The sequence below is a fragment of the Streptomyces sp. VRA16 Mangrove soil genome (genome assembly GCF_017377775.1).
GTDB lineage: Bacteria > Actinomycetota > Actinomycetes > Streptomycetales > Streptomycetaceae > Streptomyces.
Genome location: NZ_JAFVLN010000021.1, coordinates 57672 through 114689, shown reverse-complemented (window position 1 = coordinate 114689; position 57018 = coordinate 57672). Strand labels below are relative to the sequence as shown.

The 57018-nt window shown below is 71.9% G+C and carries 53 protein-coding genes (2 of these 53 running past the window's edge); 23 read left to right on the top strand and 30 right to left on the bottom strand.

What is annotated here, in order from left to right; translation table 11 throughout:
- The 3 genes from J3486_RS38330 to J3486_RS38320 all read right to left on the bottom strand — a co-directional run.
- Positions 1–527, bottom strand: the start of a protein-coding gene (locus tag J3486_RS38330) for an ATP-dependent DNA helicase (RefSeq protein ID WP_207828515.1). It extends 2980 nt beyond the left edge of the window; only the first 527 of its 3507 coding nucleotides appear in the window; the start codon lies at positions 525–527; its stop codon lies beyond the left edge, outside the window.
- 63 nt (positions 528–590) lie between these two features.
- A complete protein-coding gene (locus tag J3486_RS38325; RefSeq protein ID WP_207828514.1) occupies positions 591–4049 on the bottom strand; it encodes an ATP-dependent DNA helicase in 3459 nt (1152 codons plus the stop codon).
- 278 nt (positions 4050–4327) lie between these two features.
- Positions 4328–4693, bottom strand: coding sequence for an MGMT family protein (locus tag J3486_RS38320; protein WP_207828513.1), 366 nt, complete (start codon positions 4691–4693; stop codon positions 4328–4330).
- A 164-nt stretch (positions 4694–4857) separates the two neighbouring features.
- On the opposite strand from J3486_RS38320, the gene J3486_RS38315 reads away from it, so the two are divergent.
- From J3486_RS38315 to J3486_RS38305, 3 genes are all read left to right on the top strand, one after another.
- Positions 4858–7629 (top strand): lysylphosphatidylglycerol synthase transmembrane domain-containing protein, encoded by a 2772-nt coding sequence (locus J3486_RS38315; protein WP_207828512.1) that lies wholly within the window; start codon positions 4858–4860, stop codon positions 7627–7629.
- Between the two features lie 99 nt (positions 7630–7728).
- Positions 7729–9276, top strand: coding sequence for an alpha/beta hydrolase (locus J3486_RS38310; protein WP_207828511.1), 1548 nt, complete (start codon positions 7729–7731; stop codon positions 9274–9276).
- Between the two features lie 205 nt (positions 9277–9481).
- Positions 9482–11062, top strand: a complete 1581-nt coding sequence (locus tag J3486_RS38305) for an alpha/beta hydrolase (RefSeq protein ID WP_207828509.1) — start codon at positions 9482–9484, stop codon at positions 11060–11062.
- 109 nt (positions 11063–11171) lie between these two features.
- On the opposite strand, the gene moeZ is transcribed toward J3486_RS38305, so the two are convergent.
- The 7 genes from moeZ to J3486_RS38270 form a co-directional block, all read right to left on the bottom strand.
- On the bottom strand, positions 11172–12350 hold the full coding sequence (gene moeZ, locus J3486_RS38300; protein WP_207828508.1) for an adenylyltransferase/sulfurtransferase MoeZ: 1179 nt from the start codon (positions 12348–12350) through the stop codon (positions 11172–11174).
- A 63-nt stretch (positions 12351–12413) separates the two neighbouring features.
- A complete protein-coding gene (locus tag J3486_RS38295; RefSeq protein WP_207828506.1) occupies positions 12414–13163 on the bottom strand; it encodes a spherulation-specific family 4 protein in 750 nt (249 codons plus the stop codon).
- Positions 13151–14119 carry an NAD(P)-dependent oxidoreductase gene (locus tag J3486_RS38290; protein WP_207828504.1) on the bottom strand — a complete coding sequence of 323 codons (969 nt, stop codon included), beginning with the start codon at positions 14117–14119 and terminating at the stop codon, positions 13151–13153. Before J3486_RS38290 ends, J3486_RS38295 begins: the two co-directional genes overlap by 13 nt.
- A 289-nt stretch (positions 14120–14408) precedes the next feature.
- Positions 14409–15938 (bottom strand): hypothetical protein, encoded by a 1530-nt coding sequence (locus tag J3486_RS38285; RefSeq protein WP_207828503.1) that lies wholly within the window; start codon positions 15936–15938, stop codon positions 14409–14411.
- Positions 15935–17803, bottom strand: a complete 1869-nt coding sequence (locus tag J3486_RS38280; protein WP_207828501.1) for a DUF3492 domain-containing protein — start codon at positions 17801–17803, stop codon at positions 15935–15937. The genes J3486_RS38285 and J3486_RS38280 overlap by 4 nt, the downstream gene beginning before the upstream one ends.
- A gap of 200 nt (positions 17804–18003) precedes the next feature.
- Positions 18004–19314 carry a DUF3152 domain-containing protein gene (locus J3486_RS38275; RefSeq protein ID WP_374194825.1) on the bottom strand — a complete coding sequence of 437 codons (1311 nt, stop codon included), beginning with the start codon at positions 19312–19314 and terminating at the stop codon, positions 18004–18006.
- 8 nt (positions 19315–19322) lie between these two features.
- A complete protein-coding gene (locus J3486_RS38270) occupies positions 19323–20435 on the bottom strand; it encodes an alpha/beta fold hydrolase (protein ID WP_229379260.1) in 1113 nt (370 codons plus the stop codon).
- A gap of 238 nt (positions 20436–20673) precedes the next feature.
- Between J3486_RS38270 and J3486_RS38265 the strand changes: the two genes are divergently transcribed.
- From J3486_RS38265 to J3486_RS38250, 4 genes are all read left to right on the top strand, one after another.
- A complete protein-coding gene (locus J3486_RS38265) occupies positions 20674–20892 on the top strand; it encodes a hypothetical protein (protein ID WP_207828500.1) in 219 nt (72 codons plus the stop codon).
- A 197-nt stretch (positions 20893–21089) separates the two neighbouring features.
- Positions 21090–21731: a TetR/AcrR family transcriptional regulator gene (locus J3486_RS38260; RefSeq protein ID WP_207828499.1), complete on the top strand. Its 642-nt coding sequence runs from the start codon at positions 21090–21092 to the stop codon at positions 21729–21731.
- A gap of 164 nt (positions 21732–21895) precedes the next feature.
- Complete coding sequence (locus tag J3486_RS38255) at positions 21896–22123, top strand: DUF3107 domain-containing protein (RefSeq protein WP_207828498.1); 228 nt, start codon at positions 21896–21898, stop codon at positions 22121–22123.
- Positions 22124–22412: 289 nt separating this feature from the next.
- Complete coding sequence (locus J3486_RS38250) at positions 22413–22688, top strand: hypothetical protein (protein ID WP_207828497.1); 276 nt, start codon at positions 22413–22415, stop codon at positions 22686–22688.
- 2 nt (positions 22689–22690) lie between these two features.
- On the opposite strand, the gene J3486_RS38245 is transcribed toward J3486_RS38250, so the two are convergent.
- On the bottom strand, positions 22691–23455 hold the full coding sequence (locus tag J3486_RS38245) for a ferritin-like fold-containing protein (RefSeq protein ID WP_374194824.1): 765 nt from the start codon (positions 23453–23455) through the stop codon (positions 22691–22693).
- Positions 23456–23990: 535 nt separating this feature from the next.
- Here J3486_RS38245 and J3486_RS38240 point away from each other — a divergent pair.
- Together J3486_RS38240 and J3486_RS38235 are read left to right on the top strand one after the other, a co-directional pair.
- Positions 23991–26318 carry a DEAD/DEAH box helicase gene (locus J3486_RS38240; RefSeq protein WP_207828495.1) on the top strand — a complete coding sequence of 776 codons (2328 nt, stop codon included), beginning with the start codon at positions 23991–23993 and terminating at the stop codon, positions 26316–26318.
- 136 nt (positions 26319–26454) lie between these two features.
- Positions 26455–27354 (top strand): alpha/beta fold hydrolase, encoded by a 900-nt coding sequence (locus J3486_RS38235; RefSeq protein WP_207828493.1) that lies wholly within the window; start codon positions 26455–26457, stop codon positions 27352–27354.
- Positions 27355–27707: 353 nt separating this feature from the next.
- Here J3486_RS38235 and J3486_RS38230 read toward each other — a convergent pair whose 3' ends face one another.
- On the bottom strand, positions 27708–28622 hold the full coding sequence (locus J3486_RS38230) for an NYN domain-containing protein (protein ID WP_207828491.1): 915 nt from the start codon (positions 28620–28622) through the stop codon (positions 27708–27710).
- Positions 28623–28873: 251 nt separating this feature from the next.
- Here J3486_RS38230 and J3486_RS38225 point away from each other — a divergent pair, with 251 nt between their 5' ends.
- Positions 28874–29026, top strand: coding sequence for a hypothetical protein (locus tag J3486_RS38225; RefSeq protein ID WP_181512666.1), 153 nt, complete (start codon positions 28874–28876; stop codon positions 29024–29026).
- 86 nt (positions 29027–29112) lie between these two features.
- Here J3486_RS38225 and J3486_RS38220 read toward each other — a convergent pair whose 3' ends face one another.
- The 3 genes from J3486_RS38220 to J3486_RS38210 form a co-directional block, all read right to left on the bottom strand.
- Positions 29113–29718 (bottom strand): MarC family protein, encoded by a 606-nt coding sequence (locus tag J3486_RS38220; protein ID WP_207828490.1) that lies wholly within the window; start codon positions 29716–29718, stop codon positions 29113–29115.
- Between the two features lie 115 nt (positions 29719–29833).
- Complete coding sequence (locus J3486_RS38215; protein ID WP_207828489.1) at positions 29834–30706, bottom strand: PHP domain-containing protein; 873 nt, start codon at positions 30704–30706, stop codon at positions 29834–29836.
- A gap of 172 nt (positions 30707–30878) precedes the next feature.
- A complete protein-coding gene (locus J3486_RS38210; RefSeq protein WP_207828488.1) occupies positions 30879–31517 on the bottom strand; it encodes a DUF6758 family protein in 639 nt (212 codons plus the stop codon).
- 169 nt (positions 31518–31686) lie between these two features.
- Between J3486_RS38210 and J3486_RS38205 the strand changes: the two genes are divergently transcribed.
- Complete coding sequence (locus J3486_RS38205; RefSeq protein WP_207828487.1) at positions 31687–32943, top strand: MFS transporter; 1257 nt, start codon at positions 31687–31689, stop codon at positions 32941–32943.
- 3 nt (positions 32944–32946) lie between these two features.
- Here the strand turns inward: J3486_RS38205 and J3486_RS38200 are convergent, their stop codons facing one another.
- A complete protein-coding gene (locus J3486_RS38200) occupies positions 32947–33540 on the bottom strand; it encodes a suppressor of fused domain protein (protein WP_207828486.1) in 594 nt (197 codons plus the stop codon).
- A 493-nt stretch (positions 33541–34033) separates the two neighbouring features.
- Between J3486_RS38200 and J3486_RS38195 the strand changes: the two genes are divergently transcribed.
- Together J3486_RS38195 and J3486_RS38190 are read left to right on the top strand one after the other, a co-directional pair.
- Positions 34034–35164 carry a magnesium and cobalt transport protein CorA gene (locus J3486_RS38195; RefSeq protein WP_207828485.1) on the top strand — a complete coding sequence of 377 codons (1131 nt, stop codon included), beginning with the start codon at positions 34034–34036 and terminating at the stop codon, positions 35162–35164.
- A gap of 22 nt (positions 35165–35186) precedes the next feature.
- The gene (locus tag J3486_RS38190) at positions 35187–35702 is read left to right on the top strand and encodes a hypothetical protein (protein WP_207828484.1); all 516 of its coding nucleotides are present in this window, start codon (positions 35187–35189) and stop codon (positions 35700–35702) included.
- Positions 35703–35720: 18 nt separating this feature from the next.
- Here the strand turns inward: J3486_RS38190 and J3486_RS38185 are convergent, their stop codons facing one another.
- Positions 35721–36419: a hypothetical protein gene (locus J3486_RS38185; RefSeq protein ID WP_207828552.1), complete on the bottom strand. Its 699-nt coding sequence runs from the start codon at positions 36417–36419 to the stop codon at positions 35721–35723.
- 308 nt (positions 36420–36727) lie between these two features.
- Here J3486_RS38185 and J3486_RS38180 point away from each other — a divergent pair, with 308 nt between their 5' ends.
- The 3 genes from J3486_RS38180 to J3486_RS38170 are packed head-to-tail and all read left to right on the top strand — an operon-like array spanning position 36728 to position 39736.
- Positions 36728–38002 (top strand): magnesium transporter MgtE N-terminal domain-containing protein, encoded by a 1275-nt coding sequence (locus tag J3486_RS38180; protein WP_207828482.1) that lies wholly within the window; start codon positions 36728–36730, stop codon positions 38000–38002.
- A complete protein-coding gene (locus J3486_RS38175) occupies positions 37992–38558 on the top strand; it encodes a DUF1003 domain-containing protein (RefSeq protein WP_207828481.1) in 567 nt (188 codons plus the stop codon). The genes J3486_RS38180 and J3486_RS38175 overlap by 11 nt, the downstream gene beginning before the upstream one ends.
- Positions 38559–38602: 44 nt before the next feature.
- Positions 38603–39736 (top strand): Mrp/NBP35 family ATP-binding protein, encoded by a 1134-nt coding sequence (locus J3486_RS38170; protein WP_207828479.1) that lies wholly within the window; start codon positions 38603–38605, stop codon positions 39734–39736.
- A gap of 57 nt (positions 39737–39793) precedes the next feature.
- On the opposite strand, the gene J3486_RS38165 is transcribed toward J3486_RS38170, so the two are convergent.
- From J3486_RS38165 to sigE, 5 genes are all read right to left on the bottom strand, one after another.
- Positions 39794–40450 (bottom strand): hypothetical protein, encoded by a 657-nt coding sequence (locus J3486_RS38165; protein WP_207828478.1) that lies wholly within the window; start codon positions 40448–40450, stop codon positions 39794–39796.
- 134 nt (positions 40451–40584) lie between these two features.
- Positions 40585–41073 (bottom strand): sec-independent translocase, encoded by a 489-nt coding sequence (locus J3486_RS38160; protein WP_207828476.1) that lies wholly within the window; start codon positions 41071–41073, stop codon positions 40585–40587.
- 185 nt (positions 41074–41258) lie between these two features.
- Complete coding sequence (locus tag J3486_RS38155; RefSeq protein ID WP_207828475.1) at positions 41259–43316, bottom strand: trypsin-like peptidase domain-containing protein; 2058 nt, start codon at positions 43314–43316, stop codon at positions 41259–41261.
- A gap of 142 nt (positions 43317–43458) precedes the next feature.
- Positions 43459–44418 (bottom strand): zf-HC2 domain-containing protein, encoded by a 960-nt coding sequence (locus J3486_RS38150; RefSeq protein WP_207828473.1) that lies wholly within the window; start codon positions 44416–44418, stop codon positions 43459–43461.
- Positions 44415–45194 (bottom strand): RNA polymerase sigma factor SigE, encoded by a 780-nt coding sequence (sigE, locus tag J3486_RS38145; protein WP_207828471.1) that lies wholly within the window; start codon positions 45192–45194, stop codon positions 44415–44417. Before sigE ends, J3486_RS38150 begins: the two co-directional genes overlap by 4 nt.
- Before the next feature lie 157 nt (positions 45195–45351).
- Between sigE and J3486_RS38140 the strand changes: the two genes are divergently transcribed.
- A complete protein-coding gene (locus tag J3486_RS38140) occupies positions 45352–46050 on the top strand; it encodes an O-methyltransferase (RefSeq protein WP_207828550.1) in 699 nt (232 codons plus the stop codon).
- 115 nt (positions 46051–46165) lie between these two features.
- On the opposite strand, the gene J3486_RS38135 is transcribed toward J3486_RS38140, so the two are convergent.
- The gene (locus tag J3486_RS38135) at positions 46166–46333 is read right to left on the bottom strand and encodes a DUF3117 domain-containing protein (RefSeq protein WP_003966491.1); all 168 of its coding nucleotides are present in this window, start codon (positions 46331–46333) and stop codon (positions 46166–46168) included.
- 322 nt (positions 46334–46655) lie between these two features.
- Here J3486_RS38135 and J3486_RS38130 point away from each other — a divergent pair, with 322 nt between their 5' ends.
- Positions 46656–47459, top strand: coding sequence for an enoyl-CoA hydratase/isomerase family protein (locus tag J3486_RS38130; RefSeq protein WP_207828470.1), 804 nt, complete (start codon positions 46656–46658; stop codon positions 47457–47459).
- On the opposite strand, the gene J3486_RS38125 is transcribed toward J3486_RS38130, so the two are convergent.
- Positions 47456–48079, bottom strand: coding sequence for a DNA-3-methyladenine glycosylase I (locus J3486_RS38125; RefSeq protein WP_207828469.1), 624 nt, complete (start codon positions 48077–48079; stop codon positions 47456–47458). The genes J3486_RS38130 and J3486_RS38125 overlap by 4 nt on opposite strands.
- Entirely contained in the window at positions 48076–48474 is a 399-nt protein-coding gene (locus J3486_RS38120; protein ID WP_207828468.1) for a DivIVA domain-containing protein, read from the bottom strand. The genes J3486_RS38125 and J3486_RS38120 overlap by 4 nt, the downstream gene beginning before the upstream one ends.
- A 121-nt stretch (positions 48475–48595) precedes the next feature.
- On the opposite strand from J3486_RS38120, the gene folP reads away from it, so the two are divergent.
- Positions 48596–49456: a dihydropteroate synthase gene (gene folP / locus J3486_RS38115; protein ID WP_207828467.1), complete on the top strand. Its 861-nt coding sequence runs from the start codon at positions 48596–48598 to the stop codon at positions 49454–49456.
- Between the two features lie 6 nt (positions 49457–49462).
- On the opposite strand, the gene J3486_RS38110 is transcribed toward folP, so the two are convergent.
- On the bottom strand, positions 49463–50212 hold the full coding sequence (locus J3486_RS38110; RefSeq protein WP_207828466.1) for a TIGR00730 family Rossman fold protein: 750 nt from the start codon (positions 50210–50212) through the stop codon (positions 49463–49465).
- A 162-nt stretch (positions 50213–50374) separates the two neighbouring features.
- Entirely contained in the window at positions 50375–51460 is a 1086-nt protein-coding gene (gene dapE / locus J3486_RS38105) for a succinyl-diaminopimelate desuccinylase (protein WP_207828465.1), read from the bottom strand.
- 74 nt (positions 51461–51534) lie between these two features.
- On the opposite strand from dapE, the gene J3486_RS38100 reads away from it, so the two are divergent.
- The gene (locus J3486_RS38100) at positions 51535–52473 is read left to right on the top strand and encodes a heavy metal transporter (protein ID WP_207828463.1); all 939 of its coding nucleotides are present in this window, start codon (positions 51535–51537) and stop codon (positions 52471–52473) included.
- A 313-nt stretch (positions 52474–52786) separates the two neighbouring features.
- Entirely contained in the window at positions 52787–53233 is a 447-nt protein-coding gene (locus tag J3486_RS38095; protein ID WP_207828462.1) for an ATP-binding protein, read from the top strand.
- A gap of 75 nt (positions 53234–53308) precedes the next feature.
- Here J3486_RS38095 and J3486_RS38090 read toward each other — a convergent pair whose 3' ends face one another.
- Together J3486_RS38090 and fdxA are read right to left on the bottom strand one after the other, a co-directional pair.
- Complete coding sequence (locus J3486_RS38090; protein WP_374194823.1) at positions 53309–54418, bottom strand: bifunctional succinyldiaminopimelate transaminase/glutamate-prephenate aminotransferase; 1110 nt, start codon at positions 54416–54418, stop codon at positions 53309–53311.
- A gap of 120 nt (positions 54419–54538) precedes the next feature.
- Complete coding sequence (fdxA, locus tag J3486_RS38085; RefSeq protein ID WP_161301852.1) at positions 54539–54859, bottom strand: ferredoxin; 321 nt, start codon at positions 54857–54859, stop codon at positions 54539–54541.
- A 140-nt stretch (positions 54860–54999) separates the two neighbouring features.
- Between fdxA and J3486_RS38080 the strand changes: the two genes are divergently transcribed.
- Entirely contained in the window at positions 55000–56082 is a 1083-nt protein-coding gene (locus tag J3486_RS38080) for a GNAT family N-acetyltransferase (RefSeq protein ID WP_207828461.1), read from the top strand.
- Between the two features lie 17 nt (positions 56083–56099).
- Positions 56100–56942, top strand: coding sequence for a transglutaminase-like domain-containing protein (locus tag J3486_RS38075; protein ID WP_207828460.1), 843 nt, complete (start codon positions 56100–56102; stop codon positions 56940–56942).
- 43 nt (positions 56943–56985) lie between these two features.
- On the opposite strand, the gene J3486_RS38070 is transcribed toward J3486_RS38075, so the two are convergent.
- A protein-coding gene (locus J3486_RS38070; protein WP_207828459.1) for a response regulator transcription factor crosses the window boundary here: on the bottom strand, positions 56986–57018 show its end. It continues 582 nt past the right edge of the window; 33 of the gene's 615 nt are visible here — the last part of the coding sequence; its start codon lies beyond the right edge, outside the window; the stop codon is at positions 56986–56988.

The window sequence follows — 57018 nt, the reverse complement described above, 5'->3', positions numbered from 1 at the left end:
TCCGAGTCGAGCGCGAGGAGATCGCTGACCAGGTCGGCGAAGGAGCGGGTGAGCGCCGGGTACGGGCCCGGCGCCTCGTGCAGCACGCGCGCGGCGAGCTGGAAGCGGGTGGCGTCGGCGAGCAGCCGCGTCGTCGGTTCGAGCCCGATGCGCAGTCCGTGGTCGGTCAGCAGACGGCCCGCGAAGGCGTGGTACGTGGAGATCACCGGCTCGCCCGGAGGGTTGTCCGGGTCGATGGCGTCGGGGTCGGTGACGCCCGCCTTGATCAGCGCCTTGCGGACGCGCTCGGCGAGCTCGCCCGCCGCCTTGTTGGTGAACGTGAGACCCAGGACCTGCTCCGGCGCGACCTGCCCGGTCCCCACCAGCCAGACCACGCGGGCGGCCATCACCGTCGTCTTGCCCGATCCGGCCCCGGCCACGATCACCTGCGGGGCGGGCGGCGCCGTGATGCAGGCCGTCTGCTCCGGGGTGAAGGGGATGCCCAACAGCTCCTTGAGCTGCTCGGGGTCGGTGAGGCGTGTGGTCACCTCATCGAGGCTAACCGGCACCACTGACAGCGCCCGCCCGTTCCGCCGCAGCGGAGGCGCACGTCACTCCACGACGTGCTTGCCCTCGGGGCGCGCGCTGCACGAGGCCCGGAAGGCGCAGTGGGTGCAGTGCTGGCCCGCGGTCGGCGCGAAACGCTCGTCGAGGACCTTGCCGGCCGCGGTGGCGAGGAGGTCACCGACCCACTCTCCGTCGAGGGGCTCTTGTGCCTGCACCTTGGGGAGCGTCTCGCCGCCGTCCTTCTTGGCGGCGCCCTGGCGCAGCTGCACCAGCTCGGCGCCGCCGGGGTGCGGGCGCGCGCCGTCGAACGGCTCGTCGACGGCGCCCTCGGTGACGGCCAGCTGGTATACGGCGAGCTGGGGGTGGCGCGCGACGTCGGCGGCGCTGGGCGCCTGCTTGCCGGTCTTGAAGTCGACCACGTAGGCGCGGCCTTCGGCGTCCCGCTCCACCCGGTCCATGGAGCCGCGGATGCGCACCTCGTAGGAGCCCGCTTCCAGCGTCACGTCGAAGTCGTGCTCGCTGGCGACCGGGGTGCGTCCGCCACGGTCCATGACGTGCCACTGGAGGAAGCGTTCGAGCGCCACGCGCGCGTTGCCCTTCTCCTGCTCCGACTTCCAGGGCGCGTCGAAGGCGAGCGCGTCCCACACGGAGTCGAGCCGCTCCATGAGGACGTCCAGGTCGGCGGGGGTGCGCCCGGAGGCGACCTCGTCGGCGAGGACATGGACGACGTTGCCGAACCCCTGGGCCGCGGTCGCGGGGGCGTCGGCCTTGACCTCGCGGCCCAGGAACCACTGCAGCGCGCACGTGTTGGCGAGCTGGTCGAGGGCGCTTCCGGAGAGGACGACGGGCTTGTCGCGGTCGCGCAGCGGGACCTTGCTCTCCGTGGGCTCGTACATGCCCCACCAGCGGTACGGGTGGGCGGACGGCACCAGAGGTCTGCCGTCGTCGTCGCTGAGCGCCGCGAGCCGGGCCAGTCGCCGGGCGGCGGCCTCGCGCAGCGCCTCGGAGACGCGCGGGTCGACGGTCGTGGCGCGCAGCTCGGCGACCAGGGCGGCGACGGACAGGGGGCGGCGCGGGCGGCCCGCGACGTCCTTGGGCTCGATGCCGAGCTCGGTCAGGAACCGGGACGGCTGGTCCCCGTCGTCGGCGGCAGCCTTCACGGCGGTGACGACCAGACGCTCCCGCGCGCGCGTGGCGGCCACGTAGAACAGGCGGCGCTCCTCGGCGAGCAGCGCGCCCGGCGTGAGCGGTTCGGCGAGCCCGTCGCGCCCGATGCGGTCGGCCTCCAGGAGGGAGCCGCGGCGCCGCAGGTCGGGCCAGAGCCCTTCCTGGACGCCTGCCACGACGACGAGCCGCCACTCCAGGCCCTTGGAGCGGTGCGCGGTCATCAGGCGGACGGCGTCGGGGCGCACGGTCCGCCCGGCGAGCGTGTCGGCGGCGATGTCCTGGGCCTCGATCTCCTCCAGGAAGTTGCGCGCGCCGCTGCCGCCGGTCCGCTCCTCCGCGCGCGAGGCGACGGCGAACAGAGCGCACACGGCGTCCAGGTCACGGTCGGCGTTGCGTCCCGCCGCGCCGCCGCGGCGGGCGGCCCGCTCCAGGCGCTGCGGCCAGGGCGTGCCGTTCCACAGCTCCCACAGGGCCTCTTCGGCGGTGCCACCGTCGGCGAGCTTCTCGCGCGCGCGGGCGAGCAGCGCGCCGAGGCGCTGCGCCCCGCGCGCGTAGGACGGGTCATGGGCGGCGAGCCGTTCGGGCTCGGCTAGGGCGCGGGCGAGCAGGTCGTCGGAGGGCGGCGGCACATGGTTGCCCGCGGCGCGCTCCTCCTCGCGCAGGGCGCGCCCGAGGCGGCGCAGATCGGCGGCGTCCATCCCGGCGAGCGGCGAGCCGAGCAGCGTCAGGGCGGTCTCGGTGTCCAGCCAGCAAGGGACCTCCGTGTCCCCGGCGTCCCTGACGTCCCTGACGTCCCTGGAGTCCCCGGCGTCCCCGACGTCCCCGACGTCCCCGGCATTCTCGACGTCCCCGACGTCCTCCGAGCCCGTTGTGTTCTCTGGGTTCTCGGCGTTCTCGGCGTTCTCGGCGTTCTCGGCGTTCTCGGCGTTCTCGGCATCGCCGGACGGCGCCTGCGCGACGGCCTTCAATGCCGTCAGCAGCGGCATCACCGCCGGCTCGTGGCGCAGCGGCAGGTCGTCACCGTCGATGTCGACCGGGACACCGGCCGCCGTGAGCGCGCGCCGCAGCGACGGGATGCCTCGCGTGCCCGCGCGCACCAGGACGGCCATGTCGTTCCACGGAACGCCGTCCTCCAGGTGGGCGCGGCGCAGGATGTCCGCGATGTTGTCGAGCTCCGCACCGGACGTCGGGTACGTGTAGACCTCGGTCCGGCCGCCGTCGCGTACCGGCGTGAGCGCCCGGTGGGCGCGCACCTTGTCGGCGGGCAGCCGGGTCAGCGGCATGCGCTGAGTGATGCGGCGGGTGGCCTCCAGGAGGCGGGCGCCGGAGCGCCGGGACGTCGTGAGCACCTCGACCGGCGCGGAGGTGCCGTCGGCCCGCGGGAAGTCTCCGGGGAACTCCAGGATGCCGTTGACGTCCGCGCCGCGGAACGCGTAGATCGACTGGTCCGGGTCGCCGAACGCGACCAGGGTGCGGCCGCCTCCGGCGAGCGCGTGCAGCAGCCGCACCTGGGCCGGATCGGTGTCCTGGTACTCGTCGACGAACACGGCGTCGTACTGCGCGGCCAGCTGGTCGGCGATCTCGGTGCGGTGGGCGAGCAGCACCGCGCGGTGCACCAGTTCCGCGTAATCGAGCACGCCCTGCATGTCGAGGACGTCCAGGTACTCGGCCAGGAAGGTGGCGGCGGCGCGCCAGTCGGGGCGGCCGATGCGGCGGGCGAACGAGTCCAGGGCCGCGGGGCCCAGGCCCAGCTCACGGCTGCGGGCGAGCACCGCGCGCACCTCGTCCGCGAAGCCGCGTGTGGTGAGGCAGGCGCGCAGTTCGTCGGGCCAGCGCACGTGTGCGAGCCCGGCCCGCTCCAGGTCGATCTGGCCCGCCAGCAGCTCGCGCACGGTGACGTCCTGCTCGGGACCCGACAGCAGCCGCAGCGGCTCCGCGAAGAGTTCGGCGTCCTGGTGGGCGCGTACGAGGGCGTAGCAGAACGAGTGGAACGTCGTGGCCTGCGGGGCGCGCGCCGCGCCGATGCGCAGCGCCATGCGGTCGCGCAGTTCGACGGCGGCCTTGCGGCTGAACGTGAGCACCAGGATGCGGCCGGGTTCGACGCCCTTGGAGATGCGCGCCGAGACGGCCTCCACGAGAGTCGTGGTCTTACCGGTCCCCGGCCCGGCCAGCACAAGGAGGGGGCCGTAAGCGTGGTCAACCACGGCCTGCTGATGTGCGTCCAGACGAGGGGGGTCCACCGGCGCCGGCGGGGTACGCACCAGTCGGTACGCGCCGGGCATCCCCTGTCGAGCCTGGTGCTGCGACAGGTAGCGGGTGGACGAAGAGGAGCTCACGTGGATCGCTGGTCCTGGTGGGTGTGCTGGTGGTCGACGGGCCGTCCGCTCGACGCGGTGGCCGCGGGGTGAAGGAGGTGTCTGTCATCGACGGTGCCGTCGACGCTACGCCGTCGAGTGTGGCGGAAGCCGGGCTTCCGGTGCCTCCCTCGTGCCCCGTTCGGCGCAGGTGTGCGCTGTCTCACGAACGGACAAGGATGTCGCGAAGTGCCCCACCTGCCCCGTTTCCCCCGTACGGGCCACAGGCACCCCGTCCGCGCGCAGGATGGCCGAAGCTGTCAATTGTGAGCTTCCGTACGTGTTCGGCCGTCCCACCGCGCGCGCTTCATGTCGAGCCGCGGCAGGTGGCCCTCGGCGGCCCGGGAGGCCTCACGCAGCGGCGTGCTCTCCTCCCGGTAGTGGCCGAGCGCCCGCAGCTCGCTGCCCGGAAGCAGCTGGCCGTCGGCACGCACCACGCGCCACCACGGCACCGCGCCTCCGTAGAGCGCCATCACGCGCCCGACCTGACGCGGTCCGCCCTCCTCGAGCCATTCGGCGACGTCCCCGTAGGTCATGACGCGCCCGGGCGGAATCAACTCGGCCACTTCGAGGACCCGCTCCGCGTACTCGGGAAGTTCTCCTGCCGACTCGCTCTCCTCGCTCATCCGTCCCATCCTGCCGCACGGCACCGACAACCTGGAGGTACCTACAGCAGGCGCCATGGAGAGACGCACAAGAAGGCGCTTGCCGACGACTTCACGCTCCTCGATTGCACCCTGATGCCCCCCTATGGCGATGGGACATGCCACCATCGTGCGGGCGGTGACTGGTGATACGAGATCAAGAAGAGACGACGGAGCAGCAGAACGTGCACCCCGACAAGGCCGAGGGCGCTTCTGTGGCATCGGCACGCCCTGAGGACACGGCCGAAGAGGCCGCCCCGACCAAGCAGGAGCAGCCGCTGCACGACCCGGACTGCGTGGACGCGGACGCGCACGCGGAGCGGGTCGACGGCGACGAACCGCTGCTCCCCGCGCGCGTGCACCGCCCTTCCGATCTCATGCGTCTGCTGGCCGGTGTGCTCGCGATCGTCGTCCTCCTCGCCATCGCCGCGTTCGCGCACGCCACGACGACGGGTTTCGCCCAGGACATCAACAAGGGCACCGAGCAGGCCCCCGACCTGCTGACCAAGTTCGCCGGGTTCGCGTCGAGCATCGCCATCCTGTTGGTGCCGGTGGCGTTCGCCATCGAACGGCTCATCAAGCGGGACGGGCTGCGGATCGCCGACGGTGTGCTCGCCGCCGTCCTCGCCCACGGAGTGACGCTCGCGACCGACCTGTGGGTCGCCAAGGCCGCGCCGCAGTCCATCCAGGACGCACTCACCAAGGTGTCGCCCAGCGACATCCATGCGCTCACCGATCCGGTGCACGGCTACTTGGCGCCGGTCATCGCCTATATGACGGCCGTCGGCATGTCCAGACGACCACGATGGCGTGTGGTGCTGTGGGTCGTCCTGCTGCTCGACGCGTTCACGATGCTGGTCACCGGCTACACGACGCCGTTCTCGATCATCCTGACGATCCTCATCGGCTGGACCGTCGCCTACGGCACGCTGTACGCGGTCGGCTCCCCCAACGTGCGCCCCACGGGACAGACGCTCCTCGCGGGGCTGCGTCACGTCGGCTTCCACCCCGTCAACGCCTCGCGTGAGGAGGCCCACGAGGGCACCACGGAGAACGGCGACCGGGGCCGGCGCTACTTCGTCACCCTGGAGGACGGTGCGCCGCTCGACGTCACCGTGGTGGACCGGGAGCAGCAGGCGCAGGGCTTCTTCTACCGCGTGTGGCGGCGTCTGACGCTGCGCGGCATCACCCAGCGCCGCAGCCTCCAGTCGCTGCGCCAGGCCCTTGAGCAGGAGGCCCTGCTCGCGTACGCGGCGATCTCGGCGGGGGCGAACGCGCCCAAGCTGATCGCCACCTCCGAGCTGGGACCCGACGCCGTGATGCTCGTCTACGAGCACATCGGCGGCCGCTCCCTCGACGCGATCCCGGACGACGAGATCACCGACGCGCTGCTGCGCGACACCTGGCACCAGGTCCAGGCGCTCCAGTCGCGCCGGATCGCCCACCGGCGGCTCGCCGGGGACGCGATTCTGGTGGATCGTTCCGGCACCGTGATCCTCACGGACCTGCGCGGCGGCGAGATCGCCGCGGGCGACCTGGTGCTGCGCATGGACATCGCCCAGATGCTCACCACGCTCGGCCTGCGGGTGGGGGCCGAGCGCGCGGTCGCCTCGGCGGTCGACGTCCTCGGCCCCGACCCCGTCGCCGACTGTCTGCCGCTGCTCCAGCCGATCGCGCTCACCCGCTCCACCAGAGCGACGCTGCGCAGGCTCGGCCGGGAGCGTGCTCAACGCGAGCGCGAGGCCGTCCTGGAAGCGTCCGGCAAGGCCAAGCAGGCCCGCCTGGAGGAGTCCACCGCCCAGGCCGAGGGCGACGCGAAGAAGACCGTACGGGCCGGCAAGAAGTCCGAGAAGGCAGAGAAGAAGTCCGAGAAGCGGGCCATCGACGAGGCCCTGGACGAGGCCCGCGAGGAGGATCTGCTCACCCAGATCCGCCACCAGGTGCTCCGCATCCGGCCGCAGGCGCCCGTCGAACCGGCCCGCCTGGAGCGCATCAGGGCCCGCACCCTGGTCAGTTTCATCGCCGGCGCGATCGGCGCGTACTTCCTGCTGTCGCAGCTCACCCACATCGACTTCGGGTCGCTCGTCGACGAGGCCGAGTGGGGCTGGGTCGGGCTCGCGGTCGTCTTCTCCGCGCTCAGCTACGTGGCCGCGGCGATGAGCCTGCTCGGCTTCGTACCGGAACGGGTGCCCTTCATGCGGACCGTCGCGGCCCAGGTCGCCGGTTCGTTCGTGAAGATCGTGGCCCCCGCCGCGGTCGGCGGCGTCGCACTCAACACGCGCTTCCTCCAGCGGGCCGGCGTACGTCCGGGCCTGGCGGTCGCCAGTGTCGGCGCCTCCCAGTTGTTCGGCATGTGCAGCCACATCCTGCTGCTGCTGACGTTCGGCTACCTGACGGGGACCGAGAAGACGCCCTCCTTGTCGCCGTCCAGGACGGTCATCGCGGGCCTTCTGACGGTCGCGGTGCTCGTCCTTGTGGTGACGTCGATCCCCTTCTTGCGGAAATTCGTCGTCACGCGCGTGCGGTCGCTCTTCGCCGGTGTCGTGCCGCGCATGCTCGACGTGTTGCAGCGGCCGCGGAAGCTGATCACCGGCATCGGCGGCATGCTGCTCCTCACGGCCTGCTTCGTGATGTGCCTGGACGCCTCCATCCGGGCCTTCGGCAACGAGAGCACGAGCCTGAGCCTGGCCAGCGTGGCGGTCGTCTTCCTCGCGGGCAACGCGCTCGGTTCGGCCGCGCCGACACCCGGCGGGGTGGGCGCCGTCGAGGCGACGCTGACGGTCGGTCTGATCGCGATCGGGCTGCCGAAGGAGGTCGCCGCCCCGGCGGTGCTGCTGTACCGGCTGCTCACCCTGTGGCTGCCCGTGCTGCCGGGATGGCTGTTCTTCAACCACCTGTCGCGCAAGGGCGCTCTGTAGACCCGCGCCCGCGTCCCCGCCGAGGCCCGCACCTGCAGGTCCTCACCCGCACAGCCCGCAGCAAGAGCGCACCGCACCCGGCCGCCGCAGGATGGACGCATGCCCATTCCGTCCCGGCCCCGTGCCGCTGCCCTGGCCGTCACCGCCGCCCTGCTCTCCGCCTCCCTGGCGGCCTGCAGCAGCGACTCGAAGGACGGCGTGGATCTGCCGTCCCAGAAGCTGAGCTGGAAGGACTGCCCGGCCCCGTCGGACTCCGAGGGCGGCGGCGCCTCACCGTCCCCGCTGCCCGACGGCACCGACTGGCAGTGCGCGACGATGAAGGCGCCGCTCGACTGGGACGACCCCAAGGGCGACACCATCAAGCTCGCCCTGATCCGCGCCAGGGCCAGTGGCGACAAGGACCGGCGGATCGGCTCGCTGATCTTCAACTTCGGCGGCCCCGGAGGCTCGGGCGTCACGAGCCTCCCGGCGTTCGGCACGGACTACGCGAAGCTTCGTACCCGCTACGACCTGGTCAGCTTCGACCCGCGCGGGGTGGGCCGCAGCGCGGGCATCGAGTGCGAGAGCGACGACCAGCTCGACGACTACTTCGAGCAGGACTCGACGCCCGACGACACCGCGGAGCAGAAGAAGCTCGTCGACAACGTCACGGCCTTCAACAACGCCTGCGAGAAGAACTCCGGCAAGGTCCTCCCCCACGTCCGCACCACCGACGCGGCCCGCGACATGGACCTGATGCGCCAGGTGCTCGGCGACGACAAGCTGCACTACTTCGGCATTTCGTACGGCACCGAACTCGGCGGCGTGTACGCCCACTTGTTCCCCAAGAACGTGGGCCGCGCCGTGTTCGACGGAGTCGTCGACCCGAGCCAGGACTCGGAGCAGAGCTCGCTCGGCCAGGCCGAGGGTTTCCAGCTCGCGCTCGACAACTACGCGAAGGACTGCACGTCCAAGACCGAGGACTGCCCGGTCGGCGACACCCCGCAAGAGGTCAAGGACAAGATCGCCAAGCTGCTCAGGGAACTCGACGAGAAGCCGATCCCGGGGATCTTCCCGCGTGAGCTGACGCAGACCGCGGCGACCAACGGCATCGCCCAGTCCCTCTACTCACAGGACTTCTGGGAGTACCTCACCGAGGGGCTGCAGCAGGCGTACGACGGCGACGGAAAGATCCTCATGGCGCTGTCCGACTCGATGAACGGACGCAACGAGGACGGGTCGTACAGCAACATCCAGGCCGCCAACGTCTCCATCAACTGCGCCGACGACAAGCCTCGTTACACGACAGCGGACGTCGAGGCGAAGCTGCCCGAGTTCCGCAAGGCCTCCGCCCTGTTCGGCGACTATCTGGCCTGGGGCATGCTCGGCTGCACCGACTGGGCCGTCGACGGCGCGGCGGACCGTCCGGACGTGAGCGCGTCCGGCTCCGCCCCGATCCTCGTCGTCGGCAACACCGGCGACCCGGCCACCCCGTACGAGGGCGCGAAGAAGATGGTCGACGCGCTGGGCGACGGCGTGGGCGTCGAGCTGACGTACAAGGGCCAGGGCCACGGGGCCTACGACAGCGGCAACAAGTGCGTGCACAACGCCGTGAACGGCTATCTCCTCGGCGGAAAGGTCCCGGCCGAGGGCACGGTCTGCTCCTGATCCAGGAGTTGTCCACAGGGTCGGGCCGGTGGTTGTCCACAGGCTCGGACGGGTGTCGGCGGATCCTCCTACGATGGCCTGACTGTCTCTCGAACGGGGGGCGGTCAGGGGGGAGGTGCCCGTGGCGGCACAGAATGCGCGCGCCCGCTCAGGCGCACGTACACGCGCAGGAGCAGGGGTCCGCGCAGTCGGTCTCGCGACCGCCGTGCTGCTGACGGCCGGCCTGGTCACCGGCTGCAGCGGCTCGAGCGGGGACGACGGAGGCAACGGGGACAACGGGGACAAGGCCTCGAAGCCATCGGCGTCCCAGCCGTCCACGTCGACGCCGGACGGCGCCTCACCATCGGGCGACACCACGCAGCGGACCGACGCGCTGCCCTCCCTCCCCGCCTCCCTCACGCGCCAGCGCCTCGACTGGGGCCGGTGCCGGGCGACGGGGAGCTCACCCGCTCCCGGCTCCGACTGGCAGTGCGCGACGCTCCAGGTCCCGCTCGACTACATGCGGCCCACAGGGGCGACGATCGGTATCGCCCTCATTCGGGCCAGGACGCGCGGCGACAGCAAGAAGCGGGTCGGGGCCCTGCTGTTCAACTTCGGAGGTCCGGGCGGCTCCGGCGTCGATCTGCTGCCCGCCTTCGCCCCGCAGTACGCGAAGCTGCGTGAGCGCTACGACCTGGTGAGCTTCGACCCGCGCGGGGTCGGGGCGAGTCACGGTGTGCGCTGCCGCAGCGACCGGGCGATCCAGGCCGCCGAGGCCGTCGACCTCACCCCGGACACCGCGGCGGAGGAGACGGCGTACTTCAAGGACGCCGCCGATTTCGGCCAGGGCTGTGAGCGACAGGCAGGGAAACTGCTCGACCATGTGTCGACGGTCGAGGCGGCTCGCGACATGGACCTGATGCGACGGGCCCTGGGCGACGACGAGCTGCACTACATGGGCGTCTCGTACGGCACCGAACTGGGCGGTGTCTACGCCCACTTGTTCCCCGGCAAGGTCGGCCGGCTCGCCCTGGACGCGGTCGTCGACCCGAGCGTGGGGTCCGTCGGACACTCCGAGAACCAGGCGCGCGGATTCCAGCGGGCCCTGGACGACTACTTCACGTCCCGCGGCAGGAACCCGAAGACGGGCAGCCGCGAGATCGCGGCGCTGCTCCACCGGCTCGACGCGAAACCCCTGGCCACAGCGGGCGGCCGCGAGCTGAACGAGTCGTTGGCGGCCACCGGCATCCTGGTCACCCTGTACAGCAGGAACAGTTGGCCCGCCCTGACCAAGGCGCTGCGGGACGCGGAGCGCGGTGACGGGACGGCGTTGCTCGCGCTCGCCGACTCCTACAACGACCGTGATCCGCAAGGCCATTACGGCACCACGACCCACTCGCAGCGTGCGATCTCCTGCCTCGACGACAAGGCGCGTCCGACGCCCGCGCAGGCGAAGGCGCTGCGGGCGAAGTTCCGTGCGATCTCCCCGGTCTTCGGGGAGGCCATGGCCTGGGACACGGCGGGCTGGTGCCACGACTGGCCGGTGCCGGGCCAGTGGGACACCCCCGATGTGAGCGCGCCCGGCGCGGCCCCCGTGCTCGTGGTCGGCAACACGGGAGATCCGGCGACACCCTACGAGGGCGCCCGCCGTATGGCGGACGAGCTGGGCAAGGGGGTCGGCGTGGAGCTGACGTGGAAGGGCGAGGGGCACGGGGCGTACGGCTCCGGCAGCGCCTGTGTCGACTCCGCGGTCAACGCGTATCTGCTGGAGGGTCGAATACCGCGCGACGGCACGGTGTGTTCCTGACGCGACGGACGCGGCGCGCGCACGGCCCGGACATGCGGGACGGGCCCCGCGCGTGGTGCGCGGGACCCGTCCGGGACAGTCGCATCCGGGCCGTGGCCCGGTGGTCCGGCTAGTAGACCGGCTTGTCCGGCTCGATCTGGTTGACCCAGCCGATGACGCCGCCGCCGACGTGCACGGCGTCGGAGAAGCCCGCGGACTTCAGCACGGCGAGGACTTCCGCACTGCGGACACCCGTCTTGCAGTGCAAGACGATCTTCTTGTCCTGCGGCAGTCCCTCCAGGGCCGTGCCCATCAGGAACTCGTTCTTCGGGATCAGCTTGGCGCCCGGGATGGAGACGATCTCGTACTCGTTCGGCTCGCGGACGTCGATGATCTCGATGTTCTCGCCGTCGTCGATCCACTCCTTGAGCTGCTTGGGAGTGATCGTCGAACCGGCGGCCGCCTCCTGGGCCTCCTCGGACACGACGCCGCAGAAGGCCTCGTAGTCGATGAGCTCGGTGACGGTCGGGTTCTCGCCGCAGACCGCGCAGTTGGGGTCCTTGCGGACCTTGACCTGGCGGTACTGCATCTCAAGGGCGTCGTAGATCATCAGGCGGCCGACGAGCGGGTCGCCGACACCGGCCAGGACCTTGATCGCCTCGGTGACCTGGATGGAGCCGATGGACGCGCACAGCACGCCCAGGACGCCGCCCTCGGCGCAGGAGGGGACCATGCCCGGCGGCGGGGGCTCCGGGTACAGGCAGCGGTAGCACGGCCCGTGCTCGGACCAGAAGACCGAGGCCTGGCCGTCGAAGCGGTAGATGGAACCCCACACGTAGGGCTTGTTGAGCAGCACGCAGGCGTCGTTGACGAGGTAGCGCGTCGCGAAGTTGTCCGTGCCGTCGACGATCAGGTCGTACTGGCTGAAGATGTCCATCACGTTGTCGGCCTCGAGCCGCTCTTCGTGAAGGATCACGTTCACGTACGGGTTGATGCCGAGGACCGAGTCCTTCGCGGACTCCGCCTTGGACCGGCCGATGTCGGACTGGCTGTGAATGATCTGGCGCTGCAGGTTCGACTCGTCGACCTCGTCGAACTCCACGATGCCGAGCGTGCCTACGCCCGCCGCGGCGAGGTACATCAGCGCCGGCGATCCGAGGCCGCCGGCGCCCACACAGAGCACCTTGGCGTTCTTCAGCCGCTTCTGCCCGTCCATCCCGACATCCGGGATGATCAGGTGGCGGGAGTACCTGCGGACCTCGTCTACGGTGAGCTCAGCAGCTGGCTCGACCAGGGGTGGCAGCGACACGGGGACTCCGTTGGTCGGTATCTACGTACGGTTGTTCCGTCTGTAACACTGCCACGCCCTCCTTCATTCCGAGACACCTGGTCCGATACGCGAGACGATTTCGTCCCAGTACCCGGGCATCGTCTCCCAGGGGTCGCTCGGGCCCCCGCGGTCCGTGCGGTCGGTGAAGTAGATGGTGCCCGCGCCCTGCCAGCGCGCGATGCGCAGCGCCTCCTCCAGATGACCGCGCGGCATCCCGTGGACGAAGTGGCAGAACTTCTCGGGCGGATACTCAGCGGTCCACTCCGCGACCTGCGACCAGCGGTAGTCGCTCCACGGGCCGGAGAACGTCACCAACTGGTCGGCGGATTCGGCGTATCCGGGGTACGGGTGGGTGCCGTGCCCGAGCACGATGTACGCGCCGTCGACGAGGGCGCGCAGCGTCGCGACGGTGCGGCGCACCTCAGGCAGGGCGGCCCGCTCGGTGGGGCAGCGGTCGATGCTGAAGCCGTCGACCCGGTACCAGTCGAGGAAGCGGTGGGCGTCGGAGACGATCTCGCCGAAGGAGCGCGCCCCGTACGTCATGTCCAAGTGACCAAGAACACGGATGCCCGCGTTGCGCAGCCGGCCCGCCGCTTCGAGACAGTGCGGATCGGGACGGCTGCCTGGCCCACTCGCGACATTCAGGACGACCCAGTGCAAAGGGGTTTCCGGGCGGGCGAGTTCGGCCCACTCGGCGGGGGCGACGAGGGGGTGGGCGAAGCCCGGGATGCCAAAGCCGAGGCGGACGTCGGTGCCCGACTGGCCGGTCGCGGCAGGGGTCAGATACGGCATGCCGCCTCCATCCAGATGTCGGCGAGGGACTCTTCGAGGTTGATGCGGGGGCGCCAGCCGAGGCGGTCGCGGGCGGTGCGCACATCGGCCTGCTGCCAGCTGCCGCAACCGTCCGGGTACGGGTACGCGGCGGGCGGACTGTGCAGCCCGTGGTCGGATTCGGAGCGCGGGTGGCCCACGGATGTGCGGACCCCGACCGGTGGGGCGTCGAGCTCGTGGAGGGCGCCGCCGAAGCCGGCGACGCGGGCGAGCACGGCGGCGGCGTCGCGCAGCCGCACGGCGCGGCCCGAGCCGATGTTGATGACGCCCTGCGCGGCGGAGAGCGAGGCGGCGTGCACGGCGCGGGCCACATCGCGTACGTCGATGAAGTCGCGCTGGGCGCCGAGGCCGCCGAGCTTCAGTTCGCCGTCACCGGCCTGCATCGCGCGGCGCATCGCCTCGGCCAGCCGGCCGAGCGGGGATCCGGCGGGGGTGCCGGGGCCCGCGGGCGAGAAGACGCGCAGGACGACGGCGTCGAGGCCGGAGCCGAGGACGAGTTCGGTGGCGGCGAGCTTGCTGACGCCGTACGGGCCGCCGGGCCTGGGCACCGCGTCCTCGGCGGTGGACGAGCCGGGCTGCGAGGGCCCGTACTCGGCACCGCAGCCGATCTGCACCAGCCGGGCGCCGCAGCCGCTGCGCCGCAGGGCCTCGCAGACGGTGGCGACGGCGACGGTGTTGTGCCGGGTGAGCTCGCGGGCTCCGCCGCGGGTGGCGCCCGCGCAGTTGATGACCACCCCCGGGTGCACGGCGTCCAGGAAGCGGGTGAGCGCGCCCGGGCTGCCGGAGGCGAGGTCGAAGCGGACGTCGGCGTCGTCGCCCCGGCCGAGCGCGGTGAGCTGCACGGCGGGGTCGGCCAGCAGCCGGTCGGCGACGAAGCGGCCGATGTACCCGTTGGCTCCGATCAGCAGGACCCTCATCGGACGCCTCCCGGATTCGGCGCCGTACGCGCCGCGCACGGGGCACACCCGTCGCGGGTCGCGCGCTGCCCGTGGGTTCCGCGCTGCCCATGAGGTCCGGAGTATCCGGCGTATCCGGCGCCTCCGGGTGGAGGGGTGGTCATCTGGCGTTCTCCTTACGGATGTTGCTGAGGGTCGACGGAAGGGCCCGCGGTGTCGGCCCCGCGGGAGCAGGGAGGAACTCATGCCGGGTGCGGTACGCGCGGGGGCAGGGCGCGCTCTGCTGCGGCACAGGTGGTGCGTGGAGTGGTCATGGGGCGCTCGCGGCGTTGTCGGTGCGCGCGTGGGCGGAGGCCCGGGTCAGGGTCCTGGTGGCGTGGATCAGCAGGGCCAGGGCGGCGACGGCGCAGGCGGTGGCGGGCACCACGCCCGCTCCGGCCGCGTCGACCGCGGTCTCGACCGGGGCGCCGAGGAAGGAGCAGCCCGGCAGCCGTGCGGCGAAGACCGTGGCGACGGCCAGGGCCTCGGCGCAGGCGGCCGCGCCCAGGACCGCGGTGGGCGCGTGGGTGCGGCCGTGCGCGGTGAGCAGGCGGGCGAGCAGCAGCAGGACGCCCAGGGTGCCTGCTCCCACGAAGGAGCCTTGGGCGGACCGGTCGAGGGCGGCCCCGGCCACGCCGAGGAGCACGGCCAGGACGGCGGCGAACAGGAGGACGCTGCCGAGGAGCAACGGCCGGACGGAGGAGGTGAATTCGGCGAGCCCCCGGCTGGCGGCGAGGCGTCGGCGGGCCCCGGCGACGAAGAGCCGGGCGCACCAGGTCGCGGGGGCGACCGCGACGGCGAGGGCGAGCAGCGGAGCGGTGGCGGGGGGCCATGCCCCGTCGGGGCCGCCGGCGAGCGCGGCGTTCAGGAAGCCGTCGCCGAAGACCGCGTAGCCGAGCAGCCACCAGACCCACAGCCGGGTCGCGGGCGCGGGCGGTCCGTCGCCGGAGCGCAGCGGCCCGTGCCGCAGGGTCGTCCGCAGGGCGGCGGCGACGGCGAGCGCGCCGCCGACCGCGACGGCCAGGTGCGTGGTGCGCGTGGTGGCGTCCAGCGCGAGCAGGACGAGTGCGCAGACGGCGCCGGGCAGCAGGGCGAGCGCGGCCCACGCACCGCGTACGCCGGAGGCCGGTGCGGGGATGGCGGCGGGCGGTTCGCCCGGTTCGCCGTCCCTCGGCATACGGGCGTACATCTCCTCGGCGAGCGAGAAGACGTCCTTGTGCCGGTAGCGGGCGGCAGTCCGGTCGGTGACACCGTGCGCCTCCAGGCCCGCGGCGATCTCCAGCGGGTCGACGGCGCGCTCGCACAGTTCGCGGTGGCGGTGCATCAGGACCTTGACGGGGTCCACTCCCGAACGGCGTTGCGCGGTACGGGGGTTGGGGAGGCGGGAGGCCGCATCCGCGCGGCCGGATCGAGGGTCCGCGAGCCTGGAGCTCGCCTGCTCTCCCCTGTCCTCGCGGGACGGGACCGGGCCGTCGGCGCGGGCACCGGGCACGCGCCCCGCGTCGGCCGCGCCGTCCGCTCCGTCGTCTCCGTCCGTCCTCCGCCACGCCCCGGGCTCCTGCAGCAACTCCGTGTCCAGGTCGGCCAGGTCGTCGAGGCTGCCGAGACCGTCGAAGCCGTCGAGGTCATCACGGGCGTCGCGGGCATCGGGGCCGTCGGCCCCGTCCAGGGCGGGCGGCTGGGTGACGGTCAGGGTGAGCGCCTCCTCCGAACCGGTCCCCCAGGCACCGGCGCCCACCGGCACCCGGGGCACGTCCGCCCCGACCCCGCTGCCGTCCTCGAACCTGTCGTCGCCGCTCATGCGTCACTCTCCCCGCAGCCTCGCGTCACCCCGGCCAACTCCTCACGAGCACCACCGCTCTCGGCGCCCGACGCCCAACTGGGCGCCCCCGTACCGGTGGAGCGGCCCGCGAGCCACGCCCCGCCGGTACCGCCGGCGGCCGACGCCGTCCACCTCCCCGGCACATGGGCCTCCGGCGGGTGGGCGAACGGCAGAGGTTCCCCGGCGTCGTCCACGGCCTCGCGGCGCACCGGGCAGTGCGAGACGATCTCCAGGTAAATGCCGTGAAATGCCGCGATGTTCTGCTCGACCGTGAACAGTTCGAGGGCCCGCGCACGGGCGGCCGCCCCCAGCCGTTCACGGCGCTCGGAGTCGCGCAGCAGCGCGACGCACGCCTCGGCGAGCGCCCGCGGGTTGCGCGGCGGGACCACGAGACCGGTGCCGCCGATCACCTCGACGACGGCGCCCACATCGGTGGACACGGTCGCGCGCCCGCAGAACATGGCCTCGACCAGGCTGATCGGGAAACCTTCGACGACGCTGGAGAGAACGACGACACCGCCGGAGCCGTAGACCTCGGCGAGGCCGGGCGCCTCGGGGGCACCGAGCTCCTCGAAGGAGACGGGGTTGTCGCCGACGGCGTGGAGCCCCTCGGCCTCGTCGGGGAAGAGCTGCGCGGCCAGCGCCTTGCAGTGGCCGAGGTACGCCTCGGCCTCCTGGTCGCCGTCGCCCTCGGCGCCGGCCGGCAGGGCCCCCACGATGCGCAGCCGCGCCTTCGGCTCCCCCTTGCGGACCTCGGCGAAGGCGTGCAGCAGGGAGATGAGGTCCTTGGACGGGTCGATCCGCCCGACCCAGACGAGCGTGTCTGGGTCCCCCGGCTCCTCGCGCTCGCCGACCTCGGCGAAGCGGGACGCCTCCATGCCGGGGTGCACGGTGCGCAGTTTGGCGCGGTCCGCGCCGCACCGCTCCTGCCAGCGCCTGGCGTGGGCGTTGCCGGGGGTGATGACGGCGGCCTGCCGGTAGATCTCGGCGGCGAGCCGTCCGTGGAAGGCGGCGAGGAGGGCGCGCACCGGCGCACTCAGCTCGGCGTCGCCCGCGGCGATGTACCGGGCCCGCAGCTGCACGCCGTACTCGGTGACCAGCAGCGGGACCCCGTGGAACCGCTTGGCGACGAGTCCCGGCAGGGCCGCGGCGCCGCCCGACGTGGCGTGGCAGAGGTCGACGGCGCCGAGCCCACCGCCCCCGGAGAGGCCCGAGGGGCCGGAGGCGTCGTCGTACCAGTCGAGGGAGAGCGGTCGCAGCGTGGACTCGACCTCGGCGGCGAAGGCCAGCAGGTCGGGCACCCGGGCGGCTCGGGCGGCCCGCAGGGCGCCCGGCGCACGACAGGCGCGCTCCAGGATCCGCACGGCGGCCTCGGAGCGCAGCGCGGACCCCAGTCCACCCTCGTCCCTGGCGAGTTCGGCCAGTCCGTAGAGCGCGTTGGCGAAACGGTCCGCCTCACTGCGGCCACCGCCGCCGACGCCGGTGGCGGCACCGGCACCGGCACCGGCACCAAGGTCACCCCCGTCCGCGCCCCCGCACACCACGGAACCGACCAGTTCCGCGTACAGCGCGGCGAATCGACGCCGGGCGCGCCGCCCGAGGTCCCCGCCGCGCACCCCGTCCTCGCCGCTCCCCGCCCGCGCCGACCAGAGCGACGCGGTCCGCACGAGGCAGACCTGCGGGGGCAGTTCGAGCCAGCCCGCGTCCTCCTGCTCCTGGCTGCGGCTGAGCGCGTAGATGTCGAACTCGTGCTGCTCGAGCCCGCGCACGAGCCGGTCGCACCAGAGTCTGGCCTCACCGCTCACATACGGATAGCCACCCTCGGTAAGCAGTCCGATACGCACGAGTACACCCCCGATCTCCCTTGTGGGGAGCCGCCGTTGGTCCGGCGGCTCGCAGCGGGACGAACGTATGCGGACATGCCGGTGGCGGGATGGACGGTTGTCCATCGCGCCACCAAAAGGGGTGAACGGTCGTAACTTTCGCGGGCGCGTGACGTTCTGTCGCGCTAAGAGATCATCCCGCTACGCACCGCTACAAAGCGTCAAGCGTTGGGGAACGGCCAGGGGTTGGGCTTGCAGGTGATCCCGCCGAAGGTCAGGAACTTGGTCTGCTGCTGCATCACGGGTGCGAGCGCGCCCTCCTGCGAGCAAGTGACGTGGTTGTACCCGAGCCGGTGCCCGACCTCGTGATTGATGAGCATCTGGCGGTACGGGTGCATCGACTTGGCGTGGAGCACGCCGTCGTACGTCTTCGAACCCTGCGCCCAGCGATAGGCGTTGATCATCACGCGCTCGGTGGCGGCCGAGTCACACGACACGTTGTCCTGGGTCGTGTCGAGGCCCGACTTCGCGCACCAGAACCCGGTGGCGCCAGGACTGGCCAACGTGATCACGAAGTCCGGCTTGCCGGAGGAGATCCGCTCGAAGGTGCGGGCGTTGCCGTGGGCCCAGCTCCGCTTGTCGTTGAGCGTCTTCTGCACGGCCTGCGCGAACAGGGCGCCGTCGAGCCCGAGACCCTTCTCGACGTCGACGCGGTAGCGGAACTTCTGCCCGCGGCCCGGCGCCTTGTCGGAGCCACCGACCGCCTCGAACTTCCCCGTCCCCTTCAGATCGGCCGCCAGCGGGTACTTCTTGGCCATCTTCTGGTCGTACGTCGCCGGAGCCGCCTGCGCGGTCTTCGAGGGCGTGGCCCGGTCGTCCGAGCGCGAGGCCGAGCCGTCCTGGGCGCGGGTGCCGCCGACCGCCCGCGACGTGACGTCACCGGACGAGCCGCCGCCCCCGTCGGCGACCTGGCCCGCGACGACGACGGCGAGCACGGTGGTCACCGCGGCGGCCGCGATCCCGGTGAAAGTGAGCCCCTTGCCGCGCTTCTCCCGCTCACCGCCCGGCAGGACGTCGTTTGAGCCCGAGCCCGCACCCGGGCCCGAGGGACCCGTCTGCCGCCCGACGGAGGGCGCCTCGGCGTCCCACTGCGTGACGGAGTCGTACGGGTCACGGCTCGCGGGGGCGTCGAACGCGTCGACGTAGTCCTGGCGCGGGGCACGTGAGCGCGGGTGCGGCACCGACGGCGTCCCGGCCGGGGGTGTGGTGTGCGGCGCCCGCGCCTGCGGGGGACCGCCGGGCGCGCCCCAGCCGCCGCCCCGCTCCCGCTGCTCGGGGTGGCCGCCGCGGGCGTACGGCTCACTCGGCCGCGCGGACGTGTGGGCCGGGGCCGCGGCGCCCTCCGGTGCAGGTTTCCTGCGTCGGCGCCCGGTGCCCGGCGCCGGATGCGGCGGGCCCTGCACCACGGGTGGTGACGTTATGTCGGCAGTGTCGCCGTTGTCTGCCGGTCCTCGGCGGCTGTGCCGTCCCACTGGCCGCCTCAGCTCCCCAGTTTCGTTCGGTAGGTCGTACTGTCCTTCGCTTCACCCGGTTCACCTGGCTCACCTGGCTCACCCGGCTCGGCCGGCTCGGCCGGCTCGGCCGAACCTCCGGCCTCCGCCTGCGAAGCGGTCCCTCTTCTCGACTCCTCCAACGCCCCGACGTCCGCGAGGAGTTCCCTGAACGCGGTGGCCACCGTGTCCGGGTACTCCATCATCGCCACATGCCCCGCGTCAGGGAGCGTGAGGAGGCGCGACTCCCGGAAGGCGCGCACCGCACGCGCCGCCATCCGGTAGGAGACGAGCAGGTCGCGTCCGCCGTAGACGAGCAGCGTCGGCGCGAGCACCCGCTCGGCCTGGCGCCACAGGCCGTGCTGGCCGCCGAGCGTGTACGCGTTCACGACCCCGCGCGCGGAGCGGGCCATCGCGTCCCAGAAGTACGGCAGCCGCAGGCGCCGCTCCATCTCGTCGACCGCGGCCCGGAAGCCCTCCGGCGAGACCCGGTTCGGATCGCCGTAGCAGAGGGCCATGACGCCCCGGACCCGCTGCTCGGGGGTCCACTCCTTCGTGAGACGCGTGAAGAGCACGGCCACGCCGGGCACGGCGAGCAGTCCGGTCGGCAGGGCGGTGCGCTGCACGCGGATCTCCGGCAGCGCGGGCGACACCAGCGTCAGGGTGCGGACGAGATCGGGCCGTACGGCGGCGACACGGGTGGCCACGGCGCCACCCATCGAGTTCCCGAAGAGGTGGACGGGGCCGCGCCGCCGCGAGTCGAGATAACGGATGACCGCGCGCGTGTGCCCGGTCACCGAGTAGTTGCCGTCGTCCGGTGGCGGCGAGTCGCCGAAGCCGGGCAGATCGAGCGCCTCGCCGTCCACGACGTCCGAGAGCAGCGGCATCAGCGCCGACCAATTCTGCGAGGAGCCGCCGAGACCATGGACGTAGAGCGCCGGAGGCAGTCCCTCCCGCGTGCCCGGGTACGACCGGATCGTCAGCGTCAGCCCCGGCAGACCGACCTCGCGCAGCCGCTCCCCCTCCGCGACCCGGACGGCACCCGGCTTGGGTGCCACAGCGGCGACGGCAGGAGGCACACGCGGCGAATCGGTCGAAGACATGCGGCATATGTTACGAGGTGATCACGCAGTGGATCGTGTGTTCGCCATCACAGATCCCGCACACCTCTACCCAAAGCTCTCCGGCACCGGTTCCGCGGCCACGAACAAAGCGGACATGAGCGACACGGAGCTCGGTCGCGAGTCGGACACGAGATCGCATAGCGCCTCGATCGGGTGTCTCCTACGCTCGTAACAGGGCACCCGCCCACGCACGGCCAGGTGAGGAAGGGAGCCACTGATGACGGTCGACCCGAGCGATCCCGAGACCTTCACGGACGACACCCCGGAGGAGATCGACGTGGAGGCACCGGAGGCCGACGCCGCCGAGCAGTCCGCGGATCTCACCCCCGACGGGGACGACGTACCGGGTGAACCGGCCGATCCGGACGGCTCGAACGAGGCGGACCGGGCCGAGCAGGCCAGGGTCGTCTCGCTCGACGAGGACGACTATCGGTGACCGCGCGGTCGCTGTGCCGCACATCCAAGACGCCCGAGGCGTCGGTATGCGCCACTTTGCGACCAGGGGGCCGCTACAGGCGGTTTTCACAGACGTCCGGTCCGTGAAATTCTGCGCTCGCACCGCGCACATCCTGGTTACCCAAAAGTACGATGACGGCGCGGCGCACACCGCACACGGACGATTTGGGAGGCGGCGTGACAGCCATCGAGCAGACGGAGGCAGCGCGCCCCAAGGGCACACGCCTGCCGCGCCGAGCCCGACGCAATCAGCTTCTGGGCGCGGCCCAGGAGGTGTTTGTCGCACAGGGGTACCACGCGGCCGCGATGGACGACATCGCCGAGCGCGCCGGGGTCAGCAAGCCGGTGCTCTACCAGCACTTCCCGGGCAAGCTCGAGCTCTACCTGGCCCTGCTCGACCAGCACTGCGAGTCCCTGCTCCAGTCGGTGCGCACGGCGCTGGCCTCCACGAACGACAACAAGCAGCGCGTGCAGGCGACCATGGACGCCTACTTCGCGTACGTCCAGGACGAGGGCGGCGCGTTCCGCCTGGTCTTCGAGTCGGACCTGACGAACGAGCCGGCGGTGCGCGAGCGTGTCGACCGGGTCAGCCTGCAGTGCGCCGAGGCCATCTCCGACGTGATCGCCGAGGACACGGGCCTGTCGAAGGACGAGTCGATGCTGCTCGCGGTCGGACTCGGCGGCGTCTCGCAGGTCGTCGCCCGCTACTGGCTGTCCAGCGCGAGCCCGGTGCCGCGCGACAAGGCGGTGCAGTTGCTCAGCTCGCTGGCGTGGCGCGGAATCGCCGGGTTCCCGCTGCACGGCGTCGAGCACCACTGACCCCTGTGGCACCGGCCGACGACGGCCGTCCCGTTTTGTTCCCGTTCCGCTGTTCGCTCTTGGCGTGCAGCCGTGGCCCCGGGAGCCTCGGCCGGGCGGGCTAATCTTTGCTGCGTACGGCGCGGTCGTCCGCGCACATCACGGATCGTCGGAGGGACAAGGCCGTGGAGGTCAAGATCGGCGTGCTGCACACGCCCCGCGAGATCGTTCTGGAGAGCGACCAGTCCGCCGAGGCTGTCGAGTCCGCGGTGGGCGCGGCGCTGTCCGGCAAGGCGCAGCTGCTCTCCCTGACGGACGAGAAGGGCCGCAAGGTCCTGGTGCCGGCGGACCGTATCGCCTACGTGGAACTGGGCGAGCCCGCGGTGCGGAAGGTGGGCTTCGGCCCCCTGTAGCAGTCCGGGCAGTGCACCGGAGAGACAGTGAGAAGGGCCCGACGGCAGTCTGCCGCCGGGCCCTTCTCGTACGTTCTCGCGCACGTTCTCGCGCACGTACTCGCGCACGTTCTCGCGCACGTTCTCGCGCACGTACTCGCGCACGTTCTCGCGCACGTTCCCGCGCACGTTCTCGCACGCACAGCACGAGCACAGCGAATGCACACAGGGAGGATTGCATTCCGGGCCCCAGGGGTAGACCGGCTAGGACCGATTTGCACCTACTGGCCGCGCGGGAGGGACCCTCACCATGCTTCTTGAAGCCCTTGGCTCCGCACTGCTCGGCCTGGCCCTGGCCTGGGCCGCGAGCCACCGACTCCCCCACCGGCTGCCGTCACGCGCGCTGGTGCTGCCCACCGGAGTCATCGGCGCCCTGTTCGGCGCCTTCGTCACCCACACCTCACTGGGTCCCGGCCACGTGCTCGCCACGCTCGGGGGCTCCGTCGTGATGGCGGTGGCCCTGCTGTCGCTGCTGCTGCGCCCCACCCGGGGCAGAGCGCGGCAGCAGCTGACTCCGTACGCGTAGGCCTAGGCCGCGAGGCCCAGCGCCGCCATCCGCTTGGTGTGGGCCTCGGTGATCCGCGAGAACATCTTGCCGACCTCGGCCAGGTCGAAGCCGTCGGCGACGCCGCCGACCAGCATCGTCGACAGGGCGTCGCGGTCGGCGACCACCCGCTGCGACTGCGACAGGGCCTCGCCCATCAGGCGCCGCGCCCACAGCGCGAGCCGGCCGCCCACGCGCGGCTCGGCGTCGATGGCGGCGCGCACCTTCTCGACGGCGAACGAGGCGTGCCCCGTGTCGTCGAGCACCGCGAGCACCAGGGAGCGGGTGTCGGTGTCGAGCCGGGCCGCGACCTCACGGTAGAAGTCGGAGGCGATCGAGTCACCCACGTAGGCCTTGACGAGGCCCTCCAGCCAGTCCGACGGCGCGGTCTGCTTGTGGAAGCCGTCGAGGGCACTGACGAACGGGTCCATCGCCTCGGTCGGCTCGGCGCCGATCGCCGAGAGCCGGTCGCGCAGCTGCTCGAAGTGGTGGAACTCGGCGGAGGCCATCTTCGCCAGCTCCGCCTTGTCGGCGAGCGTCGGCGCCAGCTTGGCATCCTCGGCGAGCCGCTCGAACGCCGCCAGCTCGCCGTACGCGAGGGCGCCGAGCAGGTCGACGACGGCGGCGCGGTAGTTGTCGTCCGCGGACGCGGTGGCCCAGTCCTGGGCGGCGATCCCGGTCGGAGTCTCGGTCGCGTCGGTCGCTCCGGTGGCGGGCTTGGCGTTGTCAGACGTCTCCATGGAGCGCACAATAGCCCGCTCGCCGCCGCCGGGAAGTCCCTGGTCAAAGAGTGTGACGACGGCTACGTGACCAATTCGGCCATCGCACATGCGCCTTTCCGGGGTATGGTGGTAAAGAGCCCGCCGAGTGCAAGCCGGTCTGCGTACCACCGCTGAGCCGTTTGCGCGTACATCCGACGGGCCGCACGAATGAGGATGCCCGGTCGGAGGCCCGATCGGCTCCGACCCGACAGCCCTCCGGGTCGTACGTCACAAGGCGTACGGATCGAGGAGGGGCCCTCAGCGGCACGAGCGCTCGAGCGTCGGCAGTGGTCCCGCGCCATCCGGACCGTCCGCGTCAGCGGATCAGGACCGGCGTACCAAAGGCACGGCACTGGCACGGTCAAGACCCCCGCGTTCGCCTCGTACCGCACCTCACAGAAGAGGCAACACCCTGACTACGCAGACTTCGCCGACCTCCACGTTCCGCCAGCTCGGCATTCTTCCCGAGACGGCAGAGGCCCTTGAGGCCGTCGGCATCATCACCCCCTTCCCCATCCAGGAGATGACCCTCCCCGTCGCCCTCTCCGGCTCGGACGTCATCGGCCAGGCCAAGACCGGTACGGGCAAGACCCTCGGTTTCGGTCTGCCGCTGCTGGAGCGCGTCACCGTCCCCGCGGACGTCGAGGCCGGCCGGGCCACGCCCGAGCAGCTCACCGACGCCCCGCAGGCGCTCGTCGTCGTCCCGACGCGCGAGCTGTGCACGCAGGTCACCAACGACCTGCTCACCGCCGGCAAGGTGCGCAACGTGCGCGTTCTGGCCATATATGGCGGTCGCGCCTACGAGCCCCAGGTCGAGGCCCTCAAGAAGGGCGTCGACGTGATCGTCGGTACGCCCGGGCGACTCCTCGACCTCGCCGGCCAGAAGAAGCTCAACCTCTCGCACGTGAAGGCGCTCGTCCTCGACGAGGCCGACGAGATGCTCGACCTGGGCTTCCTGCCCGACGTCGAGAAGATCATCAACATGCTTCCGGCGAAGCGTCAGACGATGCTGTTCTCGGCGACCATGCCGGGCGCCGTCATCGGCCTGGCCCGCCGTTACATGTCGCAGCCCACGCACATCCGCGCCACCGCGCCGGACGACGAGGGCGCGACCGTGCGCAACATCTCGCAGCACGTGTACCGCGCGCACAACATGGACAAGCCCGAGATGGTCTCGCGCATCCTGCAGGCCGACGGCCGCGGGCTCGCGATGATCTTCTGCCGCACCAAGCGCACGGCCGCCGACATCGCCGACCAGCTCAAGCGGCGCGGTTTCGCGTCCGGCGCGGTCCACGGCGACCTCGGCCAGGGCGCCCGCGAGCAGGCCCTGCGCGCGTTCCGCAACGGCAAGGTCGATGTGCTGGTGTGCACCGACGTCGCCGCGCGCGGCATCGACGTCGACGGCGTCACGCACGTCATCAACTACCAGTCGCCGGAGGACGAGAAGACGTACCTCCACCGCATCGGCCGCACCGGCCGCGCGGGCAAGACCGGTACCGCGATCACGCTGGTCGACTGGGACGACATCCCGCGCTGGCAGCTGATCAACAAGGCTCTTGAGCTGAACTTCAACGACCCGGTCGAGACGTACTCGTCGTCCCCGCACCTCTTCGAGGAGCTGAACATCCCGGCGGGCACCAAGGGTGTCCTGCCGCGTTCGGAGCGCACCCGCGCCGGGCTCGACGCCGAGGAGATCGAGGACCTGGGCGAGACCGGTGGCCGCGGCGCCTCGTCGCGCGGTGGCCGTGGTGGCCGCCCCGGCCAGGGCCGCGACCGCGACCGTGACCGTGACCGGGACCGCGAGCAGGAGCGCGAGCGTCCGGCGCGCACCCCGCGCCGCCGTCGTCGTACCCGGGCCGGCGAGCCGCTGGCCGCCGAGGGCACCGCTGCCGCCGCCGCTCCGGTGACGCCGGTCGCGGACGACGAGCGGACCGTTTCCGCCGAGCCGAGGACGCCGCGGCGTCGCCGCCGCACGCGCGGTGGTGCGCAGGGCGCCCCGGCCGTCGGGACGCAGGCCGCCGAGACGGTGGCCGCTCCGGTCACGCCGGTCGCCGAGCCCGCGCCGGTGGTCGTCGAGACCGCGCCGGTCGTCGTCGAGACCGCGCCGGTCGTCGAGGCCGAGGCCCCGGCCAAGCCGCGCCGCCGCACCCGCAAGAAGGCGGCCGAGGCCGTCGTCGAGACGGTCGAGGCCGTCGAGGTCGCGCAGCCGGCCGAGGCCGAGGAGGCCCCGGCCGCACCGCGCCGCCGTACGCGCAAGAAGGCGGAGGCCGCGGTCGACACGGCGGAGGCCGTCGAGGCCAAGCCCGCCACGCGCACCCGCAAGAAGGCCGTCGCCGCCGCCCCCGCGGAGGAGACCGTCACCGAGGCCAAGCCGAAGCGCGCCCCGCGCAAGAAGGCCGTCGCCGCTGTGGACGCCAAGGCCGAGGCCGCGCTCGACACGGCCGAGGCCGTCGAGGCCAAGCCGAAGCGGACCCGCAAGAAGGCCGTCGCCGCCGCCCCCGGGGAGGAGACCGTCACCGAGGCCAAGCCGAAGCGCGCCCCGCGCAAGAAGGCCGTCGCCGCCGCCCCGGCCGAGGTCGCCGAGGAGGCCGCGGAGGCCAAGCCGCGCCGTACGCGCAAGAAGGCGGAGGCCGCGGTCGACACGGCGGAGGCCGTCGAGGCCAAGCCCGCCACGCGCACCCGCAAGAAGGCCGTCGCCGCCGCCCCCGCGGAGGAGACCGTCGCCGAGGCCAAGCCGAAGCGCGCGCCCCGCAAAAAGGCCGTGGCCGCCGCTCCGGTCGAGGCCGACGCCGCCGAGGCGCCCGCCAAGCCGCGACGCACGCGCAAGAAGGCCGTGGCCCCCGAGGCCTGAGCCCGTCGGCCCGGCACCGGCCGGTAGCACGCCGTAGAAGGCCCGGATCCCGCAGCACGCGGGGTCCGGGCCTTGCGCGTACGCCCGGCTCCGGCTCCCTGTCGCCCGGCCGCACCCCACCCCGTACGCTCACGGCATGAGCAGGCCCGTCACCTTCACGCCGCCGCCCGGCACCCGCGCGCACCTTCTGCGCACCGCCAGAGGCGAGTTCGCGGCGCTCACCGGGGAACCGGAGCCCGGACGTCCGGAGCGCGGGACCGCGCTGCTGCTGCCCGGGTTCACCGGCAGCAAGGAGGACTTCATCGCGCTGCATGCCCCGCTGGGCGCCGCCGGGTACCGGACGGTCGCCGTCGACGGGCGCGGGCAGTACGAGTCGCAGGGCCCGAAGGACGACGAATCCCCTTACGCCCAGGCCGAGTTGGCGCAGGACGTGCTCGCCCAGGTCGCGGCGCTCGACGCACCGGGCCCGGTCCATCTGCTGGGGCACTCGCTCGGCGGGCTGATCGCGCGGGCGGCGGTCATCGCGGATCCGGCACCGTTCGCGTCACTGACCCTGATGGCGTCGGGTCCCGCCGCCGTCGCCGAGCCCCAGCAGCAGCGGGTGAAACTGCTCCAGGACGCGCTCGCCGCGCTCGACATGGCGCAGGTCTGGGAGGCCATCCAGGCCCTCGAACCGCCCGAGGACGCGGCCGACGTACGCGACGACACGGGCGGCGTACGGGACGATCTGCGGCGCCGCTGGATGGCGAACAGTCCGGCCCAACTCATCGCCACCGGGCGGCAGTTGTGCACCGAGCCGGACCGGGTCGACGAGCTGGCCGCGCTCGCGCCACCGGTGCACGTGGTCTCGGGCGAGCGCGACGACACCTGGCCGGTGCCGCTGCTCGACGAGATGGCGCGCCGCCTGGGCGCCGAGCGCTCCGTGATCGCGGGCGCCGAGCACTCCCCCAACACCGACCGCCCGCTGGAGACGGCGGCCGCGCTGGCCGCGTTCTGGGACGGCCGCACGCCGAACCGGTCGAGCCGGCAGGGCTAGGGCCTGCACCGAAAGCCCCTCCCCCCGCCACCGCTGGGAGGTGCCCCCTGCCCCGCGGCGTCCGGCGCGCACGCGCGCGGCGTACCGAAACGCCCGTCGGCGTCGAGGTCGAGCAGATAACCGCCCGCGGCCGCAACGGGACCGAAGCCAAGGAAGTCGGGGCGCTGCCGGCCGGGCCGCCCGGGCTGAACAGCCGGACCGAGACCGGCCCGCGGCAGCAGAACCGGCCGCCCCCGAGACCGGCCCGCGGCAGCAGAACCGGCCGTCCGCCGCGGCCACCGCGTCGGCGGCCACCGCGTCGGCGGGCACGGGCAGACCGCGGAGCGGGGCGTAGGGGACTTTCGGCACACGCCCTAGTACTGCGCCTGAAGATGGCTCCAGAACCCGTCGCGCAGCGCCCGGCGCAGATCGGCCTGGCCGCGCAGCGAGTACTGCAGCATCTCCTCCGCCTCGACGAGCAGCTTCTGGTCGTCGGAACCCGGCAGGTAGGGGTAGCCCGGCAGCAGCTGGACGAGGGCTTCCGTGCCGCGCTCCCCCAGCCAGTGCGCCGCGATCTGGGCCCCGACGAAGCGGACCTGGTCGCGGCCCGGGCGGGGCTGGTCCGCGTTCTCGTACGAGGCGGTGGTGCGGCGCGAGACATACGGCTTCACGAATTCGAGGTCGAGGGTGCGCTGACTGTCGACCTCCCACAGCAGCGGCTCGGCCTGATTGCGGCCCTCCGGGGCCTCGATGCCCCACAGGTGGACGCGCGCGCCGTAGCCCTGCGCCGCCTCGACCGCGGAGACCAGGTCCTCGTCGCCGCCGAGCAGGGCGGCGTCGCTGATGGCGCGGTGCCTGGCCAGTGATTCAAGGTCGCTCCTGATGAGGGAGTCGACGCCCTTCTGCTGGTTGTTGGCGTTCAGGTTGCCGAGGCGGACCTTGACGTCGGGCAGCTCGGCGATCGACTGCTGCTCGGTGGTGTGGATGCGGCGCCGCGCGCCGTCGTACCAGTACACGCGCAGCAGCCGGCTGTCCGCGAAGATCGTGCGGGCCTTGTCGATGAGGGCGTCGATGATCCCTTCGGCGTCGAGGTCGAAGGCGCGCCGGTCCTCGGTGCCCGCGACCAGACGCCCTGCGGCGGCGTACAGGTAACCGGCGTCGACGAAGATCGCATGGGTCGACGGCGTCTTCGCGACCTCGGCGAGCATCCGCCTGAGCAGGTCGTTCGTGACGTCGATACGAGTGGCCAGGTCGGCCTGCGCCGGGGTGTCGTCGTTCATCGCAGCCATTGTCCCGGCGGTCACGCCCTGTGTACAACCAGTCCCGCTACTCACGAGTAATTAGGTTCTCGAAAAATTTCCTTAGCGTAGGGAATGTTTGCAGGGGGCAACCCGTTGTACCCATACAGAACGCGGGGCACTGTAGCCACGCAATCCACTCTTAACGGTCAGGCAACCGCCTGGCCGTACGGCGGGGCAACACTGTTGACCTGCACCAGTAGTTCTCCTTCAGGAGGATCACCAGACGAAGGGAGAAGCCCATGCGCTTCGAAATCATGCGACTCGACGACGTCGACGGCACCGCCGTGGACACCACCGTCGTGGACGCCGCCTCCGTCAACCGGATCGTTCAGCAGGCCGCTGCCATCGGGCAGCGCCTCTACATCCGCCCGGCCGAGTCGTCCGCTTCGTAACGGACAGCGACTCACACACTTCGAAGCCCCCGTACGCACGGTGCGTACGGGGGCTTCGCGCGTACCGGGACCCGCCCGGCGGGGCCTCAGGCGCCCTGGATCACCTGGGTCACGCCGTTGATGATCTGCTGCACGGCGATCGCCGAGAGCATCATGCCCGCGAGCCGGGTCACCAGGACCACGCCGCCGTCCTTGATGACGCGGATGATCACCAGCGAGTACCGCATGACGACCCAGAGGACGACATGGATCGCGAGGATCGCGGTCCAGACCGAGACCTGGGTCGCGAAGGAGTCGGCCTTCTGGACGGCGAGGATCACCGAGACGATGGCGCCGGGCCCGGCGAGCAGCGGCATGCCGAGCGGGACCAGGGCGACGTTCACGTCCTTGGTCTGCTTCGGCTCGTCCGTCTTGCCGGTCAGCAGATCGAGCGCGATCAGCAGCAGGAGCAGGCCGCCCGCGATCATCAGGGCGGGCACGGAGACATGCAGATAGTCGAGGATCCGCTGGCCCAGGACGCCGAAGACGGCGATGACACCGAAGGCGACGCAGACGGCCTGGAAGGCCATCCGCTTCTGGACCTTGGCGGGACGGCCCGCGGTGAGGGCGAGGAAGATCGGGGTGATTCCGGGGGGATCCATAATCACGAAAAGCGTGAGAAAAAGGGATCCGAAGACGGCGACGTCGAACACAGTGGGGCTTGCCTTGCGGGGTCGAGCGCGTGCGGGAGCGCGCGTGAAGGGGAGAGGGTGAGCGGGAGGGGGCGTACGGGCGCACGCGGACCGGCCGCGCGTCGGTGTACGTCGGTCAGGCGCGCTGCCCGCCGGCGCCCGGCACCGGGAAGGCGCCCGTGGCGCGGCGCGTGATCTCCCCGTAGATCTCGGGGTCGGTGGTGTACTCGCCGAGCACACACGTCTTGCGGCTGCCGTGGTAGTCCGATGAGCCGGTGGTCAGCAGGCCCACGTCGGCGGCGAGGCCGCGCAGACGCTCTCGGGTCGGCTCGTCGTGGTCCATGTGGTCGACCTCGATGCCGTCGAGACCGGCCTCGGCGAGCTTCGCGATCGTCGTCTCCGGGACCGTCCGACCACGCTTGGCGGCGCCCGGGTGCGCGAAGACGGTGACGCCGCCGGCCGCCTTCACCAGGCGGATCGCCTCGAAGGGGTCGGTCTCGTGCTTGTCGACGTAGGCGCGGCCGTCGTTGGCGAGCCACTGCTCGGTGAACGCGTCGGAGACCGTGGGCACGACGCCGAGCTCGACGAGCGCGGTGGCGATGTGCGGGCGGCCGACCGAGCCGTCGCCCGCGATGCGGGCGACCTGCTCCCAGGTGACCGGGACGCCGAGGTCGTTCAGCTTGGCGATCATGCCTTTGGCGCGCGGCACCCGGTCGTCGCGGACCAGCTCGCGCTCGGCGAGCAGTTCGGCGTTCTCCGGGTCGAAGAGGTACGCCAGCATGTGCAGGCTCACGCCGTCGACGCGGCAGGAGAGCTCCGCGCCGGTGACGAGGGTGAGCCCCGTCGACAGGCCGTGGAGCGCCGCGATCGCCTCGGCGTACCCGCGCGTGGTGTCGTGATCGGTGAGCGCCACGACGTCCAGACCCGCGGCGGCGGCATTGCGCACCAGCTCGGCCGGGCTGTCCGTGCCGTCGGAAGCGGTGGAGTGGGTGTGCAGATCGATGCGCACGGCTGCGTACTCCAGGCTCTCGGACGGACAACGGAAGGGGCCCCGCCGACAGGTGGGGCCCCACAAGGATAACGGGGATTTCACGCACCCCGGTCACGGCCGAACCCGGGCCGGACCCCTTACTCGTACAGCGCCCTCACCGGCCGCCCACAGCGTCGGCGCGGGCCCGGCGTCACTGCATGATGCGCGGCGACAGCGCCCCGCACGGCAGCAGTTCCACCTCGGCGCCCGCGTCCCGCAGATCGGTGAGGACCAGCTCGTCGTACATCAGCAGTCCGGACTGGGCGGGCCAGACGATCGCCCACAGCCACAGGCCGCGCGCCTCGCCGGCGAAGACGGCGCGGTCGTCGGGGGCGCCCTGCACGTGCCACAGCGGGGTGGGCCGCCCGGCGGCGACCACCTTGGCGTGCGGCGGGCCGACGACGTCCATGTGCGGTCCGGGGTCGGGCCCGTCGATGCCGGCGTAGCGGGCGCCGAGGCCGACGCCGAGCTCCTCCGCGACGAGCACCAGCTCACCGATGCCGCCGAGCGGTGCGGGCCCCGAGCAGGCGACGGCGGTGCCGCGGCCGCCGTGCCGGTCGTCCCCCGCGTTGGCCACGCCCGTGAAGAGCCAGCCGACGGGCAGGGGCCACGGCATCCACACGGGTACCTCGGCGCGACGCACCACGACACTGAGGGCCTCGACGCTGGGCGGGATCACAGGCTGCAGCGGATGCACGGTCCCGTGCACATCGCACTGCCAGGAGTCGGCAAAGAGTCCGGGAGCCCTGACCCGGCCACCACACTTCGGGCAACTGGGTTCGCCCCTCATAGGGCCCCACGGTCCTCCCCGTCCCGCGCCGCGTCAAGGACGATCACCCGTCCGGAGTGCGCCGGTACCTCCCGACCTCACGGGTAAATATAGATGTAGCTTGCATTAATTAGCGGCTCTAACTTATTATGTGCATACGTCAACCATCTCGACGGAAGAGGTCACGGGCATGAGCCACAGCAGTACAGGAGGTCCCGCCGAAGGGGACACGTTCGACGCAGGTGCCGGCGGCATCCTGCGTCAGCCGAAGGCGGTCTGGGCGACCGCCGGGGCATCCGTCGTCGCCTTCATGGGCATCGGGCTCGTCGACCCGATCCTGCCGTCCATCGCGCAGGGCCTCGATGCGACACCGAGTCAGGTCTCCCTGCTCTTCACCTCGTACTTCCTCATCACCGCGATCGCGATGCTGGTGACCGGGTTCGTCTCCAGCCGGATCGGCGGCAAGAAGACCCTGCTCGTCGGGCTCGCGCTGGTCGTCGTCTTCGCGGCGCTCGCCGGCACCTCGGGTTCGGTCGGCCAGTTGGTCGGCTTCCGCGCCGGATGGGGCCTGGGCAACGCGCTGTTCGTGTCGACCGCGCTGGCCGTCATCGTCGGCGCCGCGGCCGGCGGCTCCGCCGCGGCGATCCTGCTCTACGAGTCCGCGCTCGGCCTCGGCATGGCGTGCGGGCCGCTGGTGGGCGCCCTGCTCGGCAACGCCAGCTGGCGCTACCCCTTCTTCGGCACCGCCGCGCTGATGGCCGTCGGGTTCGTCTGCATCACGCTGTTCCTGAAGGAACAGCCGAAGCCCGCGCAGAAGACCTCACTGCTCGACCCGATCAAGGCGCTGGGCCACGGCGGCCTCGCCTCGGCTGCGGTCTCGGCGTTCTTCTACAACTACACGTTCTTCACGGTGCTGGCCTTCACCCCGTTCGTGCTGGACATGACCCCGTACAAGTCGGGCGGCGTGTTCTTCGCCTGGGGTGTGCTGCTCGCGCTGTTCTCGGTGATCGTGGCGCCCCGCATGCAGGCCAGGTTCGGCTCGCTCAAGGTGCTCGGCGGCTCGCTGGTCCTGCTCGCCGTGGACGTGCTCGTGCTCGGCTACGGCAGCCACACCGCGGCCATCGTCTGCACGATCCTGTCCGGCGCCTTCATCGGCGTGAACAACACCGTGTACACCGAGCTGGCCCTCGGCGTCTCGGACGCGCCGCGGCCCGTGGCCTCCGCCGGCTACAACTTCGTCCGGTGGTTCGCCGCCGCGGCCGCGCCCTACTTCGCCCCGAAGATCGAGGAGTGGAGCAACATCCACATCCCGTTCGTGGTCGCCGCGGTCACGGCGGTCCTCGGCGCGGTCGTGGTCGGGGTGCGCAGGAGCGCGCTCACCCACGAGGCCGAGGAGCTGGAGCCGAAGCACGCCACCGAGGACGGCGTCACCGTCTTCGCCGACTGACCGTCAGTCGAGGGAGACGGACCTGCGCAGCGGATCGCGCAGGTCCGTCCCGCCGTTCAGCCACTTCTCCTGCAGCGCGGCCGCGCCGTGCACCCGCTTCCAGGCCGCCTCGTTCTGCGTCATGGGCAGCAGCGGCAGAAAACGTACGGGATCCATGGGCTCGTCCAGTTCCAGGTCCTCCACCAAGCCTCCCGGCTCCGCCACCAGGACGGAGGTGAACGGGGCGTCCGGCCAGAGCGGTTCGCCCACGTCCAGCGACGCGCCCGGGGCCACGATCACGCCCTCCACCTGCGGCGAGGCCGCGAGCACCGCGAGCGGGCGGAGCACCTTGTCGGTGTCGGCGAGGCCCGCACGGACCGTCAGGACCAGTTCCGCGCGCGGCCCCTTGACCGGGTCGGCGAGGGCCGCGGTCGGGTCGGACATCGGGGCCGCCGACATCCCGAGGGTCGCGTAGCGCACGACCCCCTCGGTGTCGCCGCCCGTGAAGCGCAGCACTTCGATGCGGTCGGTGCCGAGGAACGTGACCGCCGCGCGCGCGTCCGGCTCGCCCAGGGCCGTACGGAGCCGGGCCTCTACAAGCGCAAGAACATCTCCCATCCCGCGAGCATAGAACTCGCATGGAACGGGTAAAGGCGGGGCTTGCTTCTTCAGTCGGCTGATAGTGTTGGCCGCTGGTCGGGACGGTACGCGGAGCGTGCTCTCGGATCCCGACCCGCAGACGTCCTCCACGAGGGGATGAGACGTCCCCCACGGGGGACCGGCCGGAGGAGGTGGGGCTGTCATGGATCGAAGTCGACCGTGCAGTACCACCCGTTCTTCCGGCCGATAGGCCCGTATCTCACTTCGCAGTCGCAGTCAGCGGTTCCTCGGGCTGCCCGCGCGTGCCGGAAGAGCACTTCGTCAACGCCTGATCCTTCCGATCTGCCAGATCCGAAGCAGCTGAATCAGTAAGCGAAGCCGCCCCGGCGCCGGTGCGGTGCTCCCCGCTTTGTGGACGTGCAGCATGTCCCGCTCGCCAGGACGTCCTCATTCCGGGTAGTTCCGATTTTCGGCCCCTGCCGGCGGCTCCCGCCCGCGAAGGAGCCTGCCCATGTCGATGATTCGCGACCTGCGTGCCGCCGTCCGCCCCTCGCTGCGCAAGAGCGTGGCCCCGTACGAGAACGAGGCGCGCTCCTCGTACGACCAGACCCGCGACCCCTCGGCCTGCTCGGCGGTCGTGGACTGCGCGGTCTACCGCGACGGCGCCCGCGTCGAGTCCGGCGACTGCCTGACGCCGCGCGAGGCCCGCCTCCAGGTGCGCCGCGACGGCGGCTTCGCCTGGATCGGCCTGCACGAGCCGACCGAGGAGGAGTTCGCCGGGATCGCCGCCGAGTTCGGCCTGCACCCGCTGGCCGTCGAGGACGCGGTCCACGCCCACCAGCGGCCCAAGCTGGAGCCGTACGACGACACGCTCTTCGCCGTCTTCAAGACCATCCACTACGTCGAGCACGCCGAACTCACCGACACCAGCGAGGTCGTGGAGACCGGCGAGGTCATGTGCTTCACCGGCCGGGACTTCTTCATCACCGTCCGGCACGGCGGGCAGGGCTCGCTGCGGGCGCTGCGCCGCCGCCTCCAGGAAGAGCCCGAGCTGCTCGCCAAGGGGCCCAGCTCAGTCCTGCACGCCATCGCCGACCACGTCGTCGACGGCTATCTGGCAGTGGCCGACGCGATGCAGGACGACATCGACGAGGTCGAGACCGATGTCTTCTCGCAGACCGGCAAGGGCGGTCCGCGCGGCACCGACGCCGGGCGGATCTACCAGCTCAAGCGCGAGGTGCTGGAGTTCAAGCGGGCCGTGGCCCCGCTGCGCCGCCCGCTGCAGCTGCTGAGCGAGCGGCCGATGCGGCTGATCGACCCGGACATCCAGAAGTACTTCCGTGACGTCGCCGACCACCTGGAGCGCGTCCAGGAGCAGGTCATCGGCTTCGACGAACTGCTCAATTCGATCCTCCAGGCCAACCTGGCGCAGGCGTCCGTCGCCCAGAACGAGGACATGCGCAAGATCACCGCGTGGGCGGCGATCGTCGCCGTGCCGACCATGGTCTGCGGTGTGTACGGCATGAACTTCAAGTACATGCCGGAACTGCACTGGCGGTTCGGCTACCCGCTGGTCCTCGCCGTCACCGTCGGGGCGTGCATCACCATCCACCGCACCCTGAAGCGCAACGGCTGGCTGTGAACGCCACGGCTACGCTTGCCGCATGACGACTGCTGAACTGCTCGATGCCGCCCTCGTCGAGGAGGCCACGAAGAAGTCCGGGCTGATCTGGGTGCGCGGCACCGGTGTCGAGCGGGCGCTGTGGCACGTCTGGCACGAGGGCGCGGCGCACGTGGTGGGCGACGGGCCCGGCGAGCAGCCGCTGCCCGGCCTCACCGACGGCGGGGCCGCCACGGTCACCGTGCGCAGCAAGGACAAGGGCGGCCGGCTCGTCGGCTGGCAGGCGAAGGTCGTCGAGCTGACGCCCGGCGGCGAGGCCTGGGAGGCGGCCGTCGGCGAGCTGAAGGGCAAGCGGCTGAACGCCCCGGACGCGGAGACCATGACCGAGCGGTGGGCCCGGGAGTGCCGGGTGCTGCGCCTTGAGCCGGTGCGGGGCGCGGCCCCGGTCCCGGCGGGCGCGGGCTCACTGGCCGCGCCGCCACCCGCGTCGCCCGCCACGACCCGCAATCCGGTCCCGGCCGGGCTGCCCCGGCTGCTGGCGCGCCGCAAGCGGGGCTGAGTCCGCGCGGCCGCCCGATCAGGACGACGGCAGCTGCTGCCCGTAGTCCACGGTGTCGGAGGCGTCCGGCTCGCGGAGCGTGAAGTTCTGTCCCCAGTCGGTCAGTTGGAGCGCCCCGGCGCCACCGGCCCGCTCCAGCCGCATGGGGTACGCGGTGCCCTCCAGCGAGACGTCGAGGGTGCCACCCGCTCCCTCGTCCCCGGTGAGCGCGATCGTCCGTACCCCTCCGGAGGAGCCGCGGTCGCCCTTCGCCACGGTGCCGTGCAGCGTGAGCAGCCCGTCGAGCAGCACGTCCTTGTCGGTGAAGGTGCTCAGCCGCTTGTACGAGGGGTCGCCGGTCGGCACCTTCACGTACTTGTCGTCGAGCTTGTCGGCGGCGGCGTCCCCGCCGTGCCCGCTCGTGGCGTCGTCGTCGGAGTGCGTCCAGAAGTCCGCGTCGGCCTTGAGGAACAGGTGCTCGCCGACCCGCAGCAGCCGGAACGTGCTGTCGCCCGTCGTCACCGACCCCGTGCCGCCCTCGTCCTTGAGCCGCATGTCGAGCTTGTAGGTCCGGCCGCCGCTGACCACCGTGCCGGCGACGTGCACCGCGTCGGCGCGCTGGGCCGCCCTGACCGTACGGGCCTGGATCGTGGCCGCTTCCAGCTTGCCGACCCCGTTGGTGCCGGCGTCCGGATCGTCCGAGCACGCCGCGAGCCCTCCCGCGAGTCCCGCGCACATCGCTCCGGCCAGGAGCGTCCTGCGGGTACGGCGGTCCAGGGCGAAAGCGGTCACGGGCGGGACTACCTCTCGTACGGCAAGCGGCAAGGAAGGTGGGGGCGGCGCGTAGCGCCCTCGGTCGAGCACGGTGGGGGGAGACGGGCGGGCAGGTACGGCAGCGTACCCGGGTGATCTGCGGTTACCCGTGTGGGTCCCGGCGCTCCGGCGCGCGAGGGCGGGCGTGCCGGGGAACAGCTAGCCTGAACCACGGATTGTTCGTATGTACGGATGTAAGAGCGCGAAGGCACAGGAAAAGGAGGGCGCGCGGGATGGCCTCAGTCGCCCACCGGGTCTTCGTCTCCCATCTCTCCGGCGTCCCGGTCTTCGATCCCAACGGCGACCAGGTCGGCCGGGTGCGCGATCTGGTGGCGATGCTGCGGGTGGGCAAACGGCCGCCCCGGGTGCTGGGCCTCGTCGTCGAGCTGTCCACGCGGCGCCGTATCTTCCTGCCCATGACCCGGGTCACCGGCATCGAGTCGGGCCAGGTCATCACCACCGGCGTGCTCAACGTCCGGCGCTTCGAGCAGCGCCCCACCGAGCGCCTGGTGCTGGGCGAGATGCTCGACCGGCGGGTGCGGCTCGTGGAGTCGGGCGAGGAGGTCACCGTCCTGGACGTCTCCGTGCAGCAGCTGCCGGCCCGCAGGGACTGGGAGATCGACCGGGTCTTCGTGCGCAAGGGCAAGGGCGGCACCTTCCGGCGCAAGGGCGAGGCGCTCACCGTGGACTGGTCGGCGGTCGCCGGGTTCTCCCTGGAGGAGCACGGGCAGGGCGCCGAGAGCCTGCTCGCCACCTTCGAGCAGCTGCGCCCCGCCGACCTCGCCAACGTGCTGCACCACCTCTCCCCCAAGCGCCGCGCCGAGGTCGCCGCCGCGCTCACCAACGAACGGCTCGCCGACGTCCTGGAGGAGCTGCCCGAGGACGACCAGATCGAGATCCTCGGCAAGCTGAAGGAGGAGCGGGCCGCCGACGTCCTGGAGGAGATGGACCCGGACGACGCCGCCGACCTGCTGAGCGAGCTCCCCGAGGAGGACAAGGAGCGCCTGCTCACGCTGATGCAGCCCAGCGAAGCGGCCGACGTGCGGCGCCTGATGGCGTACGAGGACAAGACCGCGGGCGGTCTGATGACGACCGAGCCGATCGTGCTGCGGCCCGACTCGACGGTCGCCGACGCGCTCGCCCGCGTACGCAACCCGGACCTGTCCCCCGCGCTCGCCGCGCAGGTCTACGTGTGCCGGCCGCCGGACGAGACTCCGACCGGCAAGTATCTCGGCACCATCCACTTCCAGCGGCTGCTGCGCGATCCCCCGTACACGATGGTCAGCTCGATCCTCGACGAGGATCTCCAGGCCCTCTCGCCCGGCGCCCAACTCCCGGAGATCGCCGGGTTCTTCGCGACGTACGACATGGTGGCCGCGCCCGTCGTCGACGAGAGCGGGTCGCTGCTCGGCGCCGTGACCGTGGACGACGTCCTGGACCACATGCTCCCCGACGACTGGCGCGAGCAGGAGTTCCACCTCTCGGGGGAGGTGAACCATGGCGACTGAGGAACGCGACCAGCGCACGTCCGAGGCCCCGCGCCGCCCGCGCATCCGCCTCGACCAGCCGCGCGCCCCGCGCCGCAGGCTGCTGCCGGAGTACGACCCCGAGGCCTTCGGACGGCTGTCGGAGCGCATCGCCCGGTTCCTGGGGACGGGGCGGTTCATCGTCTGGATGACGGTGATCATCATCGCGTGGGTGATCTGGAACATCGCGGCGCCCAAGGATCTGCGCTTCGACGAGTACCCGTTCATCTTCCTGACGCTGATGCTGTCGCTCCAGGCGTCCTACGCCGCTCCGCTGATCCTGCTCGCGCAGAACCGGCAGGACGACCGCGACCGCGTCAACCTCGAACAGGACCGCAAGCAGAACGAGCGCTCCATCGCCGACACCGAGTATCTGAGCCGTGAGGTCGCGGCCCTGCGGATCGGCCTCGGCGAGGTCGCCACCCGCGACTGGATCCGCTCCGAACTGCAGGACCTCCTCAAGGAGCTGGAGGAACAGCACCGGGCCGGGGTATTCCCGGCCGACGGGGAACGGGTACGTGACGTAGACGACCGCTGACGGGGCTTTCCGTGCCCCGGTTACCGCGCCGTACTATCGGTCGTATGGCTAGCGAAGACGCGGTGCGCGAGGCACTCGCGACAGTGAACGACCCCGAGATCCAGCGACCCATCACCGAGCTGGGGATGGTCAAATCGGTGGACATCGGCGCGGACGGAACCGTCGCGGTCACCGTGTATCTGACCGTGTCGGGCTGCCCGATGCGCTCGACGATCGAGAACAACGTGCGGGACGCCGTCCTGCGCGTCGAGGGCGTCACCGACGTCCAGGTCACGCTCGACGTGATGAGCGACGAGCAGCGCAAGGAGCTGGCCGCCGCGCTGCGCGGCGGCACCGCCGAGCGTGAGGTCCCGTTCGCCAAGCCCGGCTCGCTGACCCGGGTCTACGCGGTCGCGTCCGGCAAGGGCGGCGTCGGCAAGTCCTCCGTGACCGTGAACCTGGCGGCCGCGATGGCGGCCGAGGGCATGAAGGTCGGCGTCGTCGACGCGGACATCTACGGCCACTCCGTGCCGCGCATGCTGGGCGCCGACGGCAAGCCCACCCAGGTCGAGAACATGATCATGCCGCCGTCGGCGAACGGCGTGAAGGTCATCTCGATCGGCATGTTCACGCCGGGCAACGCGCCGGTGGTGTGGCGCGGCCCGATGCTGCACCGCGCGCTCCAGCAGTTCCTGGCCGATGTCTTCTGGGGCGACCTCGACGTCCTGCTCCTCGACCTGCCGCCCGGCACCGGTGACATCGCGATCTCCGTCGCGCAGCTGGTCCCGAACGCCGAGATCCTCGTCGTGACGACGCCGCAGCAGGCGGCGGCCGAGGTCGCCGAGCGCGCGGGTTCGATCGCGGTGCAGACGCACCAGAAGATCGTCGGTGTCGTCGAGAACATGTCGGGCCTGCCGTGCCCGCACTGCGGCGAGATGGTCGACGTCTTCGGCACCGGCGGCGGCAAGCTCGTCGCCGAGGGCCTGACGCGGACGACGGGCGCCGAGGTACCGGTCCTCGGCTCCATCCCCATCGACGTGCGCCTGCGCGAGGGCGGCGACGAGGGCAAGCCGGTCGTGCTGTCCGACCCCGACTCCCCGGCCGGCTCGGCGCTGCGCGCCATCGCGGGCAAGCTCGGCGGCCGTCAGCGCGGCCTGTCGGGCATGTCGCTGGGGATCACGCCGCGCAACAAGTTCTGAGGGACGGTCCCCCGCGTCCCGGTAAGGGGCGCGGGGCCGTACTCACCCGGCAGCCACTCAGGCGTACTCGGCGATGTCCTTGACCACCGAGAAGCCGAGACCGTACGCGCTCATCCCCCGCCCGTACGCGCCGAGATGCACTCCGGCCTGCGTCGACCCGGCCAGCACCCACCCGTACTCGGACTCCCGGTAGTGGAACTCCGTCGGGACGCCGTCCACCGGCAGTGACAGCGTGGCCCAGTCCGACGACCCGAGGTCGTCCGCGAGGACCCACGCCGTCTCCGTCTGCTGGTCCAGCCAGTCGTCCCGGAGCGTGTGGTCCATCTGTCCGGGCCAGGTGAAGGAGAGCAGTCCGACCCCGGCGAGCCAGGCCGCCGAGGAGACGGACGTCGCCTCGAGGACGCCCGTGCCGTCGGCGCTGCGTCGTACCGGATTGGCGGCGACGGTCACCACGACCGCGAACCGCTCGGTGTCCTCAGTGCCCTCGCTGCGTACGGAGGGCTCGTCACCGTGCCCGATCGAGCCGTGCTCGACGGATCCGTCCGCCGTGGTGCCGACCTGCATCAGCCAACGCGGTCCCGTGAAGGCCTCGTCGAGGCCGTACCACGGGAAGGACGCCAGCAGGTATCCGTCGACCGTGCGCCGGGCCGTGGGAACCTGACCGGCCCCCTCGGTGGCCGGCGCCTGCGCGCCCACCCGACTCGTCGTCTCCATGTACCCGGCCGCCTCCTCGCTCAGTTACGGACCGGAGCGGCCCGCCCCCCTCGGGCGTTCTCACGTCCGGTCCGCGCAACAACAAGGCAGGATGCCACACCGGGTCCACAGGGCCCGGTTTCGAGTGGTGTGGTTCAGGTCGCGTCGGCGTCGAAGGGCGGCGGCGTGTCCTTGGCCGGCTTCTCCGACGGCTCGGAACGCTTCTCCAGGTCAGGGCCCTTGGTCATGTCGACACGGCCGCTGGAGGAACCGCCGCCGGAGGAGGAGCCGCCGATCGCGGGCGCGTCGTCCCGCACGTCACCGACGGTCTGCACGGCCTCGCCGACCTCGGCCATTTCCTTCTTCAGGTCGAAGCCGTTGCGGATCTCCTTGAGCCCCAGCTCGTCGCTGTCCAACTGCTTGCGGATGAACGTCTTGGGGTTCAGGTCCTCGAACTCGAAGTCCTTGAACTCCGGGCCCAGTTCCTTGCGGATGTCTTCCTTCGCGCTGTCCGAGAACTCACGGATCTTGCGGATGGTGCGCGCGACATCCTGAATGACCTGCGGCAGCTTGTCCGGGCCGAACACGAGCACGGCCAGCACAACAAGCGCTATGACCTCCGGTAGGCCAATGTCGTTGAACACCTTGCACTCCTAGCGTGTCCTCGGCCCGCGGTGGTCTTCAGTAGCAGGTCTTCGGCAGGGTCCGGCATCGGACCGGTCCACGGTACCCGGCGTTCCTGTCTGTTTGGTAGCCACTGGGCGACGTCCGGGATCACCTGTACCCGACTTTGACCGGTGAAGGACCGGCCGTCGGCCGGCCGGTCCGGTCAGTCGCCGTCGGCCGAGCCCAGAACGAGCGTCACCTTCCGTTCCTTTCCGCCCCGTTCGAGCGTGATGACCAGTTTGTCCTTGGGGCGGTGGGCGCGGACCTTGACGATCAGCTCCTCGCCGGAGTGCACCGGGGTGCCGTCCACCTCGGTGATCACGTCACGCGGCTCGATGCCCGCCTTGTCGCCGGGCCCGCCGGGGGTGACGGCCGAACCGCCGTTGTTGCCCTTCGTGCCCACGCGCGCGCCGTCGCCCGTGTAGTCCATGTCGAGGGTGACGCCGATGACGGGGTGCGTGGCCTTGCCGGTGTTGATCAGTTCCTCGGCGACGCGTTTGGCCTGGTTGATCGGGATCGCGAAGCCGAGGCCGATGGAGCCCGCCTGGCCGCCGTCGAGCTCCGAACCGCTGTCGGCGGAGCGGATGGCGCTGTTGATCCCGATGACGCGGGCCTTGGAGTCGACGAGCGGGCCGCCGGAGTTGCCGGGGTTTATGGGCGCGTCGGTCTGCAGCGCGTCGACGTAGCTGACGTCGCTCCCGTCGCCCTTCTCGCCGCCCGCCGTGATCGGCCGGTCCTTGGCGCTGATGATGCCGGAGGTGACCGTGTTGGCCAGGTCGAACGGGGCGCCGATGGCCACGACCGGGTCGCCGACCTGCACGCTCTCGGAGTTGCCGAGCGGCAGCGGCTTGAGGCCGCGCACTCCGTCGACCTTGATCACGGCCAGGTCGTACCCGGTGTCGTGCCCGACGACCTCGGCGGCCGCGCTCTCGCCCCCGGCGAACGTGACCGATATCTCGCCACCGGGACCCGCCGGCTGCACGACGTGGTTGTTGGTGAGGATGTGGCCCCGGTGGTCGAGCACGAAGCCGGTGCCCGTGCCCTGCTCGGAGGCGCCCTTGGTGTGGATCGTGACGACGCCGGGCAGCGCGCTCGCGGCGATTCCCGCGACACTGCCGGGGGCGCGGTGCGTGGACTCGGCGCCCGCCTGCGGGAGTTCGACGTCCGTGCCGCCGCCCTGCTCCAGGTACGAGCCGACGGCGCCGCCGACCCCGCCGGAGACCAGCGCGATCAGCACGGCACCGAGCACCAGGCCACGCCGCCCGCGCCGCGGCCGCACCCCGACGCCCCCGGCGCCCTGCGACAGCGACACGGGCCCGGCCCACGGGTCGTACTGCTGCCAGGGCCCGACCCCCACCGGCACGCCGCCCCCGCCCCCGGGGACCAGCTCGGGCTGCGCCGGGGCCGGGGCAGAGGCCGGGGCCGGGGCCGGGTACGCCTGAGGTTGAGGTTGGGGGTGCGGCTGCGGCTGCGGTCCCAGGGCGCCTGCGGCGGGCGTGTGCGGGGCCGGGGGCTGTGGTTGTGGCTGTGGTTGTGGCTGCGATCCCGGGGCGCCTGCCGCCGGCGCGTGCGGGGCCAAGGTCTGCGGCTGCCGCTGCGGCTGCGGCTGCGGCTGCGGTACGGCCGTGCCCGCAGCCGGCGTGTGCGGGGCCGGGGACTGCGGCTGCGATCCCGGGGCGCCTGCCGCCGGCGTGTGCGGGGCCAGGGGCTGCGGGGCCAAAGGCTGCGGCGTCGTCTCGTACGGCGTCTGCGGCCCGGCCGGTGCCGTCGGCGTGCCCTGGGCCGGGGTGGCGCCCGGGTGCTGCACCGGCGGTGCCGGCGCCCACGGCCCGGGCTCGCCGTACGGCGGCGTGCTGTACGGATCGGGGTCGTGCAGGGGACGCGGGGTGTCAGCGGGCTCGGCGGCGGCCGGAGGCTCGGGGGCCGTGGGTGCCACAGGGGGCTCGGGGACCGCAGGGGGCGCAAGGGCCGCCGGAGTCGCCGGGAGCTGCTCCGGGGCGGTTTCCTCCGTCAGCGGGGCGGACACCACGGCGACATCGGTAACGGCGCTCTCACCGGCGTCGCCCTGCGCAGCCGGTGCCACATCTCCGGAAGCGGCCGGGGCCGCAGGCGCCGGCAGATGCCAGTCGCCGTCGTCCCCCTCGGAGTCGGAGCGCCCCGCGCTCGGCCGGGGGCGGCTCCACCACTCGCCCTTCGTGGGCTTGCCCTCGTCCGCGTCCATAGTCTCGCCGTTCTCCCCGCACCCGGCCCGCGGCACCACACCGCGGGCTCCCACCCACGCGGCCCGGGTCAGTGCCCGACGCGCGGCCTCCACAGGATTGAACCAGGTTCGGCGGATCCGGCGCAGGGGGCGCCGGTGGGCGTCAGCGAGCGGAGGACGGCCGGGACGAGGCGGTCGGCGTGGCCGCCGGGGCCGCGTCGATACGGGTCGCCGCGGGTGACGCGTGCGGAGCCAGGTCGACGGAGACCGCGGGGACTGCGGCGGGACGTATGAGGGGGGTCATACGGGCCGCGCCGGAGAGCATCGGGGTCGAGAACGGATAGTCGGCGTCGTCCGCGTGACCGCCACCGGGCAGCAGCGGCGCGCTCGCCTCGGTCGGGGAGACCGGGGCCGCCAGGGCGCCGCCGCTCTGGCCGAGCAGCGGGGAGAGCGTCCTGCGGCGCTGAGCCTCGGGCGTGGTGGCCGAGCCGGCCGCCTGACTGCGCAGCGGTGTCACATTGCTGTTGTTGCCGGAGCCCGCGCCCCGGGCGTCGGCGGTGTCCGCGGGGGCGCCGGCGGTGACCCCGCCCAGCGCGATCGCGGCGAGCGAGACGGCACCGGCGGCGGCGAAAGCGAAGCGGCGTCCACGCGAGGCGCGGTCGCTGTCGTGCCGGTCGCGGCCCACCTCGTGGATCCGAAAGCCACGCGGTCCCGGCAGGACACCGGCGTGCGCCGTCGATCCGTAGCCGAACGGCTCGGGGTCGACGTCGAAGACTCCGTTGCCGAACCCCCGCACGTTGCCGAACGCTCGGCCCGTGCCCAGGCCGCCGCTTCCGAACGGTGACCCGTCGTCGTCCTGGTCACCACCGCCGGGCAGCCCCTGCAGCCGGGCGAGGAAGCTCTCACTGGGCGACGGCGGGGCCGCCTCGGCGAAGACGCTCTTCAGACGGCGCTGTGCGTCGGCCTCGGCCTTGCACTTGGCGCAGGTGGCCACGTGCGCGAGCACGCGCTCGCGGGCATCGTGGTCGAGTTCGCCGTCGACGAATGCGGCCAGCCGGTCCCCCAGGTGCTGGTCGGCGGCGTCGAGTCGGCGATCGGCAGGATTGAGACGTGATCCACTCACGCGGTCGCGCCCCCTCCTCCGAGGACAGGGATCGCCCCCGTCGTCGCGAGCGTGCGCCGCTCCTTGCGCGCCTCGGGCGAGCGGTGCTGCAGCGCCTTGCGCAACTGCGAGCGGCCGCGGTGGATCCGGCTGCGGACCGTGCCCAGCTTCACGCCGAGGGTCGCGGCGATCTCCTCGTACGAGAGCCCCTCGATGTCGCAGAGGACCACGGCGGCACGGAACTCGGGCGCAAGGGTGTCCAGGGCGTGCTGGACGTCGGCGTCGAAATGCGCGTCGTTGAAGACCTGCTGCGGCGACGGCTCGCGGCTGGGCAGCCGCTCGGCCGCGTCGTCCCCCAGGGCGTCGAAGCGGATGCGCTGCTTGCGGCGGACCATGTCCAGGAACAGGTTCGTCGTGATGCGGTGCAGCCAGCCCTCGAAGGTGCCCGGCGTGTACGTGGACAGCGAGCGGAAGACGCGGACGAAGACCTCCTGCGTGAGGTCCTCGGCGTCGTGCTGATTGCCGGTCAGACGGTAGGCGAGGCGGTAGACCCGGCCACTGTGCGTGCTGACGATCTCCTCCCAGGTGGGCGGAGTCCACGCCTGTGATTCCGCGTCAGCGGCAAAGGTCGCGGTCTGCTGCGCGGAGTCAGTGGTGCGGAATCGGTCAGCGGTGTTGGTCACGGATTTCGGCTCACCCGCCGACCTGAGAAAGCGCCGAAGCACTCCTCCCCGATCCACAGGCGCAGCCGCACCTCCCCTGTCGGCTCTGGTGGTGTCCAGTGGAGCCCCTACCATAGCCACCTCGCCCGTTAGCTCCGGATAAGCGTTTTTACTCAGATTTGCCGGTCGGCTCCGCGACCCGCTCTTTACCGCCGGTTCCGCCGCTGTCGCCATCGCGCTCTCCCCCGCTCCAGCCTGCTCTTTCCCCCTGCCTCTCTAAACGGCCGGTCCCATCTGCGAGTTCCCGCCACCAACGGATAAAGTCACGCGCAGGCAACCACGGGGACAGGAGAGGGCCATTACCGGCAACCGGCAGACGAGTTGGGCGTTCGCCGACGCCTTTGTCGCCGAGGACGACGCGACGCGCTGGGCCCGCGACCGGGCCAGGGAGTCCGGGCTGCGCTCGGTGTCCCCCGGTGCGGGCGCGGCGCTGCGGATGCTCGCTGCCACGGTGGCCGCCAAGGCCGTCGCCGAGATCGGGACGGGCACGGGCGTGTCCGGAATCCATCTGCTGCACGGAATGCGGCCCGACGGCGTACTGACCACGGTGGATCCGGAGCCGGAGCGGCAGCAGTTCGCCCGGCAGGCGTTCCGGGCGGCCGGCTTCGCCAGCAACCGGGCCCGGTTCATCCCGGGCCGCGCGCTCGACGTCCTGCCGCGGCTCGCCGACAGCGGCTACGACCTCGTGTTCTGCGACGGCGACCGGATGGAGTCCCTCGACTATCTCGCCGAATCGTTGCGGCTGCTGCGGCCCGGTGGGCTCGTCTGCTTCGAAGGGGTCTTCGCCGACGGGCGGACCGTGGACTCGGGACCGCAGCCGGTGGAGGTGGTCCGGCTCAGGGAGCTGCTGCGGGCGGTCCGGGAGTCCCCCGAGCTCGTCCCGTCGCTGCTGCCCGTCGGGGACGGCCTGCTCTGCGCCGTGAAGCGCTGAGTCGCAGGTCACAGCGGTAGAAACCCCGGCCACACTTCGGACACACGTCGGACACACGTCCGCCCCGGCACCGAATGTGTGCCGGGGCGGACGAAAAGGTATGGTCGCTTCCGCGTCAGCCGACGACCTTCTTCAGGGCGTCGCCGAGGGCGTCTGCCTCGTCCGGCGTCAGCTCGACCACGAGCCGACCGCCGCCTTCGAGCGGAACGCGCATGACGATGCCCCGCCCCTCCTTGGTCACCTCGAGCGGGCCGTCACCCGTTCGCGGCTTCATGGCCGCCATGCTCGTTCCCCTTCCTGAAACCAGCTCATCGTCAGCGCCGACGGCCCCCTGAACGGGCACTCATCACCGGCATCGAACACATTGCTTCTAGGCCATTATCCCGCATCGCAGGACCCGATGACCAACATCGGTCCGCATCGCTTGGGCAACGCGCTTGAGCAAAACCACTCAATTCGGCGATGTGGCTGCGATACTGCGCCGCTCGCGCGCCCTATCCGTGACGGAATTGTTTGACGCAGGTCACATGCCGGGGGCGTTCCGCGGGCCGTGATCTCCGTCATGCTGAGCACGGACGACTAAGCAACCGCATAGGAGGGCTCCCATGGCCGACACCGTGCTCTACGAGGTGAGCGACGGGCTCGCGACGATCACGCTGAACCGCCCCGAGGCGATGAACGCGATGAACACCGAGGCCAAGGTCGCCCTCCGCGACGCGGCGCAGGAGGCCGCGGCCGACAAGGCCGTGCGGGCGGTGCTCCTCACGGCGGCCGGCGACCGAGCGTTCTGTGTCGGGCAGGACCTCAAGGAGCACATCGGCACGCTGATGGCCGACCGCGAGGCGGGTGAGGGCCGCACCATGAGCACGGTGCGCGAGCACTACAACCCGGTCGTGCGGGCCCTGACCCAGATGCCGAAGCCGGTCGTGGCGGCGGTGAACGGGGTTGCGGCCGGTGCCGGGTTCGGGTTCGCGCTCTGCGCGGACTACCGGATCGCGGCGGACACCGCCGCCTTCAACACCTCGTTCGCGGGTGTCGCGCTGACCGCCGACTCCGGCGTCTCCTGGACGCTGCCGCGCCTGATCGGCCCGGGCCGCGCCGCCGACCTGCTGCTCTTCCCGCGCACCGTCAAGGTGCAGGAGGCCCACGAGCTGGGCATCGTGAACCGGATCGTGCCCGCCGCCGACCTCGCCGAGGAGGCGGGCAAGGTGGCCCGTGCGCTCGCCGAGGGGCCGACGGTCGCCTACGCCGCCCTCAAGGAGGCGATCGCGTACGGCCTGGACCACTCCCTCGACGAGACCCTGGAGAAGGAGGACGAGTTGCAGGCGCGGGCCGGTGCCTCCGAGGACCACACCATCGCGGTCCAGGCGTTCATCGCCAAGGAGAAGCCGAAGTACCTCGGCCGCTAGCCAGGGGCGCTACCGGTGACGGCGGTGCGGGCCGTGCAGTCGGCCAGGTGGTCGTTGACCAGCCCGCACGCCTGCATCAGCGCGTACGCCGTCGTCGGGCCGACGAAGCGCAGGCCGCGCTTCTTCAGCTCCTTGGACAGGGCCTTCGAGTCGTCCGTGATCGCGGGGACGTCGGAGAGCACGCGCGGCGCCGGGCGGCCCTCCGCCTCCGGGGCGAACGACCAGATCAGTTTGTCGAGGTCGCCGGGGGCCCACTCCGCGAGCACGCGCGCGTTGGCCAGCGTCGCGTCGACCTTCGATCTGTTGCGGATGATGCCGGGGTCGGCGAGGAGGCGCTCGCGGTCGGCGTCCGTGAAGGCCGCGACGTCCGTGATCTTGAAGTGCGAGAAGGCGGCGCGGAACGTCTCGCGGCGGCGCAGGATCGTGATCCAGGACAGGCCCGACTGGAACGCCTCCAGGGAGAGCCGCTCGAAGAGCGCGTCGTCGCCGTGGACCGGGCGGCCCCACTCCGTGTCGTGGTACGCCACGTAGTCCTCGGTCGACAGGCCCCAGGGGCAGCGCAACCTACCGTCGGGCCCCGGGATCGCGGCGCCGGTCACGGCCTCGTCCGGCGCGCTCATCGCGGGCCCTCCCCCTGCTCGTCCAGGTATCCGCCCGGCGGGGCGAAGCCGGAATCGGGCCTGCGGTCGGACATAGGCGGCTGCTGCGCCTGGGCGTGCGCGGTGGCGAGCGCCGACTCCAGCTCCGTGATCCGGGCGTCCCGCTCGGCGAGCTCCGCGCCCAGCCGGTTCAGCGCGTCGTCGACCTCCGCCATGCGGTAGCCGCGCACGGCCGTCGGCAGGCGCAGCGCGTCCACGTCGGCGGGGCCCACCGGGCGGTCCTGCGGCAGCGGGTCGGCGTAGAACTGGGACGGCTCCTCGCGCAGCGTGCCGCCGTCGCCCCCGCCGAGGACCGCGAGCGTCACCGCCGCGACCACTACGACGAGCGCGACGACCAGAAACAAGAACATGACCATCTGTGCCGTCCCAAGGGCTCGAAACCGTCAGGGTCCGATCGTGCCATGCCGCACTGACGGTTAAGGTCGCAGGCGACCGTTGATACGTGATTGCAGTGGGATCCAGAGGAGAGTCACAGGGATGCTCAGGCTCGGCCGGCACGAGTTCGACGCTCACGAGCCGGTGATCATGGCGATCGTGAACCGGACCCCGGACTCCTTCTACGACCAGGGCGCCACGTTCCAGGACGAGCCCGCCCTGGCCCGGGTCGAGCAGGCCGTCGCCGAGGGCGCCATGATCGTCGACATCGGCGGGGTGAAGGCCGGTCCCGGCGAGGAGGTCGACGCCGCGGAGGAGGCCCGCCGCACGGTCGGTTTCGTCGCCGAGGTGCGCCGCCGCTTCCCCGACGTGATCATCAGCGTCGACACCTGGCGGCACGAGGTCGGCGAGGCCGTCTGCGAGGCGGGCGCGGATCTGCTCAACGACGCGTGGGGCGGCGTCGATCCGAAGCTCGCGGAGGTCGCGGCCCGCTATCAGGTGGGCATCGTGTGCACGCACGCGGGCGGCGCCGAGCCCCGTACGCGGCCGCACCGGGTCACGTACGACGACGTGATGGCGGACATCCTGGACGTGACCGTCTCGTACGCGCAGCGGGCGGTGTCCCTCGGGGTGCCGCGCGAGTCGGTGCTCATCGACCCGGGGCACGACTTCGGCAAGAACACCCGGCACTCCCTCGAAGCGACCCGGCGGCTTCCGGAGATGGTGGAGACGGGCTGGCCCGTCCTCGTCTCGCTGTCCAACAAGGACTTCGTGGGCGAGACCCTCGACAAGCCCGTCAAGGAGCGTGTCATCGGGACGCTGGCGACGACCGCCGTGTCGGCGTGGCTCGGCGCGCAGGTCTACCGGGTGCACGAGGTCGCCGAGACCCGGCAGGTGCTCGACATGGTGGCGTCCATCGCGGGCCACCGGCCCCCGGCGGTCGCCCGCCGGGGACTGGCCTGACGGGTCCTACTTGCCGGTCTCCTTGGTGACCAGCGTGATCGCCTCGTCCACGTCGTCCGTGACGTGGAAGAGCAGCAGGTCGGCCTCGCTGGCCTTGCCCTGCGCGATGACGGTGTTCCTGAGCCAGTCGACCAGGCCGCTCCAGTACTGCGTACCGAAGAGGACGATCGGGAAGCGCGTCACCTTGGTCGTCTGGACGAGGGTGAGCGCCTCGAAGAGCTCGTCGAGGGTGCCGAGGCCGCCGGGCAGCACCACGAAGCCCTGCGCGTACTTCACGAACATCGTCTTGCGGACGAAGAAGTAGCGGAAGTTCAGGCCGAGGTCGACGTACTGGTTGAGGCCCTGCTCGAACGGCAGCTCGATGCCGAGGCCGACCGAGATGCCCTTGGCCTCCACGGCTCCCTGGTTGGCGGCCTGCATGGCGCCGGGGCCGCCGCCCGTGATGACGGCGAAACCGGCCTCCACCAGGGCCTTGCCGATCTCGACGCCCGCCGCGTACTCCGGCGAGTCCACCGGCGTACGGGCGGAGCCGAACACGCTGATCGCGGGCGGCAGTTCCGCCAGCGTGCCGAAGCCCTCGATGAACTCCGACTGGATGCGCAGCACCCGCCAGGGGTCGGTGTGCACCCAGCCCGAGGGGCCTTCGGTGTCGAGCAGACGCTGATCGCTCGTCCCCGGCTGTACCTGGTCACGGCGGCGGATCACCGGACCTGTCAGCTGCTCCTTGGGACGTCGGGTGCCCTCCGGGTTGCTCATCGCCTGCTCCCTTCCTGCGCAACTGTCACGCGGTTACGTAGAGCAAGGGTAGGTCTACGCGGGTTACATGCGCGGGACCTCCGCGTATCGGGAGTCCGCGTATCGAAAGTCCACTGACCGAAAGTCCACTGACCGAAAGTCCGCGGATCAGGGGTCCGCGCGTCAGGAGGACGTCAGCCAGGAGGCGAGGACCCGCTCCCCCTCCAGGATCAGCCGGGTGTCGACGCGCTCGTCGATCTTGTGGGCGTAGATCGGGTTGCCGGGCCCGTAGTTCACCGCGGGAACGCCCAGGGCGCTGAAGCGGGAGACGTCGGTCCAGCCGAACTTGGGCCGGGGCTCGCCGCCCACCGCGGCCAGGAAGGCGGCCGCCGCGGGGTGGGTGAGTCCGGGGCGCGCGCCGCCCGTGTGGTCGTCGACGATGAACTCCTCGACGGGGCAGCCGGCGAAGAAGTCACGCACGAACTGCTCGGCGTCCTCCATCGAACGGTCCGGCGCGTAGCGGAAGTTCACGGTGACGGCGCAGGCGTCCGGGATGACGTTCGTGGCGACGAAGCCCTCGATGCGCACCGCATTGAGTCCCTCGTGGAACTCCAGACCGTCGACGACGGGCTTGCGCGGCTCGTAGGCGGCGAGCCGCTCCAGGATCGGGGACGCGGCGTGGATGGCGTTCTTCCCCATCCACGCGCGCGCGGAGTGGGCCCGTTCGCCCTTCACCTTCAGGATGACGCGCAGGGTGCCCTGGCAGCCGCCCTCGACGAGCCCCTCGGTGCCCTCCAGGAGGATCGCGAAGTCACCCTGCAGCCAGTCGGGGTGGGCCTCGGCGACATGCCCGAGGCCGTTGAGGTGGGCGGCGACCTCTTCGTTGTCGTAGAAGACGAAGGTGAGGTCGCGGTTGGGGTCCGTGACGGTCTGCGCGATGCGCAGCTGCACCGCGACGCCCGCCTTCATGTCGCTCGTGCCGCAGCCCCACAGGGTGACGCCGTCCTCGTCGAGACGCGAGGGCACGTTGTCCGCGATCGGGACGGTGTCGAGGTGCCCGGCGAGGATGATCCGCTCGGCGCGGCCGAGGTGCGTGCGGGCGACGATGTTGTTGCCGTACCGGTCGACCGTCAGGTGCGGCAGGGCGCGCAGGGCCTCCTCGACGGCGTCCGCGAGCTCTTTCTCGCTGCCGCTGGGCGAGGCGAAGTCGACCAGCTGAGCGGTGAGGCGGGCGGCGTCCTGGGTGAGGTCAAGCGCGGTGCGGTCCATGGCGCCGATCCTAGACGGACCGGGTCTTCTCACCCCTGTCCGTCCTCACAGTGGACTCCAGTACCTTGGGTCGCGTGCCTGAGCCCCCCACTCCTGTCCGGCGCGGCCGCCTCCTGCGGATCGGCGCGTCCGTCGTCGTGCTGCTCGCCGTGGCCACGTACGTGGCCGTGCAGTACGCCACCGGGGGCCGCTCCACACCGAGATGCGTGGTGGTCTCGGCGAACGGGGACGGGGCGACGTACGAGTTCACGTCCGAGCAGGCGGTGAACGCGGCGACGATCTCCGCGGTCGGCACCTCCCACGGCATGCCCGAGCGGGCCGTCACCATCGCGCTCGCGACCGCGCTCCAGGAGTCGGGGCTGCGCAACATCCACCACGGCGACCGGGATTCGCTCGGCCTGTTCCAGCAGCGTCCCTCGGAGGGCTGGGGCACCAAGAAGCAGATCATGGACCCGGTGTACGCGGCGGAGCGGTTCTACGAGCGCCTGGCGCAGATCCCCGGCTACTCGCGGCTGCCGCTGACCGTGGCCGCGCAGCGCGTGCAGCGCAGCGGCTATCCGCAGGCGTACGCGAAGCACGAGCCGGACGCCACGCTGCTCGCCGCCTCCCTGACCGGGCGGGCCGCGGCCTCGCTGACCTGCGAGGGCCGGCCGGCCGGCGCGGACAGCGCGCGGGCCAGGGGGCCCGTGGACGTGAAGACGGCGCTCGTACGGGACTTCGGGCAGGACGTGGCGCCCGCGACCGGCGAGGACCGGCGGTCGGTCCGGGTCCAGGTGCCCGCCACCGTGGACTCCGCCGAGGGCGGGGAGCGGCAGCGCGGCTGGGAGCTGGCGCAGTGGGCGGTGGCCAACTCGTCCGCGTTGCACATCGAACGCGTCTCCTATGCGGGCCGGGAGTGGACCGCGGGGGAAACGGGGAACGAGTGGCAGGGGGCGTCGTCCGCGGGTGGCGCGGAGGCCGGTTCGGACGGCTCCGCGGGCGTCGACGAGGTTCGAATCGTCACTGGGCAGTAGTGCGGGCCGTCACCCGAAAGGGGCATGTGGATCACCTCCCGTGGACGCCGGGAGTCCGCTTGCGGGCGAGGTGCGGCCCGACGCCCGAAACCCTTGCCGGCACAGGGATGCAGAGGGTTTCGCCCGGCGCGGGAACGATGGCGTTTGTCCGCTTTTAGCCGCAGCCGATTATGCGACGCATTGCCAACCCTTTACGTTGCCGACCCGCAACCTTCCCGGGGCGTCGGGCTGTTGTCACGGCGTCCGAGCACCGGGCGGTGACGAGCCGCACGGGGCACGGACACCAAACGTTCTCTCCCGTCTAAGGAGCATCATGTCCCTCCCCCTGACCCGCCGGATCGCCCGTGCCGCGCTGCTCGGTGCGGCCGGCGCAGCCTCCGTGGTCGGTGCGGCCAGCTCCGCGAGCGCCGTCGACCTTCCGGCCACGCCGGACCTCGGTGGCGTGACCGCGCTGGACGGCGCGAACCTGGGCAACACCGTCGACGGAGCGGCCGAGCACGCCGCAGGTCTCGCGGGTGACACCGGGAGCAAGGCCGTGAAGAAGACCGTTCCGGCCGCCGGCAAGACGGTCGGCAAGAGCGCCAAGACCGCCACCCCCGCCGCCCAGAAGGCCGCGGGCGACCTGGCCGGCAGCACCGGTGGCGTGGTCGGCGAGGCCGCAGGCACGGCGACCAAGGGCGGTCTGCCGACCGACTCCCTGACCAAGGGCGGTCTGCCGGCCACCGACCAGCTGCCCGTCAAGGGTCTGCCGCTCGGCTGATCACCGAAGGCCCGGAACGGGGTGTGGGGAGCCGCTTCGGCTCCCCACACCCCGTTCCGCTGTGTCCGGGTACCTCTAGAGGCGGGCCACCGCCGCGTCGATGCGCTCGTCCGTCGCCGTCAGGGCGACCCGCACGAACGTGGCGCCCGCCTCGCCGTAGAAGTCGCCGGGGGCGACCAGGATGCCCAGGGCGGCGAGGTGGGCGACCGTGTCCCAGCAGGACTCGTCACGGGTGGCCCAGAGGTACAGGCTCGCCTCGCTGTGCTCGATGCGGAAGCCGTGCCCGACCAGCGCCGCGCGCAGCAGCTCGCGGCGGGCCGCGTAACGGGCGCGCTGCTCCTGGACGTGGGCGTCGTCGCCGAGCGCCGCGACGACCGCCGCCTGCGTCGGGGCCGACGTCATCATGCCGCCGTGCTTGCGGATCTGGAGCAGCGGGTCGAGGACCGCCGCGTCGCCCGCGATGAACGCCGCGCGGTAGCCCGCCAGGTTCGAGCGCTTGGAGAGCGAGTGGACGGCGACCAGGCCGTCGTACGACCCGCCGTTGACGTCCGGGTGCAGCACCGAGACCGGGTCGGCCTCCCAGCCCAGCTCCAGGTAGCACTCGTCGGAGAAGACGAGGATGCCGTGCTCGCGGGCCCACGCGACGGTGCGGGTGAGGTCCTCCTTGGACAGGACCTTGCCGGTGGGGTTCGACGGGGAGTTCAGCCACAGGAGCTTGATGCCCTCCGGGTCGAGCTCCGTCGGGTCGTCGTACGTGACGTACTCGGCGCGGGCCAGCCGGGCACCCACCTCGTAGGTCGGGTAGGCGAGTCGCGGGTAGGCGACCTTGTCCCCGGGGCCGAGGCCCAGGTGCGTCGGGAGCCAGGCCACGAGTTCCTTGGAGCCGACCACCGGCAGGACGTTGCGGTGCGTGAAGTCGCGGGCGCCGAGGCGCCGTTCGCACCAGGAGACCAGGGCGTCACGCAGCTCCGGAGTGCCCCACACCGTCGGATAGCCCGGCGAGTCCGCGGCGTCGATCAGCGCCTTCTGGATCAGGTCGGGCACCGGGTCGACGGGCGTGCCGACGGAGAGGTCGACGATGCCGTCCGGGTGCGCCGCGGCCGTCTTCTTGTACGGCTCCAGTTTGTCCCAGGGGAACGTCGGGATGCGGTGGATGGGGGCCGGGACTCCGGAGGCAGCGGACACCTGTCGGCTCTCTTTCCTCGTGCTGCGTACTGCTGCTGCGTTCTGCTGCTGCGTTCTGCGGTGGGCAAATGCCGAGGTCCCGCACGGCGGCATGCCGTACGGGACCTGGAGCGCTGCGCGTCAGCCGTTCTGCGGCGGAAGCGCGGCGATGAACGGGTGGTCCTTCTCGATCAGGCCCATCTTCGAGGCACCACCGGGCGAACCGAGCTCGTCGAAGAACTCGACGTTCGCCTTGTAGTAGTCCTTCCACTCCTCAGGAGTGTCGTCCTCGTAGAAGATCGCCTCGACCGGGCAGACCGGCTCACAGGCACCACAGTCGACGCATTCGTCCGGGTGGATGTACAAGGACCGGGAGCCCTCGTAGATGCAGTCGACCGGGCACTCCTCGATGCACGCCTTGTCCTTGACGTCGACACAAGGCTGCGCGATGACGTAGGTCACGCTGTCGTTCCTCCTCGATAGGGCGCTGGCGGGCCTCCACAGGCTCCGCCGCCTGGCGCGCGGGAGCGCGGCGTCGTCGATGCCCGCCCCTAGTATCTCCGTTCCCGGCCATGATCCGAACAGGAGGGGTGGGCCTAGCTGTGGAATTCACTGCTGGCGGACGGCTCGAAGTCCGCATCTCGGGCGATGACGTGGGAAAACGCGTGTCTGTACGACGGGTGAGCGAAGACGGGTCGGCGGGTCGGAAGTTCACCGACACCGTCGGAGTTCTCACATCCTGGGACGCCGGTGTGCTGCTCATCACACGGCGGAACGGTGAGCGGGTCGCCGTCGAGGAGTCCGCGCTGGTCGCGGGCAAGGTCGTGCCCGCCGAGCCCGCGCGGCGCCGCGGCCCCTCGGCCACGTACCCCGAACTCGCCCGCATCGCCTCCCGCGCCTGGCAGCCGCTGGAGAGCGAGCGGCTCGGCGAGTGGGAGCTGCGGGCGGCGTACCAGCAGGAGCCGGGCGAAGCGAGTCGCCGGGGGGCGGTGGTCGGGCGACGGGAGGGTTTCACCCGGCGGGCCAACTCGCTGCTGCCCGTGGGCGACCCGGGTGTGCCGCTCGACGACGCGCTGGATCACGTACGTCGGTGGTACGCCGACCGTGGGCTGCCCGCGTACGCGCAGACCGCGACCGGTGCCGAGGGGGCGCAGGAACTGCTCTGCGCCGAGCTGGAGGCGCGCGGCTGGGTGCGGGAGGTCACGGCCGAGCTGCGGATCGCGGCGCTCGCGCCGATCGGTGATCTGCCCGACCCGGATGTGGAGGTGGTCCTGGAGCGCAGGCCGCGGGAGGCGTGGCTCGCGCGGTACCAGCGCAAGGGAACGAGCGAGGTCGCGCTGAAGGTGCTGTGCGCCGGTCCCTCGGTGTGGTTCGCGAGCGTGCCCGGCGAGGACGGAGTGCCCGCCGCGATCGGGCGGTGCGTGGTCGACGGAAGGTGGGCCGGGTTCGCCGCTGTCGAGGTCGACCCTGCACAGCGGCGCCGCGGGCTCGCGACGAAGGTCATGACGGCGCTGGCGCGGCGGGCGCTCGACGAGGGCGCGTCGGCGGCCTGGCTCCAGGTGGAGGCGGACAACGAAGGGGCGCGTGCCCTGTACGACCGCATGGGTTTCGCCACGCATCACGCGTACCACCACTACCGTGCTCCGGAGGCCGCTCCCACCGGACCCGCTAATCGATCGGCCTGAGAGGGCACGAGGCACGTATGTCCCCCCACTTGTCCCCGCGTTCCACCGAACTGAGGCGCCGGTTCGCCGAGGCGGCCCGGGCCGAGCGGCCCGACCTCGCGCAGTTGTGCCTGCTGCTCGCCGCGGAGGCGGACGGCTCGCTCGACGACGCCGGCATGGACTCCGTAGAGATCGCGCTGGACGAGTTCGCCGGGCGGCTGCCGTTCCGGCCGGGTGGGCCGCACGCCTGGGCCGCGGCGCTCGGTGAACTCCTGGGCGCGCAGCTCGGCTTCCACGGTGTGCCCGGCGACTATCAGCGCCTCGAATCGTCGTTGCTGCACGAGGTGGTGCGGCGGCGGCGCGGGCTGCCGATCCTGCTGTCGGTGGTGTGGATGGAGGTGGCGCGGCGGGCCGGGGCTCCGGTGTACGGCGTCGCGCTGCCGGGGCACTTCGTCGTCGGGTTCGGTCCGCCGGAGCAGCAGGTGCTCGCCGATCCGTTCGACGCGGGGCGGGTGCTCAGCGGGGCCAACGCGGAGTTGCTGGTGGCCGGGGCGACGGGGGCGCCGCTGGATGCCTCGATGCTGCGGCCCGCCGATCCGCTGGAGGTCGTGCTGCGGATCCTCAACAACGTACGGGCGTGGGCGGCGACGCGGCCCGAGCGGTCCGATGTGTCGCTCTGGGCCGTGGAGCTGTCGCTGCTGCTGCCCTCGCATCCGGCGCGCTTGCGGTACGAGCGGGCGCAGTTGCTGGTGCGGCGGGGTGATTTCGTGCGCGGGGCCGTGGAGTTGGAGGCCTATGCGGAGGTCGTGGGGGCGGTGGACGGGGCGGCTGCGGAGCAGGTGCTGGGGCAGGCCCGGGCCGCTCGGGCCATGCTGAACTGACCCGGGGCCCGCGCAGAAGCGGCCCCCTCGCCGCGGGGCGGGCCTACAGCCAGCCCTTCTCCTGCGCCACCCGGAC

Excerpts from the sequence above, each read along its gene's own strand:
- J3486_RS38320 (WP_207828513.1), bottom strand. The coding sequence starts at position 4,693 with ATGAGCGAGGAGAGCGAGTCGGCAGGAGAACTTCCCGAGTACGCGGAG.
- J3486_RS38310 (WP_207828511.1), top strand. The coding sequence starts at position 7,729 with ATGCCCATTCCGTCCCGGCCCCGTGCCGCTGCCCTGGCCGTCACCGCC.
- J3486_RS38295 (WP_207828506.1), bottom strand. The coding sequence starts at position 13,163 with ATGCCGTATCTGACCCCTGCCGCGACCGGCCAGTCGGGCACCGACGTC.
- J3486_RS38290 (WP_207828504.1), bottom strand. The coding sequence starts at position 14,119 with ATGAGGGTCCTGCTGATCGGAGCCAACGGGTACATCGGCCGCTTCGTC.
- J3486_RS38285 (WP_207828503.1), bottom strand. The coding sequence starts at position 15,938 with ATGAGCGGCGACGACAGGTTCGAGGACGGCAGCGGGGTCGGGGCGGAC.
- J3486_RS38270 (WP_229379260.1), bottom strand. The coding sequence starts at position 20,435 with ATGTCTTCGACCGATTCGCCGCGTGTGCCTCCTGCCGTCGCCGCTGTG.
- J3486_RS38265 (WP_207828500.1), top strand. The coding sequence starts at position 20,674 with ATGACGGTCGACCCGAGCGATCCCGAGACCTTCACGGACGACACCCCG.
- J3486_RS38250 (WP_207828497.1), top strand. The coding sequence starts at position 22,413 with ATGCTTCTTGAAGCCCTTGGCTCCGCACTGCTCGGCCTGGCCCTGGCC.
- J3486_RS38240 (WP_207828495.1), top strand. The coding sequence starts at position 23,991 with ATGACCCTCCCCGTCGCCCTCTCCGGCTCGGACGTCATCGGCCAGGCC.
- J3486_RS38235 (WP_207828493.1), top strand. The coding sequence starts at position 26,455 with ATGAGCAGGCCCGTCACCTTCACGCCGCCGCCCGGCACCCGCGCGCAC.
- J3486_RS38230 (WP_207828491.1), bottom strand. The coding sequence starts at position 28,622 with ATGGCTGCGATGAACGACGACACCCCGGCGCAGGCCGACCTGGCCACT.
- J3486_RS38225 (WP_181512666.1), top strand. The coding sequence starts at position 28,874 with ATGCGCTTCGAAATCATGCGACTCGACGACGTCGACGGCACCGCCGTG.
- J3486_RS38210 (WP_207828488.1), bottom strand. The coding sequence starts at position 31,517 with ATGAGGGGCGAACCCAGTTGCCCGAAGTGTGGTGGCCGGGTCAGGGCT.
- J3486_RS38205 (WP_207828487.1), top strand. The coding sequence starts at position 31,687 with ATGAGCCACAGCAGTACAGGAGGTCCCGCCGAAGGGGACACGTTCGAC.
- J3486_RS38200 (WP_207828486.1), bottom strand. The coding sequence starts at position 33,540 with ATGGGAGATGTTCTTGCGCTTGTAGAGGCCCGGCTCCGTACGGCCCTG.
- J3486_RS38195 (WP_207828485.1), top strand. The coding sequence starts at position 34,034 with ATGTCGATGATTCGCGACCTGCGTGCCGCCGTCCGCCCCTCGCTGCGC.
- J3486_RS38190 (WP_207828484.1), top strand. The coding sequence starts at position 35,187 with ATGACGACTGCTGAACTGCTCGATGCCGCCCTCGTCGAGGAGGCCACG.
- J3486_RS38185 (WP_207828552.1), bottom strand. The coding sequence starts at position 36,419 with ATGTGCGCGGGACTCGCGGGAGGGCTCGCGGCGTGCTCGGACGATCCG.
- J3486_RS38180 (WP_207828482.1), top strand. The coding sequence starts at position 36,728 with ATGGCCTCAGTCGCCCACCGGGTCTTCGTCTCCCATCTCTCCGGCGTC.
- J3486_RS38175 (WP_207828481.1), top strand. The coding sequence starts at position 37,992 with ATGGCGACTGAGGAACGCGACCAGCGCACGTCCGAGGCCCCGCGCCGC.
- J3486_RS38170 (WP_207828479.1), top strand. The coding sequence starts at position 38,603 with ATGGCTAGCGAAGACGCGGTGCGCGAGGCACTCGCGACAGTGAACGAC.
- J3486_RS38165 (WP_207828478.1), bottom strand. The coding sequence starts at position 40,450 with ATGGAGACGACGAGTCGGGTGGGCGCGCAGGCGCCGGCCACCGAGGGG.
- J3486_RS38155 (WP_207828475.1), bottom strand. The coding sequence starts at position 43,316 with ATGGACGCGGACGAGGGCAAGCCCACGAAGGGCGAGTGGTGGAGCCGC.
- sigE (WP_207828471.1), bottom strand. The coding sequence starts at position 45,194 with ATGGTAGGGGCTCCACTGGACACCACCAGAGCCGACAGGGGAGGTGCG.
- J3486_RS38135 (WP_003966491.1), bottom strand. The coding sequence starts at position 46,333 with ATGGCGGCCATGAAGCCGCGAACGGGTGACGGCCCGCTCGAGGTGACC.
- J3486_RS38130 (WP_207828470.1), top strand. The coding sequence starts at position 46,656 with ATGGCCGACACCGTGCTCTACGAGGTGAGCGACGGGCTCGCGACGATC.
- J3486_RS38125 (WP_207828469.1), bottom strand. The coding sequence starts at position 48,079 with ATGAGCGCGCCGGACGAGGCCGTGACCGGCGCCGCGATCCCGGGGCCC.
- J3486_RS38120 (WP_207828468.1), bottom strand. The coding sequence starts at position 48,474 with ATGGTCATGTTCTTGTTTCTGGTCGTCGCGCTCGTCGTAGTGGTCGCG.
- folP (WP_207828467.1), top strand. The coding sequence starts at position 48,596 with ATGCTCAGGCTCGGCCGGCACGAGTTCGACGCTCACGAGCCGGTGATC.
- J3486_RS38110 (WP_207828466.1), bottom strand. The coding sequence starts at position 50,212 with ATGAGCAACCCGGAGGGCACCCGACGTCCCAAGGAGCAGCTGACAGGT.
- dapE (WP_207828465.1), bottom strand. The coding sequence starts at position 51,460 with ATGGACCGCACCGCGCTTGACCTCACCCAGGACGCCGCCCGCCTCACC.
- J3486_RS38095 (WP_207828462.1), top strand. The coding sequence starts at position 52,787 with ATGTCCCTCCCCCTGACCCGCCGGATCGCCCGTGCCGCGCTGCTCGGT.
- J3486_RS38075 (WP_207828460.1), top strand. The coding sequence starts at position 56,100 with ATGTCCCCCCACTTGTCCCCGCGTTCCACCGAACTGAGGCGCCGGTTC.